Annotated in this window: 50 protein-coding genes and 1 pseudogene (1 of these 51 cut by a window edge); 30 read left to right on the top strand and 21 right to left on the bottom strand. The window is 66.0% G+C overall.

The genetic code is table 11. From position 1 onward, the window contains the following. Positions 1–85: 85 nt before the first annotated feature. Positions 86–697 carry a Clp protease N-terminal domain-containing protein gene (locus KBY67_RS05565; protein WP_315855552.1) on the bottom strand — a complete coding sequence of 204 codons (612 nt, stop codon included), beginning with the start codon at positions 695–697 and terminating at the stop codon, positions 86–88. After that, entirely contained in the window at positions 684–1,088 is a 405-nt protein-coding gene (gene gloA / locus KBY67_RS05560; RefSeq protein WP_255109583.1) for a lactoylglutathione lyase, read from the bottom strand. Before gloA ends, KBY67_RS05565 begins: the two co-directional genes overlap by 14 nt. Before the next feature lie 139 nt (positions 1,089–1,227). On the opposite strand from gloA, the gene eno reads away from it, so the two are divergent. The 4 genes from eno to KBY67_RS05540 all read left to right on the top strand — a co-directional run bounded on the left by eno (position 1,228) and on the right by KBY67_RS05540 (position 4,852). Next, positions 1,228–2,523 carry a phosphopyruvate hydratase gene (gene eno, locus KBY67_RS05555; RefSeq protein WP_255109581.1) on the top strand — a complete coding sequence of 432 codons (1,296 nt, stop codon included), beginning with the start codon at positions 1,228–1,230 and terminating at the stop codon, positions 2,521–2,523. A gap of 60 nt (positions 2,524–2,583) precedes the next feature. Then, on the top strand, positions 2,584–3,063 hold the full coding sequence (locus KBY67_RS05550; RefSeq protein WP_255109579.1) for a hypothetical protein: 480 nt from the start codon (positions 2,584–2,586) through the stop codon (positions 3,061–3,063). A gap of 391 nt (positions 3,064–3,454) precedes the next feature. Further along, positions 3,455–4,141: a hypothetical protein gene (locus tag KBY67_RS05545; protein ID WP_255109577.1), complete on the top strand. Its 687-nt coding sequence runs from the start codon at positions 3,455–3,457 to the stop codon at positions 4,139–4,141. A 219-nt stretch (positions 4,142–4,360) separates the two neighbouring features. After that, complete coding sequence (locus KBY67_RS05540; RefSeq protein ID WP_255109575.1) at positions 4,361–4,852, top strand: type IV pilin-like G/H family protein; 492 nt, start codon at positions 4,361–4,363, stop codon at positions 4,850–4,852. Between the two features lie 182 nt (positions 4,853–5,034). On the opposite strand, the gene KBY67_RS05535 is transcribed toward KBY67_RS05540, so the two are convergent. Further along, a complete protein-coding gene (locus tag KBY67_RS05535) occupies positions 5,035–6,081 on the bottom strand; it encodes a neuromedin U (RefSeq protein WP_255109573.1) in 1,047 nt (348 codons plus the stop codon). A 98-nt stretch (positions 6,082–6,179) separates the two neighbouring features. Between KBY67_RS05535 and KBY67_RS05530 the strand changes: the two genes are divergently transcribed. Then, complete coding sequence (locus KBY67_RS05530) at positions 6,180–7,691, top strand: DUF1254 domain-containing protein (protein ID WP_255109571.1); 1,512 nt, start codon at positions 6,180–6,182, stop codon at positions 7,689–7,691. Between the two features lie 425 nt (positions 7,692–8,116). Then, positions 8,117–8,644 (top strand): hypothetical protein, encoded by a 528-nt coding sequence (locus KBY67_RS05525; protein ID WP_255109570.1) that lies wholly within the window; start codon positions 8,117–8,119, stop codon positions 8,642–8,644. 351 nt (positions 8,645–8,995) lie between these two features. On the opposite strand, the gene KBY67_RS05520 is transcribed toward KBY67_RS05525, so the two are convergent. After that, a complete protein-coding gene (locus tag KBY67_RS05520; RefSeq protein ID WP_255109599.1) occupies positions 8,996–9,256 on the bottom strand; it encodes a hypothetical protein in 261 nt (86 codons plus the stop codon). 245 nt (positions 9,257–9,501) lie between these two features. Beyond that, on the bottom strand, positions 9,502–9,699 hold the full coding sequence (locus KBY67_RS05515) for a hypothetical protein (protein WP_255109568.1): 198 nt from the start codon (positions 9,697–9,699) through the stop codon (positions 9,502–9,504). 66 nt (positions 9,700–9,765) lie between these two features. On the opposite strand from KBY67_RS05515, the gene KBY67_RS05510 reads away from it, so the two are divergent. Together KBY67_RS05510 and KBY67_RS05505 are read left to right on the top strand one after the other, a co-directional pair. Next, complete coding sequence (locus KBY67_RS05510; RefSeq protein WP_255109566.1) at positions 9,766–10,887, top strand: FAD-dependent oxidoreductase; 1,122 nt, start codon at positions 9,766–9,768, stop codon at positions 10,885–10,887. 170 nt (positions 10,888–11,057) lie between these two features. Further along, the gene (locus tag KBY67_RS05505) at positions 11,058–12,566 is read left to right on the top strand and encodes a glycosyl hydrolase family 57 (protein WP_255109597.1); all 1,509 of its coding nucleotides are present in this window, start codon (positions 11,058–11,060) and stop codon (positions 12,564–12,566) included. Here the strand turns inward: KBY67_RS05505 and KBY67_RS05500 are convergent. Next, positions 12,526–13,353: a cytochrome c biogenesis protein CcdA gene (locus tag KBY67_RS05500; protein WP_255109564.1), complete on the bottom strand. Its 828-nt coding sequence runs from the start codon at positions 13,351–13,353 to the stop codon at positions 12,526–12,528. The genes KBY67_RS05505 and KBY67_RS05500 overlap by 41 nt on opposite strands. Continuing rightward, on the bottom strand, positions 13,350–13,835 hold the full coding sequence (locus KBY67_RS05495; RefSeq protein WP_255109562.1) for a co-chaperone YbbN: 486 nt from the start codon (positions 13,833–13,835) through the stop codon (positions 13,350–13,352). Before KBY67_RS05495 ends, KBY67_RS05500 begins: the two co-directional genes overlap by 4 nt. 169 nt (positions 13,836–14,004) lie before the next feature. On the opposite strand from KBY67_RS05495, the pseudogene KBY67_RS14895 reads away from it, so the two are divergent. The 4 genes and pseudogenes from KBY67_RS14895 to KBY67_RS05480 all read left to right on the top strand — a co-directional run. Continuing rightward, a pseudogene (locus KBY67_RS14895) lies at positions 14,005–14,139 on the top strand (glycosyl hydrolase family 57); the annotation flags it as partial. A gap of 14 nt (positions 14,140–14,153) precedes the next feature. Further along, complete coding sequence (locus KBY67_RS05490; RefSeq protein WP_255109560.1) at positions 14,154–15,341, top strand: ABC transporter substrate-binding protein; 1,188 nt, start codon at positions 14,154–14,156, stop codon at positions 15,339–15,341. 418 nt (positions 15,342–15,759) lie between these two features. Next, the gene (locus KBY67_RS05485) at positions 15,760–16,566 is read left to right on the top strand and encodes an N-formylglutamate amidohydrolase (RefSeq protein ID WP_255109558.1); all 807 of its coding nucleotides are present in this window, start codon (positions 15,760–15,762) and stop codon (positions 16,564–16,566) included. Positions 16,567–16,569: 3 nt separating this feature from the next. Continuing rightward, the gene (locus tag KBY67_RS05480; RefSeq protein ID WP_255109556.1) at positions 16,570–17,397 is read left to right on the top strand and encodes a transglutaminase family protein; all 828 of its coding nucleotides are present in this window, start codon (positions 16,570–16,572) and stop codon (positions 17,395–17,397) included. 23 nt (positions 17,398–17,420) lie between these two features. On the opposite strand, the gene KBY67_RS05475 is transcribed toward KBY67_RS05480, so the two are convergent. Continuing rightward, on the bottom strand, positions 17,421–17,603 hold the full coding sequence (locus KBY67_RS05475; protein ID WP_255109554.1) for a hypothetical protein: 183 nt from the start codon (positions 17,601–17,603) through the stop codon (positions 17,421–17,423). Between KBY67_RS05475 and KBY67_RS05470 the strand changes: the two genes are divergently transcribed. From KBY67_RS05470 to KBY67_RS05425, 10 genes are all read left to right on the top strand, one after another. After that, positions 17,602–17,787 carry a hypothetical protein gene (locus tag KBY67_RS05470; RefSeq protein ID WP_255109552.1) on the top strand — a complete coding sequence of 62 codons (186 nt, stop codon included), beginning with the start codon at positions 17,602–17,604 and terminating at the stop codon, positions 17,785–17,787. The two genes, KBY67_RS05475 and KBY67_RS05470, sit on opposite strands and share 2 nt — an antisense overlap. Before the next feature lie 36 nt (positions 17,788–17,823). Beyond that, positions 17,824–19,245, top strand: coding sequence for an FAD-dependent oxidoreductase (locus KBY67_RS05465; RefSeq protein ID WP_255109550.1), 1,422 nt, complete (start codon positions 17,824–17,826; stop codon positions 19,243–19,245). Continuing rightward, a complete protein-coding gene (locus KBY67_RS05460) occupies positions 19,238–19,747 on the top strand; it encodes an aromatic acid exporter family protein (RefSeq protein ID WP_255109548.1) in 510 nt (169 codons plus the stop codon). Before KBY67_RS05465 ends, KBY67_RS05460 begins: the two co-directional genes overlap by 8 nt. After that, entirely contained in the window at positions 19,741–20,061 is a 321-nt protein-coding gene (locus KBY67_RS05455) for a hypothetical protein (protein WP_255109546.1), read from the top strand. The genes KBY67_RS05460 and KBY67_RS05455 overlap by 7 nt, the downstream gene beginning before the upstream one ends. A 118-nt stretch (positions 20,062–20,179) precedes the next feature. After that, positions 20,180–20,578, top strand: coding sequence for a hypothetical protein (locus tag KBY67_RS05450; RefSeq protein WP_255109544.1), 399 nt, complete (start codon positions 20,180–20,182; stop codon positions 20,576–20,578). Positions 20,579–20,657: 79 nt separating this feature from the next. After that, on the top strand, positions 20,658–20,864 hold the full coding sequence (locus tag KBY67_RS05445) for a hypothetical protein (RefSeq protein ID WP_255109542.1): 207 nt from the start codon (positions 20,658–20,660) through the stop codon (positions 20,862–20,864). A 56-nt stretch (positions 20,865–20,920) separates the two neighbouring features. Beyond that, positions 20,921–21,430 carry a DUF1993 family protein gene (locus tag KBY67_RS05440; RefSeq protein WP_255109540.1) on the top strand — a complete coding sequence of 170 codons (510 nt, stop codon included), beginning with the start codon at positions 20,921–20,923 and terminating at the stop codon, positions 21,428–21,430. Positions 21,431–21,444: 14 nt separating this feature from the next. Further along, entirely contained in the window at positions 21,445–22,062 is a 618-nt protein-coding gene (folK, locus tag KBY67_RS05435; RefSeq protein ID WP_255109538.1) for a 2-amino-4-hydroxy-6-hydroxymethyldihydropteridine diphosphokinase, read from the top strand. An 82-nt stretch (positions 22,063–22,144) separates the two neighbouring features. Then, positions 22,145–22,708 carry an NUDIX domain-containing protein gene (locus KBY67_RS05430; RefSeq protein WP_255109536.1) on the top strand — a complete coding sequence of 188 codons (564 nt, stop codon included), beginning with the start codon at positions 22,145–22,147 and terminating at the stop codon, positions 22,706–22,708. Further along, a complete protein-coding gene (locus tag KBY67_RS05425; RefSeq protein ID WP_255109534.1) occupies positions 22,705–24,192 on the top strand; it encodes an FAD-binding domain-containing protein in 1,488 nt (495 codons plus the stop codon). Before KBY67_RS05430 ends, KBY67_RS05425 begins: the two co-directional genes overlap by 4 nt. Positions 24,193–24,205: 13 nt before the next feature. On the opposite strand, the gene KBY67_RS05420 is transcribed toward KBY67_RS05425, so the two are convergent. Beyond that, positions 24,206–25,411: a DegT/DnrJ/EryC1/StrS aminotransferase family protein gene (locus tag KBY67_RS05420; RefSeq protein WP_255109531.1), complete on the bottom strand. Its 1,206-nt coding sequence runs from the start codon at positions 25,409–25,411 to the stop codon at positions 24,206–24,208. A 33-nt stretch (positions 25,412–25,444) separates the two neighbouring features. Beyond that, complete coding sequence (locus KBY67_RS05415) at positions 25,445–26,008, bottom strand: thioredoxin family protein (RefSeq protein WP_255109528.1); 564 nt, start codon at positions 26,006–26,008, stop codon at positions 25,445–25,447. A gap of 36 nt (positions 26,009–26,044) precedes the next feature. Between KBY67_RS05415 and KBY67_RS05410 the strand changes: the two genes are divergently transcribed. After that, positions 26,045–26,626: a hypothetical protein gene (locus KBY67_RS05410; RefSeq protein WP_399213976.1), complete on the top strand. Its 582-nt coding sequence runs from the start codon at positions 26,045–26,047 to the stop codon at positions 26,624–26,626. A gap of 41 nt (positions 26,627–26,667) precedes the next feature. Here KBY67_RS05410 and KBY67_RS14745 read toward each other — a convergent pair whose 3' ends face one another. Genes KBY67_RS14745 through KBY67_RS05395 form a run of 3 tightly spaced genes read right to left on the bottom strand, consistent with a single transcriptional unit; the run spans position 26,668 to position 28,675 of the window. After that, complete coding sequence (locus KBY67_RS14745; protein WP_255109526.1) at positions 26,668–27,336, bottom strand: 4'-phosphopantetheinyl transferase superfamily protein; 669 nt, start codon at positions 27,334–27,336, stop codon at positions 26,668–26,670. Continuing rightward, positions 27,333–27,782, bottom strand: a complete 450-nt coding sequence (locus tag KBY67_RS05400) for a hypothetical protein (RefSeq protein ID WP_255109524.1) — start codon at positions 27,780–27,782, stop codon at positions 27,333–27,335. The genes KBY67_RS14745 and KBY67_RS05400 overlap by 4 nt, the downstream gene beginning before the upstream one ends. 2 nt (positions 27,783–27,784) lie before the next feature. Next, positions 27,785–28,675: an FAD-binding domain-containing protein gene (locus tag KBY67_RS05395; protein WP_255109521.1), complete on the bottom strand. Its 891-nt coding sequence runs from the start codon at positions 28,673–28,675 to the stop codon at positions 27,785–27,787. An 87-nt stretch (positions 28,676–28,762) separates the two neighbouring features. Between KBY67_RS05395 and fabI the strand changes: the two genes are divergently transcribed. Next, on the top strand, positions 28,763–29,545 hold the full coding sequence (gene fabI / locus KBY67_RS05390) for an enoyl-ACP reductase FabI (RefSeq protein ID WP_255109518.1): 783 nt from the start codon (positions 28,763–28,765) through the stop codon (positions 29,543–29,545). On the opposite strand, the gene KBY67_RS05385 is transcribed toward fabI, so the two are convergent. Continuing rightward, the gene (locus KBY67_RS05385) at positions 29,532–30,152 is read right to left on the bottom strand and encodes a carbonic anhydrase (RefSeq protein WP_255109516.1); all 621 of its coding nucleotides are present in this window, start codon (positions 30,150–30,152) and stop codon (positions 29,532–29,534) included. The two genes, fabI and KBY67_RS05385, sit on opposite strands and share 14 nt — an antisense overlap. 85 nt (positions 30,153–30,237) lie before the next feature. Here KBY67_RS05385 and hisB point away from each other — a divergent pair, with 85 nt between their 5' ends. From hisB to KBY67_RS05370, 3 genes are all read left to right on the top strand, one after another. Next, a complete protein-coding gene (gene hisB / locus KBY67_RS05380; RefSeq protein ID WP_255109514.1) occupies positions 30,238–30,885 on the top strand; it encodes an imidazoleglycerol-phosphate dehydratase HisB in 648 nt (215 codons plus the stop codon). 61 nt (positions 30,886–30,946) lie between these two features. Beyond that, a complete protein-coding gene (locus KBY67_RS05375; protein WP_255109513.1) occupies positions 30,947–32,488 on the top strand; it encodes a carotenoid oxygenase family protein in 1,542 nt (513 codons plus the stop codon). 20 nt (positions 32,489–32,508) lie between these two features. Next, a complete protein-coding gene (locus KBY67_RS05370) occupies positions 32,509–32,988 on the top strand; it encodes a DUF1499 domain-containing protein (protein WP_255109510.1) in 480 nt (159 codons plus the stop codon). A 3-nt stretch (positions 32,989–32,991) separates the two neighbouring features. Here KBY67_RS05370 and KBY67_RS05365 read toward each other — a convergent pair whose 3' ends face one another. Together KBY67_RS05365 and KBY67_RS05360 are read right to left on the bottom strand one after the other, a co-directional pair. Next, a complete protein-coding gene (locus KBY67_RS05365; RefSeq protein WP_255109508.1) occupies positions 32,992–33,156 on the bottom strand; it encodes a Nif11-like leader peptide family natural product precursor in 165 nt (54 codons plus the stop codon). A gap of 297 nt (positions 33,157–33,453) precedes the next feature. Continuing rightward, entirely contained in the window at positions 33,454–34,686 is a 1,233-nt protein-coding gene (locus KBY67_RS05360; RefSeq protein ID WP_255109506.1) for a DUF2252 domain-containing protein, read from the bottom strand. A 528-nt stretch (positions 34,687–35,214) separates the two neighbouring features. Between KBY67_RS05360 and KBY67_RS05355 the strand changes: the two genes are divergently transcribed. The 3 genes from KBY67_RS05355 (at position 35,215) to KBY67_RS05345 (ending at position 38,906) form a co-directional block, all read left to right on the top strand. Continuing rightward, positions 35,215–36,297 carry a DUF389 domain-containing protein gene (locus KBY67_RS05355; protein ID WP_255109504.1) on the top strand — a complete coding sequence of 361 codons (1,083 nt, stop codon included), beginning with the start codon at positions 35,215–35,217 and terminating at the stop codon, positions 36,295–36,297. Between the two features lie 222 nt (positions 36,298–36,519). Continuing rightward, positions 36,520–37,146 (top strand): hypothetical protein, encoded by a 627-nt coding sequence (locus tag KBY67_RS05350; protein WP_255109502.1) that lies wholly within the window; start codon positions 36,520–36,522, stop codon positions 37,144–37,146. A gap of 92 nt (positions 37,147–37,238) precedes the next feature. After that, entirely contained in the window at positions 37,239–38,906 is a 1,668-nt protein-coding gene (locus tag KBY67_RS05345; protein ID WP_255109499.1) for a mechanosensitive ion channel family protein, read from the top strand. Positions 38,907–38,932: 26 nt separating this feature from the next. On the opposite strand, the gene KBY67_RS05340 is transcribed toward KBY67_RS05345, so the two are convergent. The 5 genes in view from KBY67_RS05340 to KBY67_RS05320 are tightly spaced (at most 56 nt apart) and all read right to left on the bottom strand, a layout consistent with a single transcriptional unit that may run on beyond the window. After that, positions 38,933–40,606 (bottom strand): SulP family inorganic anion transporter, encoded by a 1,674-nt coding sequence (locus KBY67_RS05340; RefSeq protein WP_255109497.1) that lies wholly within the window; start codon positions 40,604–40,606, stop codon positions 38,933–38,935. A 25-nt stretch (positions 40,607–40,631) separates the two neighbouring features. Next, positions 40,632–41,018 carry a YidH family protein gene (locus tag KBY67_RS05335; protein WP_255109495.1) on the bottom strand — a complete coding sequence of 129 codons (387 nt, stop codon included), beginning with the start codon at positions 41,016–41,018 and terminating at the stop codon, positions 40,632–40,634. Between the two features lie 28 nt (positions 41,019–41,046). Beyond that, the gene (locus KBY67_RS05330) at positions 41,047–41,433 is read right to left on the bottom strand and encodes a DUF1622 domain-containing protein (RefSeq protein WP_255109492.1); all 387 of its coding nucleotides are present in this window, start codon (positions 41,431–41,433) and stop codon (positions 41,047–41,049) included. Next, a complete protein-coding gene (locus KBY67_RS05325) occupies positions 41,434–42,312 on the bottom strand; it encodes a bile acid:sodium symporter family protein (RefSeq protein WP_255109490.1) in 879 nt (292 codons plus the stop codon). It abuts the gene before it with no gap. 56 nt (positions 42,313–42,368) lie between these two features. After that, positions 42,369–42,627, bottom strand: the final stretch of a protein-coding gene (locus KBY67_RS05320) for a hypothetical protein (protein WP_255109488.1). 347 nt of this gene lie beyond the right edge of the window; only the last 259 of its 606 coding nucleotides appear in the window; the start codon falls outside the window, past its right edge — the gene reads right to left on this strand; its stop codon occupies positions 42,369–42,371.

The raw sequence follows: 42,627 nt of genomic DNA, 5'->3' as shown, positions 1-42,627 counted from the left end.
CTGTTGGCGGAGGAGGGGCTGAGCGAGCCGGAGTTGCTGCGCCAGCTGCGGCCCGCGGCCGCCCCCGCCTCCGGCCCTGCAGGCATCAGCTCGGTCCCAGCGGTGGCGGCGCGGCGGGCTCCCGGGAAGGGCTGTCAATCCAGTCGTCGGCTGGGGCCGGAGGCGCTTCGAAACGGCGAGGGCGACCGCCCCCCACCGCTGGGACCGAGCTGATGCCTGCAGGGCCGGAGGCGGGGGCGGCCGCGGGCCGCAGCTGGCGCAGCAACTCCGGCTCGCTCAGCCCCTCCTCCGCCAACAGCGCAGCTCCCAGGCGAGGTTCATCGAGCAGGGCCAGCAGCAGATGGGGGATGTCAAGCAGGCGCGACCCCCAGCTGGAGCGGCGGCGGTCGGACTCCTCCAGCAGGTCTTCGAGGGCATCACCGATGTAGAGGTCGTCACCGGGAGAGGAGGGTTGCTCGGCGCAGAAGCCCTCCAGGCGATCGAGCAGCCGCTCTGGATCGATGGGAAGGGGATCCACCCAGGCCGCGAAGCGCGAATCCTGCAGCAGGGTCTGCAGCAGGTGCTCCACATCCATCTGGCCATGGCGCCAGCGGCGGGCCTGGTCCTGGGAGGCCAGCAGCAGATCCCAGGCGGCCTCACTGAAGCGGTCGGGCTCGCTGGTGAGGCTGCCGGTAGTGGCGGGATCAGGCAGCTGCATCGGGCCTCGCGGACAACTGAATCAGCTCCACCTTGTAGCCGTCGGGATCTTCCACGAAGGCGATCACGGTGCTGCCGTGCTTCATCGGTCCGGGCGGCCGTACCACCCGCCCGCCCTTGCCGGAAATGGCGTCACAGGTGGCCGCAATGTCGTCGACACCAAGGGCAATGTGTCCATAACCGGTGCCGATGTCGTAGGCCGTGGTATCCCAGTTGTGGGTGAGCTCCAGCACGGTGGTGTCGCTTTCGTCGCCGTAGCCCACGAACGCCAGGGTGAAGCGGCCGGCGGGGTAGTCCTTGCGGCGCAGCAGGCGCATGCCCAGCACTTCGGAGTAGAAGGTCAAGGAGCGCTCCAGATCGCCCACCCGGAGCATGGTGTGAAGCAGGCGCATGGAGTCCGGCGAAGCAGCTGGAGCTGATTCTGGCGACAGGCCCGTGTCGAGCAGCTGGTCTGTCGGTACCGACGGTCACATCAGAGCGCCCCGGGGCGGCCCATAGGATCCCCGCAAGCCCTGACCGCCAGCAGTTTTCGTGTTCGACTCCCTCGACCTCGTGATCGATTCCATCGTGGCTCGGGAGGTGCTCGACTCCCGCGGCACCCCCACGGTGGAAGCGGAAGTGAGGCTGGAAGGTGGCGCCCAGGGCCACGCCATCGTGCCCAGCGGCGCCAGCACTGGCGCCCATGAGGCCCATGAGTTGCGCGATGGCGGCAGCCGCTACGCCGGCAAGGGCGTGCTCCAGGCTGTAGCCAACATTGAGGAGAAGATCGCCCCGGTGCTCTGCGGCCTCACCGCCATCGAGCAGGTGGCGGTCGACACCGCGATGATCGAGCTCGACGGCAGCGACAACAAATCAGCCCTGGGGGCCAACGCGGTGCTGGCCGTGAGCCTGGCGGTGGCGCGGGCCGCGGCCGACGGGGTGGGACTTCCCCTCTACCGCTACCTGGGCGGACCGATGGCCACCCTGCTGCCGGTGCCGCTGATGAACGTGATCAACGGCGGGGCCCACGCCGCCAACAACCTGGATTTCCAGGAATTTATGCTGGTGCCCCACGGCGCCCCCAGCTTCCGTGAGGCCCTGCGCATGGGCACCGAGGTGTTCCACACCCTCAAGGGGCTGCTCAGTTCCCAGGGCCTCTCCACCTCCGTGGGCGATGAGGGCGGCTTCGCCCCCAACCTGGAGAGCAACGATGCGGCCGGCGCCCTGCTGGTGGCGGCGATCGAGAAGGCCGGCTACAAGCCCGGCGAGGAGATTTCCCTGGCCCTCGATGTGGCGAGCACCGAGTTCTATGCCGAGGGCCGCTACGCCTTCGGCGGCGGCAGCTACAGCTCCGCTGAGATGGTGGATCAGCTGGAAGCGCTGGTGAGCCGCTATCCGATCGTCTCGATCGAGGATGGCCTCGCCGAAGACGACTGGGAGGGCTGGGCGCTGATGACCGAGCGCCTGGGCAGCCGGCTCCAGCTGGTGGGCGACGACCTGTTCGTGACCAACACCAGCCGCCTGCAGCGCGGGATCGACGCCGGCACCGCCAATTCGATCCTGATCAAGGTGAACCAGATCGGCTCCCTCACCGAAACCCTGCAGGCGATCGATCTGGCCGGCCGGGCCGGCTACACCAGCGTGATCAGCCACCGCAGCGGCGAAACCGAGGACACCACCATCGCCGACCTGGCGGTGGCCACCCGCGCCGGCCAGATCAAGACGGGCTCCCTCAGCCGCAGCGAGCGGGTGGCCAAGTACAACCGGCTGCTGCGCATCGAGGACGAACTGGGCGGCCAGGCGCTCTATGCCGGAGCCGAAGGACGGGGCCCCCAGGGCAAGGGCTGAGCGCCCCGCCCTGGCTGGGTCGAGGGGATCTACGATCCTCGCCACCACTTGGGCTACCTGATGATCACTTCCACCCCAGCGCGTCTGGCCCAAGCCATGGCGGCCCTGACGATCGGTGTGATGGCCGCTGGGCCGGCACTGGCCCAGCCCGCCGCCAACTGCACGTTCTTGATGCCCATCGGCGGATCAGAACCGGTGGTGAGCAAGCGGATCGGGCGTGGGCGCCTGCTGGGTCGCAACAACTGGAACACCGATTTCATCGTGGATCAGCCCTTCAGCAGCTATCGCTTCTTCTTCACGGCCACCTCCACCGATCAGGCCAGTTATCCGGTGCAGGGGTTCATGCGTTTCACCGACGAAACGAGCCTGCAGCTGTTCAACGAAACGATGACGCCGCCCCAGGGAACCGGACGGATGTGGGGTCCCTTCGCCTCCGTGCCGGGCAAGCGCACCAGCCTGATGAACTTCAGGATCGGCTCCTCCAGCGAGCCAGGGGCCCTGGGGTTCAGCTATCGGATCTCCGTCCAGGGCTGCAATTGAGAACTGGAAATCGGAATCCTTTCCAGCTTCGATGGCGGTCCATCCCTGACGATTACATACCCTCTGTAGACCAGATTTCGACAGTAGCCTGTAATGGTTGAGGGGCGGCTGACAGAACGGCTGACTCTTGGCTGAGAAGAGGTAGTTGCCTAGGTTTTTCATGGGCTCTGGATTCTGCAAGCGGCCATCGCCGACCAAGCATGTGACGCCCCAAGCATGGGAAGAATGATCGGCATCAAGGCCGGACTGGAGCAACTCACCAACACAAGAACGTCGGCTAGATCCTCGTCAAAGCAGGAGGAGCAGGCGAAGAAGGCGTGAAGTTCTTCTAGAGATGCTCTCGCGCCAATGGGGTGGGCCAGCATAATCAAGTGAGGACTATCCACCTGTCATGGCCTTCAGGAGAACGACCCTTGCCGCGCTGCTCGCCCTTCTGGGGCTCGGGATGCTGCCGGCTTCCGATCCGGCCCAGGCCCGCCTCGGCCTAGGTGGAGGGATTGGCGTGGGTGGCTGGGGCTCCGGGGTGGGCTTCGGCGGCTATCGATTCGGCGCCGATACCGCCGTACGAGCCGGCTACGTGGGCTATCACCCTGTCTATGGCGCCGGCGTGCGCGCGGGGGTCGGCGTCACCGCCGCTGGGGCAGATTTCTACGCTCGTCCCTACGCCGGCTTCCATCCGGCCTGGGTGAACGGTGGCTACTGGGGGGCACGACCCTGGAGCGCAGGCTGGTATCAAGTGAACCCCACCGCCTGGGACTGGTGGGGCCCCAGTGCCGCCGCCTGGGGGCTCAGCGAACTGGCCACCGGTGCGGCGATCACGTCGCTGGTGAACCAGGCGGCAGCACAACAGTCGCCTGTGATCACGGTGCCGCAGACCACGTACACGCTCAACTACGGCTCCGTGGAGGCGGTGGGCAGCCAGGGGGCGAGTTTCTACTACAGCGTGGATGGCGGACCGCAGCTGTTCGGTGGAGCGAACTGCTCGGCGGGCCTGGTGGACGGCCAGCCTCCAGCTTCAGCGGCCGAAGCCCAGTTGCTCAATGCCGTCTGCCAGGTGGCCTATGGGGCAGCAGCCTGAGCGGATCGAAACACGAGACAGCGGTCACGTTCCTGGGCCGCTCTTCAGGGGCGCCCAGAGCGCCAGGAAAAGCGTGATGGAGAGCATGCGCTTCGGTTCCTTGCAGGCGACAACAGCCACCAGAATGGCCTGGTCGTCCTGCTGCTATTTTGCAAAATTCCCACCTGAAAACAGAGCCCGATCATGCTTCCATTCTCGCTTCACACCATGCTGAGGCCAATGGTGATCTCCGCCCTGTTGCTTGGCATGGGTATGGCTGGGAGCATCGCCAAGGCACAGACACAGGCTGATGCTGATCAGAAGGACGCGCTCAAAGCCGTGGCACAAATGATGGAAGGCCAACGCACCTACTACCAGAAGAATGCGGCCTTTCGAGCCACGGTTTCCAACATTCAGCAGGACTTCGGCATCTCCCTACCCACCTCCTTCGACTACGCCGTTCGTACCACCACTGAAGCGGCTTACAGCTATGTGATACCTGCGCAGTCTTCCAAGGTGGGTCAGCTCAATGCCTATGTAGGAGCGGCTTTCCTCACCCCCAGTCAGAACCCCAAAATCACCACGATCATCTGCATGAACCTGCAGCCGGGCCAGATCCGTCCGTCGGACCCTCAGCTCGTGCTGGGAACCCTGGTGGCCAACCCCACCGGCCGCCTCGTGCAATGTGGTGATGCGTCGATCGAAGTGAAGGCTTCGATGGTCAACGAATGAGCCCTGGCTCAGCCAGTGGCTTGGACGAAGGCACGCTGGTTGGTGAGCGCGAGCCGTAGCCGATGGTCGTGATCAACTCGCAGATCACCGGGTTGATCAACGCCAACAGGGTGATGACGGAGCGGTTGATATCCTCAATCGAGATAGAGATTCGTCCTGCTGAAGCTCATGGGAAGCGCCACTCAGCGGGGAAACAGGAACTGGAACTGCGCCCGCAGGGACCAATCGCCAGCTCCGTCTGGTTTGACAACATTCCAGTAAGCCTGGAGTGTGGCATTCACTTTCTGCTCCCCGATCGCGAACACGCGTCCAAAGCCACCCCCGATCGGCACCGTCCATTGTTCGTCTCCATTCTCAGCTTCCCAGTTGGCGGTGATGATCGGCCCAGTCGATAGATACCATCCCTTGGATAAGTTATAGTTGATGAACGGCTGAACCAAAAACTGGTTGACAGACTTGCGGTCGCTTGCTCCGGCAAAGGACCATACATTGTTCCCTACGGCCCCGAAGACCCAGCGCTTTGTGGTGACCACCACCACCGCAGCAGGCCCGCCGCTCCATTTTCCCTGACCAAGGAGTTCATCCGTCGCCGTTGGTAGAACAAAGGTGGGGCCAACGCCCCAGGTGATCCTGCTTTTCGTGATTGGGGAGAAATAGAATTGGGGGTTGATGTCCCCCAAACCAAATTGACTTTCGCGCCCTGTGGGTGAGGTGGGTAGATTGATGACAGGAACGATGGTACGGGTGATCAACAGCAGATTCTTGCTGAGGGGAAACGGAACCACTGGCTGGATGTTGAGTGCATTCAGGGTTCGCTGTTGCTGTGGTCCAGTGCGGAAAAAGGTGTTGTTCTGAAAGGGCAGGCTGATCAGGTTGGCGATCGGATTCTGGGCCGCCTTGGCGAGTTCTGCCACTTGTTCCTCTTCAGTGGTGCGGCTGCTCGGAGCTGCTGGCATCGCTGGAGCGCCCTGCGGCTCAGCCTGGGCGGTGAGCACTGGGATTGACTCCTTCGCGAGGGTCAGGGGCTGACGCCAGTCCGCTGGGAGGCGCGATGGCTCCGGTTCCTTGGCAAGGCGCGTGGGAGTGGGGCTGGCGATGGCCGCAGGGGCGAGGGCGATGACTAGCAGGAAGAGCGCTTGTTTGAGCATAGTCAGCATCCTTAACGACAGTTCGTTTAGAAACGACAGTGTCTCATGCAACGGACAATTCAAGATGATGAACTGAGCCATTTTCGGGATTGTCTCATCAGTCCAACGCAACAAAGATGGCCAGGCAGCTTTGCATTAGAGTTCAATTGCTTTCGTCCTCAGTTCAAGGAGCCGTCGCCATGAAGCCGTTTCGTCACCTGCGCGCCAGCATGGCGGTCGCCGCCCTTGTGGCAAACGTGGCCACAACGGTTTCGGCGCAGACCTACAAGATGACGACGACGATCGCGCCGGGGGTGGCCACACCCAACCGGCTCGAGACCTCGATCGGCCCGCTGAACCTTCTCGATGGCTTCCCGAAGCCAGACACCATCGAGAAGATCTACGACAACCTCGACCGCTCCCGGGCACTGCAGGCCTATCTGCTGGCCATCCCGATCGTCAACCAGGCCGGCATGCGCGATTCTCTGCGCAAGTTCGGCCCCGTCAACACAACCAACGTGATCTGGGAGACCCTGGTCGATTCGAAGAGCGTGGAACTCACTGCTAACGACAACACGGTCTATAGCTTCATCTGGCTGGACACCAAGAAAGGGCCCTTGGTGGTTGAAGTTCCTTCCAAAGTACTAGGGGCAATCGACGACTTCTGGTACCGCTGGGTGACGGATATCGGCATCACTGGGCCTGACAAAGGCGTCGGCGGCAATTACCTGATCCTTCCTCCCGGATACAAGGGGGAGATTCCTAAGGGCTATTCCGTTGTTCGACCGAACACCTACGGCAACTGGATGGCCTTTCGTTCCTTTCTTGTTGACGGTTCCCCCCGGGCCGGGGTGGAGTTGGTCAAGAAGAATCTGAAGATCTACCAGCTCTCCGATGCAGCCAACCCAGCGGCAATGACATTTGCCAATGCCTCCGGTGTGCCGGCGAACTTCGTCGCCCCGGGCGATTACTCCTTCTGGTCGTTGCTAAACCAGGTGATTCAGGAGGAACCATCCACCGGCTCCGACCCCACCACCCTGGGTCTGTTCGCCTCGATCGGCATCGTCAAGGGCAAGCCCTTCAATCCTGACGGGCGCATGAAGAAAATTCTCAGTGATGCTGCCAACATCGGGGCGGTGACGGCGCGTACGCTGGCCTTCAAGATTCGTCAACCAGAGGCCTTCTTCTACCCAAACAGTTCCTGGAGACTCCCGTTCTTCGGTGGCTACAAGTTTGAAGTCGCACCGGGTGTGGCCAATCTGGATGGAGCGGCTTTCTTCTACTACTTCGCCACCGGCGTGACTCCGGCCATGGAGGTGAAGATGGTGGGCCAGGGCTCCCAGTACCCCTGGGCCTCTCTGGATTCAAAAGGCAACCCCTTTGATGGTGGCAAAACCTACAGGCTGCGCCTGCCCCCGAACATCCCGGTGAAGGATTTCTGGTCGGTGATTGTGTATGACAACCAGACCCGTTCGATGCTGCAGACTGACCAGAAGGCGCCCAGTGTGAGCAGTCAGGACAAGGGCATCAAAACCAATGCCGATGGTTCGGTGGATGTCTGGTTCGGTCCCAAGGCCCCTGCCGGCATGGCGAACAACTGGGTGCAGACGATTCCCGGCAAGGGCTGGTTCATGATCCTGCGCCTTTACGGTCCACTGGAGCCCTGGTTCAACAAGACCTGGCGGCCTGGAGAGATTGAACTACAGCCGTGATTGATCGGGTACTAATGGCTTGCTCCCACCGCTGATTGAGCGGCGCAACGAGCCGATGGAGAGCGGACGCGCTTTTCGCGCGCCTGATCGGCACGTTATGCGCCATTGGATGCCACGCGGCATTCGTCCTGCTACGGACGATATCGGCCATATCCTGGCACTGGGAGTCCGATTTTACGTGCCGAAAACCGGCCATTCGCTCGTCCCTTTGAGGTGCCTTAGTTCAGGATATCGTGCCAAATTGGATCTATCGACTCAACCATGCTGGCTTGAGCTTCTGTTCAGTGAAAACCTTGCCTGGCAAGGATTTCAGATCAATAAAAAGTCTAGATTTAGCTAAAATACTCATCGAGAAAGGTTTCAGGGTAAGGACTGATCTAGCATCGTACAGTCGATTGAGCTGCCACATTGCGAGGAATGATCCTATGTTTAGCGGTTGGAGCAACTTCTTCACCATGACCGGGGCGGCTGGTGCGACGCTTGTAGGGTTGCTGTTTGTTGTTGTCACGCTTAACACCGGCTTGACGACCTCCCGAAAGCTGGACATCGCCCATGCATCGCTGACGCCTGTGCTGGACAGCTTCGGCGGCGTCCTGCTCCAAAGCATGGTAGCGCTGGTGCCTTGGCAGTCCAATTTGCCAAGTGGAATTATATTCGTCGTGATTGGGATTGGGGGCTTATCCTATCGAATCAATACAGCCCGTGTGCGGAGAAGCCTGCATCTCAGGGCCATTCAGAGCAAGATGGACAGGATCATGCACAACCTAATTCCGATCGTCGCCAGCGTCATCCTGATCTACGGCGGCCTGATCTACGGCGGCGCGGAATTGATCGCCGGAGAGGCTTTCGCACCTTTTGCCATAGCGGGCTCAACCACGCTGTTGCTGTTCTCCGGAATCTACCGAACCTGGGGCGAAACCCTGGCGTTTATTGAGCTTTCCGACAAGTCTTAGCCGAGGGCACACCGGCGGCGGCGTGCGGCCTATTGAGCGTCGCCGGGTTCCAGATTCAAGACAGGTAGCCGGCATCTACGCTAGGACGCTTTGGGGCGAAAGAAGACAATCAGATGCCGATTCAGCATGCATTGATCTGCCTTAATGTTGTCATCAGAGCAAGAGAATGAATGCCCAACATCCAGATGCAGATGACTGGATCATGAGTTGGCTATTATACCTGTGTGCTTCGGTCCGCCGCTGATCTGGGGCGTTGGGCAGATCCTTGGGTTGGTACTCAGAACCGGCCTCATGCACGTTCAGGCGAGTCCCATACGGGGAAGATCCGGCCTCCACACCTGGCCAAGCGGATCAGAAAATCCACAGGGTTTTCTTCTTGCAGTAGCCCGCCCCAATGTTCATCCATCCCGAGTCACAGGGTTTCCCGTAGGTGGGCTTCACCTGGTAATAGATGGGTGAATTGCAATGCTGCTTCAGGTCATTCACATAACCAAGCGGACACTGGTCATAACCTGGGAGTTTGGGAATCCGCTTTTGAGCCAGTGCTGTGCCAGGGCTCAAAAGCGGAAGGGCCAGAAGCACAGTGGCCAGACCGAGGGGCAGCGTCTGCACTGGGCGAGCAACCAAGTGATCAAACCCTAGGAGCCTGTTGCCGGTGGCGCCATTTGCCGGCCAAGCGCCGGCCCAAGCCACCAGCAGCCTCATCTGGTTCAGAACCTCCACCTCCAGCGCCTGCATCGCAAGGATGCCGCCGCCGGTCTCGTCAGCGACAAAGACGGCGGAGATGTGGCGCATATCTTTCGTGGTGCTTCCCCTGGCCAGGCCTGCCCGCTTGAGACGTTCTCATCAGGACGTGTTCAGTTGCAGATGTCCACGTCATGGACACCTGCCTGTGAGGGCTTTGAAGCCACCTCCTCCAGCAGGCCCTTATCTTCGATAATCATCTCGGAGATGCCGTGGATGAAGCTGTCGATGGTCTGCCCCTGGTTGGGGCGGCTCAGGCGGCTGCGGGGCTGGGAGAGGGGAACCGGAAGCGGTGCCACCGGAAAGGTCATTCCCAGATCCCGGCTCGGCCGTCGAGGGATGGGGCAGCCTGGGAGCGCGGCCATGGTGAGAGGAGGATGATTTCCCGGAGAGAATGGCTGGCTGGCGCCTCAGGCCTGCTCGCGGCGCGCTTCGCCGAGCCACTGCTCTCCCGCCCGGCGAAGGCCGAAGGGGCGGAGGCATCGCTACCGGCGCTGGCCACTGCTGTTCCTGACTTCTCGCCGCGCCGCATCACCGCCCGCATGGTGAGCCTCCGTCCCTACCGACCCGAAGGCTTCCGGGTGGAGCTGGAGACCATCGCGGACCGATCGATCGTCCACAACATCGGCCACGGCGGCGCCGGCATCACCCTCTCCTGGGGCACCGCCCAGATGGCGGTGGACCGGTTGCTGGCGCTGCGGCAGCCCGGTCCGGTGGCGGTGATCGGCTGCGGGGCCGTCGGCCTCGCCACCGCCTGGCTGCTGCACGAGGCCGGTCGGGCGGTGACGATCTACGCCAGCGAGGTGCACCCACGGGTCACCTCCAGCGTGGCCGGTGCCAGCTTCTTCCCCTCCCTGGTGGTGGCGGGTTCCTCCCGAACGCCGGAGTTCGAGGAACGGCTCGCCGCCGCGGTGCGCACCTCCCACCGGCGCTTCCTGGGGCTGCTCGGCCAGGGCATGGGGGTGACCAGGCGTTCTCACGTCGTTCTGGCAGCGGAGCGGCCGCTGGGTGGCTGGGTTTCGCGGTTGCTGCCGGAGCTCTTTCCACCGCCGCTCGAGATCCGCGATCCTTCCCTGCCCTTCGCAGCCCCGTGGGTGGGAATCGAGGAGCGCCTCTTCATCGAGACCCAGCGGTACCTGCCCGCCCTGATGGGGGCGGTGCGCAAGGCCGGCATGGCGATCCAGCGGCGCACCTTCCGCGATGCGACGGAACTGGGGCGGCTGCGGGAGCGGCTGATCGTGAACTGCACCGGCATGGGCAGCGTCGGCCTGTTCGGCCATGCCGACCTGATCCCGGTGCAGGGGCAACTCACCCGCCTGCAGGCCGATTCCCGCCTCAACTACACCCTCTCGGCGCCTGGGCTCTACCTCCATCCCCGCCGCGACGGCCTGTTGCTGGGCGGCACCGAGGACGTCGGAGTGCTCAAGCCCCGCTTCAATCCAGCCGAGGAGGAACGGATCCTCGCCGGCATGCGGCAGCTCTACCGTCTCGCCGCCTGATCGCCCCGCCGCTCAGGCGAGCGCCCACACTGAACCCCACCACTGTCAGACTGGCCTGACTGGAGGAACGCCTGCAGGACATCCTTTTCGTGGTTGAGGGAGCTGAAGACGGCTCGTACCGCGCCAACGCTGCCGCTGCGGCGATCCATACCCAGGCCGACACCCCTGCCATGAGCGACCACGCCATACCGCCGATCGCTGGCTACGAAGCTGAGATCCTCGCCCTGGTTCAGCAGGCCGGCCCCGTGGCTCTGCCGCAAACCAACCTGAACCTGGAGCAGATCCGCTCAGGCTTTGCCTGCGCGCTCCACATGCACCAGCCCACGATTCCAGCCGGGGCAAATGGAGAACTCATCTCCCATCTTCAGTACATGCTGGAGCATCCAGGCGAGGGCGACAACCACAACGCCGAACCTTTTGCCCACTGCTACAAGCGCCTCGCTGACATCATTCCCCAGTTGATTCAAGAAGGCTGCAATCCTCGGATCATGCTGGATTATTCGGGCAATCTGCTCTGGGGTGTTGAGCAGATGGGCCGCCACGACATCCTCGAGGCCCTCAAAAAGCTCGCCTGTGATCCCACCCTCCAGCCCCATGTGGAGTGGCTCGGCACCTTCTGGAGCCATGCGGTGGCGCCCTCCACGCCGATCCCCGACCTGAAGCTGCAGATCCTGGCCTGGCAGCATCAGTTTGCGGCCCTCTTCGGCCATGAGGCGCTGCAGCGGGTGAAGGGCTTTTCGCCCCCAGAGATGCACCTGCCCAACCACCCCGACACTCTCTATGAACTGGTGAAGGCGCTCAGGGAATGCGGCTACCGCTGGCTGCTGGTGCAGGAGCACAGCGTGGAGAATCCTGATGGTTCAGGCCTGCGGCACGAGCAAAAATACATCCCCAACCAGCTGGTGGCGCGCAACTCCAGCGGTGAGGAGGTGTCGATCACGGCACTGATCAAAACCCAGGGCTCCGATACCAAGCTGGTGGGCCAGATGCAGCCCTGCTACGAAGCCATGGGGCTCGGCCGGCAGGTGCTGGGTGCCACCACGGTGCCGTCGCTGGTGTCGCAGATTGCCGATGGGGAGAATGGTGGCGTGATGATGAATGAGTTCCCACCGGCCTTCATTCAGGCCCACCGCACCATTGCCGCCCAGGGGGATGATCCGGGCACGGTGGCGATCAACGGCACCGAATATCTCCAGTTGCTGGGGGCCGCCGGTGTGGGCTGCGGGGATTTTCCGCCCATTCAGGCGGTGCATCAACGCAAGCTCTGGCAACAGCTGAGTGGCCCGCCCAGCCCCGCCACCACCGAAGCGGCGATCGCCCGGCTCCAGGCCAGCGATCCCTCCTTCTCGATGGCCGGCGCTTCCTGGACCAACAACCTCAGCTGGGTGGAGGGCTACGCCAATGTGCTGGAGCCGCTGGCACGCCTCAGCGCCGACTTTCACCGCTTGTTTGATGAGCAGGTGGCACAGGATCCGAGCTTCACCAAGGGCGGGCCCTATCAGCAGGCTCTGCTCCACCTGCTGCTGCTGGAAACCAGTTGCTTCCGCTACTGGGGGCAGGGCACCTGGACCGACTACGCCAGCGAGATCCACCGGCGTGGGGTTGCCGCCATCAGCAACGCACAGCTCAGCGGGGCTTTCAACCTCCGTTCTGCCAAAACCAGAACAAACCCTGCGTGAGGTAGTAGAGCCCAGCGGCCAGCAGAACCAGCGCACTGATGCGGGTGAGCAGCTGGCCATGGTTCAGGAGCAGCCTGGAAGCGCTCATCAGCCCCACCCAGAGGCTGGTGGCGGCAATCACAGCGGTGTAGCCCAGCGCGTAGCTCACCATCGTGATCACCGACCACTGGCTGGAGCCGGTGCTGGCCGCAGCCGCGAGCACGGAAAACAACACCGGACTGGCGCAGGGAGAACTGACCAGGGCAAAGCCCATCCCCACCAGGAAGGGGCCGCCGGCAGGGGGCAATTCCGGTAGACGGGGCAAGCGCAGAGGCAACCAGCCCCCCAGATTTAGGCCCATCAGCAGGATGATCAGCCCCACCCCCAGATGGACCGCTCCGCGCTGGTCCACCACGACAGCCGCAGCGAACGAGGCGATCAGCCCGAACAGGCTCAGCACCACCACGGTGCCGGCCACGAACCCCCCCACCTTCACGATCGCCTGCTGGCGACTGATCGGCCCGAGCGTGCCGATGTAACTGAGGTTCAACGGCACCATCGCCAGCACACACGGCGACAGGCTCGCCAACAGCCCACCCCCGAAAGCGATGAGCGGCAGCACAACGCTCGGTCGTGAGGGCATGGCCTCGAACCGTTCGGCGTAGGCCTGCGACGCAGACTCGATCGCCAGATCCAGCTGCGTGCCGATCACGGGCAGCCAGTGAATCGCCAGCACCGCCAGCAGCGTCAGCCCTCCCAGGAGCAGCAGAAAGGTCCGTCCCCGTCTGTGCAAAGCGGAGCTGCTCATGGCTTGAGCATCGCCTGCGTTTTCTTGATCGCTGCGCTGTAGGCGCCATCATCCGTGCTGGCCCGGAAGGTCTGCACCGCGACGCCGGTGGCAGGGTTGATCACGGCCACCAGTGAGGGCTCGCTGCGGTTGGCCTCCAAGAACGCACCCAGGCCCAGGGCACGGGCCCGTTCGCGCGACTGCTTCAGCGCGCTGGCATTGGACACATCGAATTTCAGGAAGGTGGCCTTGCCGGCCTTCTTTTGCTGGAGGGAGCGCAGGGTCGGTGCGATCGTCTGGCACTTCGAGCACCAATCGGCGTAGATGTCCACCACAACGGGTTTGCCCTGCAGGGAAGGAGCGAGGGCGCCGGCCTGTTTCTGGGCGACCCAGCCGCTGGCATCCCTGGAGGGTGGGGTGGTGGAGGCCTGCACGAAGCCAGCCAGGGAGATGGGCTGGGGAACGACGAGCGTGAGCAGGAGAGCGGTGAGGGGGATGGGCATCGCGTGAGTACGTGCGAATGCCTTGAGTACCGCAGCCGCCTCCAAATGGATTGGCCCCTGGAAGATTCCGTCGGCAATCCTGAGCCGCTCCGGCGCCAGGCCATTTCCCTGGGGCCTCTCCGCCAAGGTGTAGGGGGTTCCGGGGCCAGCACGCCGCTCGGCGTCATGCCCAACCCGCCGCCACCTTCTCTATGAACTGGTGAAGGTGCTCAAGGAATGTGGCTACCGCTGGCTGCTGGTACAGGAACACAGCGTGGAGAACCTCGATGGCTCAGGCCTGTGCCACGAGCAGCACTACATCCCCACCACGTGACCCCCATGCCACCACGCCGGTCTGACTGCATCGCCACGGGCCTCACGGGTCTGTTGCTGGGCTGGGTCTCGGCCATGGCTCTGGCGGTTGGTGTCCCGGTGGCCGCCACTGCGCTGGAGCCAGGGGGGCGGCTGGAGTCCATGCCACCGGTGTTGCGGGTGGGCGTGGTGGATGGTGCGCCGCCCTGCAGCTACCGCGACGCCGGAGACTGGCGGGGGCTGGCCGTCGATCTTTGGGGCCGGATCGCCACCCGCGAGCGGCTCCCGTATGTGGTCTCGGAGTGGCCATCCGTGCAGGCGATGCTGGAGGCAAGCCGCAACGGCGCTCTGGATGTGGCGGTGGGCTGCATCAATGTGTCCCCGGACCGCCTGGAGCGCTACCGCTTCAGCCTCCCCTTCCAGGAGGACGGGCTGGCGGTGATGGTGCTGCAGAGCCGCCTCGATCTGGGGCGTTCCTTCCTCTCGGCGCTGCTCACCCCCACCTTGCTGCAGCTGCTGGGTGGCTACCTGGCGGCGATCGGGCTTCTGGCCCTGCTCACCTGGCGGGTGGAGCACTACGCCCAGCAGCCCCAGACCCTCAGCCACGGGCGCCTTCGCAGCTTCAGCGCCGTGTTCCAGGTACTCGCCACCGGGCCCGGCAGCAACGCGCTGGTGACCACCACCCGCGGCAACGGCATCGTTCTGATGGCCTATCTGGTGAGGATCGTGTCGGCCTCCCTGCTGGTGGGCTACCTCACCGTGAACGTGGCCCGCCAGGTGCAGGGAACGCCCAGCGCCAGGATCCGCTCCGAGGGCGATCTGCGCGGTCTGCGGGTGGCGGTTCGCAGCGGCACCGTGAGCGAGTCCTTGCTGCGGGAGCTCAACGCCGGCAGCAGCGCCGCGAAGGCCACGATCGTGCCCCTGACCAGCATCCGCTCGGGGGTTGATCTGCTGGTCTCCCGTCGCGTTGACGCCGTGCTGGGCGACAACCTGCAGCTTCGTTATCTGCTGATCAACGCGCCGTTGCAGGGCTCCCGGCTCAGCCTGGCCCTGCAGGGGATCCGCCCCGAATCCCAGGCGTTTGCCTTGGCCCCTGGCCTGCCGGCCGCGACCGCCGAGCGGATCGACCGGGCAATCAGTGCCCTCAAGCGCAATGGCGTGGTGACCGTGCTGCGCCAGCGGGCCGGGGAGCCGGCAGACTCCCCGGCCCGCTGAGCGGCTTCGCTGGATGGCAGCATCAATGGGGACCCGCCGACCTTCTCCGGCCCAGTGATGACTGTCTCCCTCGGCGCTCAGGACGATGCGCGCCTCGAGGCCCTGCGGCAGGAGTTCGAGCATGAGGCCAGCTTCAACCTGGTGTTCGTGGTGCTCACGGTGGGGCCACACTGATCGTCACCCTGGTCCTGGTCGCCGCGTCGATCGTGATCGTCAACCAGCAGCAGGCCGGCCATCACCCCCTCCAGATGCGCCAGGAACTGCGAAAGTTCTGAGCAGAACCGCAGATGAATCACACCGGCAAGTGCTCTCCGTCGTGAGGCGATCGGGCGGTGATGGCCAGATCCTGGAGATCGCCGCTGCCGGTGGGATTGCCTTGCACCCGTTCGACTTCACCCCCCCCTTTTTTCTGACTGCCATGCCGCTTCCGGATCCCTTGCTGGGAGCCGAAGATCCGGACGTGTTCCGGATCTTCGGCTCCAGCGGCCGCTCCGAGTGGCTGCTCACCGCCGACCACGCCGGCCGCGCCATCCCCGGCCGCCTGGCCGGCCTTCAGCTGAGCCCCGCTCTGCTCGACACCCATGTGGCCTGGGATCTGGGCGTGGCAGGGCTGGCTGAGCGCTTGGCGGCCCTGCTGGATGCCTTTTTGATCCTGCACAACTACTCACGGCTGGTGATCGACGTGAACCGACCGCCCGGCGCGCCCGATTCAATCGTGAGCCTCAGCGAGCAATCGCCGATCCCCGCCAACAGCAAGCTCTCGATCGCCCAGCGTGAGCAGCGGCGCAGTGAACTCTTCGACCCTTATCACCGCCGCATCACCGCTGAGCTCGATGGCCGCCAGCGCCGCGGCCAGCCCAGCGTGCTGGTGGCCCTGCACAGCTTCACGCCGGTGCATTCGGGCCAGGAGCGTCCCTGGCATGTGGGCGTGCTGCATGGCCGTGATGGGCGCCTGGCCCGGCGGCTGCTGCGGGGGCTCAGGCAGGAGCGGGGGCTGCAGGTGGGCGACAACGAGCCCTATGCGGTCAGTGATGACAGCGATCACACCCTGGTGGTCCATGGCGAGCGGCGGCGCATTCCCCACGTGGAGCTGGAGGTCCGTCAAGACCTGCTGACCAGCGAGGCGGGCCAGCAAGAGTGGGCCGTGCGGCTCGCCACCGTGCTTGTTGAATCCCTGGCGGAGGAGTTGCCGCCCATACAACACGATTATTCGCCCTTAGGCTGATGCATGGTCAAACAGCACAATTCCGCCTCGACGATGGAGATCAGGGTGGGGTTCGAGCTGGAGCTGCGCTGCCCCCAGCCCACGCCGATGATCGTCACCCTCGGCGTCCATGCCAGCCGGGCGACGGATCTGCTGGAGCCCGACACGCTGCAGGTGGAGCCGGCGGTGCCGCTGCGCTCCTACATCGATTCCTACGGCAACCAATGCCAGCGGCTGGTGGCTCCCACCGGGGTGCTGCGCCTGCAGGCCACCGGCGTGGTGGCGGACCCCGGCCGGCCCGATCCGGTGCTGCCAGAGCTGGAGCAGCTGCCGGTGGAGGCCCTGCCGGAGGAGGCGCTGTTGTTCCTGCTCTCAAGCCGATACTGCGAGAGCGATCTGCTCAACGATCTGGCCTGGTCGCTGTTCGAAGGATCCCCCATGGGCTGGGGGCGGGTGCAGGCGATCTGTGACTTTGTGAACAACCACGTGCGTTTCGACTACGGACGCTCCAGCCCCACCAAGTCAGCCCTGACCACCTACGACTGCCGCGAAGGGGTCTGCCGCGACTTTGCCCATCTGGCGATCGCCTTCTGCCGCTGCATGAACATCCCAGCCCGCTACTGCACCGGCTACCTCAGCGACATCGGCGTGCCGCAGCCCCATTCGGCCATGGACTTCTCGGCCTGGTTCGAGGCCTACCTCGGAGATGGCTGGCACGTGTTCGACCCACGCAACAACACCCCCCGGATCGGGCGGATCCTGATCGCCCGTGGCCGCGATGCGGCCGATGTGGCGCTCACCACCAGCTTCGGCCCCTCGACCCTGGAATCCTTCCAGGTGTGGACCGCCTGAGCCGGCCCCACCACGGCGGGGCCTCAGGGCAGGGTGAAACCGGAGGTGTTCAGGTGCTTGAGATCGAGCATCACGATCGTGAGCCAACCGGTCAGCGCCAGAGCACCAACCACGGCCAGAACAACCAGAACGCCTGCCAGCGCTGATTTCGCAGAGCTTTTATCGTTCGCCACAGCTGGACTCAGTTCTTCAATGAAGTATGCCATGGCCAGGCTGCATGGGAACGATCATCAGGCGCCGGCCCTAGTCCTGAGCCTGCAATCTGTTGCACTTGCTCATTCTTCTGGGGCTGAAGTTCAATCCGCTGATGGCTTATCTGTTGAAGATCTCTCCACTGATGATCAATTCGCCATTGACCATCTCACCAATGAGCAATTCACTGACCCCTGATCTGCTGAAGGTGGCTGGGCTTGCGATGCTTAGAGCATGACTCTGGCCCCCGCTCAACCCGTTGACGCCGTTGTGGTGGGCGCTGGCCTCTCGGGGCTGGTGGCGGCCCGCAGCCTGCAGCTGGCGGGCCGCTCGGTGCGCCTGATCGAGGCCACCGCCACGGCCGGAGGGCGGATGGTCGGTGAGCGCCTGCAGCTGGCGGGGGAGGAGCCTGGGGCGGACCGGCGCCACGCCTGGATCGACCTCGGTGGACAGTGGGTGGGCCCCACCCAGACCCGTTACCTGGACCTGCTGGATCGCCACGGCATCCGCCGCTTCGAGTCCCCCCACAGCGGTGACACGGCCCTGGTGTTCGGCGAGAGACGCTGCCGTTTCGCCGGCTTTTTCCAGGGATTCCCCGAGGGGCAGCCCCCAGCGGTCCCCAGCGTCGACTGGGACGACGCCATGGCGGCCCTGGAGCAGTTTCTGGAGCTGGTGGCCCAGCTGCCGCCTGGCCATCCTCACCACCATCCCGCCGCCGCCGAACTCGACCGCCTGAGCTTTCAGGACTGGATCGACGCCCACACCCACACCCCCTTTGCCGCCTGGTACTTCGCCTACTTCTGCCGGGCGGTGGGTTTTCTCGGTCCAGCGGAACCGGAGCAGGTGTCGTTGCTGCATGTGCTCTGGGGCCAGCGCACCGCCTCCCAGGGCGAGCATCCGGAGGAGTTCCTGCTCCATGGCGGTGCCGGTCAGCTGCCGGCCCTGCTGGCCGCCGAGCTGGGAGAAGGAGTGCTGCGGCTCGGTGAGCCGGTGCGGGCCATCGAGCAGGTGCTGCCCGGGGCCGAGCACTCGGTGCAGGTGCACACCGATCAGGCCCGCTATCCCTGCCGGGCCGTGATCGTGGCGATGCCACCGGCGCAGGCAGGACATCTGCACTTCTCACCAGCGCTGCCCGCCGACCGCCGGCAGCTCAACGACGGGATGGCCATGGGCGCCTGCGCCAAGGTGATGGTGGTGTACGCCAGCCCCTGGTGGCGGCTGCAGGGGCTCTCGGGGATCGCCATCGGCGATCGGCCCACCGTCGAGCTCTGCGCCGACAGCTCCGATCCCGAGAATGGCTGCGGTGTGCTGGCCGCCTTCGTGGTGGGGCACCGCTACCGGCGCTGGTCTGCCCTGGGTGACGCCGGGCGCCGGCAGGCGCTGCTGGCGGATCTGGCCGCCTACCTCGGACCCCAGGCCCTCGAGCCCCTGGCCTATGTGGAGAAGGACTGGCCGTCGGTTCCTTTCGTGGGTGGCGCCTATGCCGGCTGGATGCCCCCGGGGCTCTGGAGCCGCTGCGGTGAGGCCATGCGCCGGCCCCACGGCCGGGTGTTCTGGGCCGGCACCGAGGTGGCCGAGCGCTGGCCCGGTTTCTTCGAGGGCGCGGTGCGCAGCGGTGAGGAGGCAGCGGCGGCGCTGGTGCAACAGCTTGGCTGAATCCAGATCCCCGCTGCTTCGCGAGCGCGATCCCCGAGAGCTGGGCTGGCGGCTCTGGAGCCTGCACGCCCTGCGCACGGCCCTCGCGGCTGGTGTGTCGATGGGCCTGGCCAGCGGCCTCGGGCTTTCGGTTCCCTATTGGGCACCGATCACCACGATCATCGTCACCCAGTCGACCCTGGTCGACTCCTGGCTGATCTCACGCCGCCGGCTGCTGGGCACAGCCCTGGGTGTGGTGTTCGGCGCTGCTCAGGTGCAGTGGCTGCCCGCCGGGATCCCGGCCTACGTGGCCGCCATCCTGCTGCTGGGGCTGGTCTGCGGCCTGTTGCGCCTGCACCAGAGCGCCTACCGCTTCGGGGGCATCGCCCTCACCATCGTCAGCCTCGTGCCCCATACCGCACCTGTCTGGGGCCTGGCCTGGTTCCGCTTCGTCGATGTCAGCCTCGGCATCCTGGTGAGCCTGGCGATCACCCTGGTCTGGCCGGAGCGCCTCAGGTGCTGACCGTCCGGCAGCACCGCCATGCGCTGATCCCCAGGGCCAGGGCCCCGGAGCATGAACAGGCTCTGATGGAGGCCTCGACGACGTTTCGCGCCTCGTTTCAGCGGCTTCTCCAGCGGCGCATCGGCGAGGTCCTCGGCGAGGCGCCCCTGCCGGCTCTGGAGTTGCGGCGGCGCTGGCCCGATCTGCGCCGGCAACTCGATGCCTGCCCCCGGATCCAGGCGGCCCATCAGCGGCGCGCCGCCCTGCAGGACCAGCTCTGGGCCACGGTCAAGGCAGCGACAGCCAGCGCCGGGGAGCGGGCAGCCTGCAGCTGACGGCCGATCTGGCCATCCCCTCCCACCAGCTCAAGGCCGACATCCATCGCATGCCGGGGGCTACTTCAACGAACAGGAGGAAGACGGTGTCGTCACCGGTGCCCTCTAAGACCATGGTGTGTTCCTCTACGGCCAAGGCTGGTTCGGTCCTCTCAACGAGGCCCCCGGCAGGGCCGTGATCGAGCAGGTGCTGGCCCGCCATCACGCCGGCCTGCGGCCGCGGCTGCTCCATCACGCGGTTCACTTCGCCCAGCAGGATGCCGAACGCACCGGCTTCGATCTGGTCGTGAGCCACATCCTGCTGCACGAGATCCCGGCCGCCCGCTATTTTCGCGACACGGAGGTCTGGGTGAACTCAGAGCCCTTTCTGGCGTCCTCCCCTGATCACGCCTTCGCGTCCTATGCCCTCGAGGCCGGCTTCGCCCCGGATCGCTTCCAGGTTCATGAGCTGCCGGGCCACGCTGCCGGGGCCGGCGGCAGCCCCCACTGGTTGGCCTTCTGCGCCCGGAAGAGCTGAGCCCGCCGGTGATCGGGCCGGGTTGTGCACAACACTCCAGGCGCCGATACGCTGGCGGACCCTCCAACGCACAGGTGCCATGGCCCCCAGGGTCTCCCTAGCAGCCCGCAGCAGGCGAGTGAGCCGGGAAGATGCGCTGGAGCAGCTCGATCTCGCCACCCTGGCGCAGGCCTACCGCTCAGGCCATCCAGTTTATCTGGGCCGGGGAGACTTCTGGACCTGGGAGCAGGACGGCATCCCCGCCTGGCTGGTTCCTCGCTTCGATGATCTCGGTTTTCTGCCCTGATGCTCCGGGGTGCCTGCATCTAGCCTCGGCTCACGCCGAGGTTCAAGGACATCCCCATGGAACTGACCATGTACTCGGCCACCGTGCCGCCCCTGCGCCGGACGCTCACCAACCTGATCGCGGTGCTCGGCAAGGGCCTGGCCCACGCCGAGGCCCAGGGGTTCGATCCCGCCGTGCTGGTGACCAGCCGCCTCTATCCCGACATGTTCCCTCTGGCACGCCAGGTGCAGATCGCCTCCGACCTGGCCCGCCGCGGCGTTGCCCGCCTGGCCGGTCTGGAGGCGCCCCCGCTGGCGGACATCGAAACCAGCTTCCCCGAGCTGATCGATCGCCTGCAGCGCTCGATCGACTATCTCGATGGCTTCAGCGCTGATCAGATCGACGGCAGTGAAGAACGGGAGATCACCGTGCCGATCGGCCGCGGCGAGACGATCACCATGGCGGGATGGTCTTTCCTCTCGATGTTCGTGCTGCCCAACGTCTATTTCCACGCCACCACCACCTACGCGATCCTGCGCCATAACGGCGTGGTGCTGGGCAAACGCGATTTCCTCGGTGAGTCCTGACCCCACGGCCCTGAATGCCCAGCTGTGATCCGGCCAGCACCACCCAGGTCATCACCGCCGAGGCCAGTGTGGCCATTGCCCTGGGGGGCAACCTCGGCGACCCGATCGCCACCCTGAAGGCCGTGCGGCCTCTGCTCCGCGCTGAGCTGCACAGCTGGGTCGCCGGGGCTGGCATTGAGCTGGCGCTCAAATGGTCACCTCTGTTCCGCACGGCTCCGGTAGGGGGGCCGCCAGGGCAGCCGCCCTTCGTCAATGGGGTCCTGCTGGTGGTGCGCGCTGTCGGGGGCCGCGAGCCCTGGCCCGATGCGCTGGCGTTTCTGAGGCGCCTGCAGGCGCTGGAGGCGCGCTTCGGTCGCCAGCGTCTGGAGCCCTGGGGCCCCCGCAGCCTCGATCTCGACCTCCTCTGGTGCAGTGATGCCCACTGCAGCGGCCCCCAGCTGGAGCTGCCCCACCCGCGCCTGCGCCAGCGCGCCTTTGTGGTGGGCCCTCTGGCGGCGATCGCGGGGCCGCTGGTGCTCCCTAGTGGCCACGAAACCGCCGCTGCTCTGCTGGCTGAACTGCTGAGCCGCCCCGGCGCCGAGCCCCCGCCGCTGCCGCTGCCTGCGCAGGAGGGCTGGCCTGAAGAGGCCTGAACCTTGTGGCCTGAGCAGCGTGGCCTGAACCGCAGGGACCGCGGCCGGCGGTCACACTGGTGGGCCTGCTCCAGTCCTGTTGATGGCTCCCCTGCTGCCGCCTGAGCCCTCCACCCACCTGGAAACCACGGCGGTGCTCGAGGCCCGCAAGATCCGCTTCGAGCTCAACCGGGTGCTGCTGCCGATGGGAGTGGAGGCCACCTACGGGATCATTCGTCATCCCGGCGCATCGCTGGCGGTGCCGGTGCTGGCCGATGGGCGCGTGGTGCTGCTGCGCCAATACCGGTTCGCGGTGGAGCGGCGCATCCTTGAATTCCCCGCCGGCACCCTGGAGGACGGCGAGGATCCCCTGGGCTCGATGCAGCGGGAGCTGGGGGAGGAGGCGGGCTACAGCGCCAGCCGCTGGGATTCCCTCGGCCTGATGCTGCCCTGCCCCGGCTATTCCGATGAGGTGATTCACCTGTTCCTGGCCCGGGATCTCACCCCCCTCAGCGAGCGTCCCGCCGGCGACGACGACGAGGATCTGGAGGTGCTGCTACTGGAGCCATCCGCCCTCGATGCGGCCCTGGCCAGCGGCGATGAGGCCCTCGATGGCAAGAGCGTCACCGCCTGGTTCCGGGCCCGCCAGCTGCTGGGCCTCGGATGAGCCCGCAGCGCTGGCTGTTCTGGCACCGCCGCGATCTGCGCCTGGCCGACAACCTGGGCCTGGCCGCCGCCGCCCGCGCCACCGCCGCCGTCACCGGCGTGTTCGTCTTCGATCCGGCCCTGCTGGACGCCCCCGATCTCTCCCCGGCCCGGCTCTGGTTCCTGAGCGAAAGCCTGAGGGAGCTGCAGAGCCGCTGGCAGGAGGCCGGCTCCCGGCTGCTGCTGCTGCGGGGTGATCCGGCCGTGGTGCTGCCGCAGCTGGCTCAGGCCAGCTGCGCTGAGGTGGTGGCCTGGAACCGCGATGTGGAGCCCTGTGGCCGTGCCCGTGATCGCCGCGTGGCTGAGGCCCTGCGCGCCGCCGGCTGCAAGCTGCTCGCCGACTGGGACCAGCTGCTGGTGCCCCCCGAGGCCCTGGCCACCGGCGCCGGCAATCCTTACCGGGTCTATGGCCCCTACCTGCGCTCCTGGCGCCGGCGGATCGAGCTGGCCGGCGCTGAAGCCTGCGCGCCCGTGGCCGCGCCGGCGGGTCTGATCGATCTCGACCCAGCCGCCCTTCCCGCCGAGGGCCGTCGGCTCTGGGATCAGCTGAGCTGGCTCAAGGCCGTGCCCAGCCCTGGCGATGGCCTGCCCGGTGTCGCCTTCACCGGCGCGGATCTCTGCCCCTGCCGTCCCGGAGAGACCGCCGCCGCCGCCCAGCTGGCGGCCTTCGCCGATGGGCCCCTGCTGGGCTATGAACCGGGGCGAAATCTGCCGGCGGAGCCGGGCACCTCAGGCCTGAGCGCGGCGCTTTGCTTCGGCACCCTCAGCCCCCGCCAGGCCTGGGCCGCCGCCCAGAAGCAGCGCCCCTGGGCCCGCAGCGAGGAGGAGCACCAGGCGATCACGGTCTGGGAGCAGGAACTGGCCTGGCGCGAGTTCTATCAGCAGGCTCTGTTCCATTTCCCCGCTCTGGCGGATGGGCCCTATCGCCCCCAGTGGCGCCACTTCCCCTGGGAGAACGACGAGGGTCGCTTCGCCGCCTGGTGCGACGGCCTCACCGGCGTGCCGATCGTGGATGCCGCCATGCGCCAGCTGCAGGAGACGGGCTGGATGCACAACCGCTGCCGCATGATCGTGGCCTCCTTCCTGGTGAAGGATCTGATCGTGGACTGGCGCTGGGGTGAACGCCAGTTCATGCGCCTGCTGGTGGACGGTGATCTGGCGGCCAACAACGGCGGCTGGCAGTGGAGTGCCAGCAGCGGCATGGACCCCAAGCCGCTGCGCATCTTCAACCCCTACACCCAGGCGGCCCGCTTCGATTCCGAGGCCACCTACATCCGCCGCTGGTTACCCGAGCTCGCGCGGGTGGCCACAGCTGACCTGATCCGCGGCGAGATCGCGCCCCTGGAGCGCCGGGGATACCCGGCGCCGATCGTGAATCACAAGACGCAGCAGGCCCGCTTCAAGGCCCTGCACGCGGCTTCGGTGGCTTCCGCACCGGTGACTTGAGGAGAGGAACGCCTCAGGAGGCCAGGCTGAGAGGTTGAGCCACCAGCTGGCGCAGCACGGCCGTCACAGTGGCCTGCTGCTCGGAACTTAGTTCCGGGAAGATCGGCAGGCTCAGCACCTCGGCGGTGAGCCGCTCGGTGATCGGCAGGCTGCCGGGCCCGTAGCCCAGCTGGGCGTAGGCCGGCTGGCGGTGGATCGGAATCGGGTAATAGATGATCGTGTTGACGCCGGCTTCGGCCAGGGTCTGCTTCAGCCAGTCTCGGCAGCAGCTCTCCGGCAGGCCATAGGTGGCACTGTCGCTGGAGGGCTGGCAACCGCCGCCGCAGCCCGCCTGGGCCGATGGGCAGCGGGGAACGCGCACCACGAACTGGTTCCAGCTGTGGCCGCCGGGGCCCGCCGCCGGCAGCAGCAGCCCCTGCAGATCAGCCAGCTCGCTGCGGTAGGTGCTCGCCAGCTGCTGCCGCCGCTCCACCCAGCCGGGCAGGTGGGGCAGTTTCACGGAGAGCACCGCCGCCTGCATGGCGTCGAGGCGGCTGTTGTACCCCAGGGAGGTGTGCAGGTAACGGCGCAGCATGCCGTGCACCGCCAGCTCGCGGATGCGGGCGGCCAGCTGCGGATCCCGGCAGGTGACGGCACCGCCGTCGCCTGCAGCGCCGAGGTTCTTGGTGGGGAAGAAGCTGAAGCAGCCCGCATCGCCCCAGCCCCCCACCGGCCGGCCGGCCCAGCTGGCGCCGGTGGCCTGGGCGCAGTCCTCGATCACCAGCAGCTGGTGGGCGGCGGCGATCTGCCCCAGCCGCTCCATGTCCACCGGCCGCCCGAACAGGTGCACCGGCATCACCGCCTTCGTGGCGGGGGTGAGTGCCGCCTCGATGCGCTCGAGATCGATCAGGTAGGTGGACTCCTCCACATCCACGAACACCGGCGTGGCGCCCACGGCGCTGATCGCTTCGGCGGTGGCGAAGAAGCTGAAGGAGCTGGTGATCACCTCATCGCCCTCGCCGATGCCCAGACCCCTCAGGGCCAGAACCAGGGCGTCGGTGCCGCTGTTGCAGCCGATGGCGTGGGGAACGCCCACGGCCTCGGCGAACTGTTGCTCGAAGCGGGCAATCGTGGCGCCCCCGATGTACTGCCCGCTGCGCAACACCTGCAGAACGGCGTCTTCGAGGGCCTCACCCAGTTGATGAAGCTGCTCGGTGAGATCGAAGGGGGGCACCTGCATGGCAGCAACCTTAAGCCCCTCCAAGGGTCAGGCTCAGGCCGGCTCCAGCCCCGGGTGCCACTTGATATTGCAACCGATTGCAGGCTTTTGCTCCTGCTCCAGCGGCCGCCCCGCCAGCAGTAAATCAAGGGCCGATCTCAGGTCGGCGCCATCGGGCGGTTGGCTGTTGCCCGGGCGGCTGTCATCGAGCTGGCCGCGGTACACCAGCCGCTGGTTGGCATCGAACAGAAACAGATCCGGAGTACAGGCCGCCTTGAACGACTGGGCCGCGCTCTGCTCCGGATCCAGCAGGTAGGGGAAGCTCCAACCGCAGCGGCGGCGCTGCTCCGCCAGCTGCTGCGGCCCGTCCTGGGGATGGGTGATCAGGCTGTTGCTGGCGATCGCCAGGATCGTGATCCGGTCGCTGTAGTCGCGATCGATCCGGCTCAACTCCGCTTCGATGTGTTTCACGAAGGGGCAGTGGGCGCAGAGGAACAGCACCAGCAGGGGCCGCGGCGGCAGCCCGCTGCTGCTCACCAGCTCCCCATCGGTGCTCTCCAGCGCGAAACCGGGCAAAGGATGCGCCAGCGGCAGCATTGTCGAGGGAGTCAGGGCCATGGATCGACCGTTGCTGCGCTGAACACTGAAGTGATTGTGGCGTCCACGGCTGCGGCGGGACCGGGGCAGGATCCCCCCACCCGCATCCAGACCTTGGCCCGGCCCCCCCACCGTCCGGCATCCCTCCTGCTGGCGCTGGCTGCCCTGGCGACGTTGACTGCCGTGGCCGCCTGCGTGCCCGCTGCCAGCCGCCCCACCTGGCGCCTCTTTCCCCTGCAGCGGCAGCAGCCCCACGACGGCCTGGCGGTGGTCAGCCAGCCCGATGGCTATGGGCTGCACATCTGGCTCGAAACCGACACCCGCCGCCAGGGCTACTGCCAGCCCCGCTGGCTGCCGGATGCGGCGCGGCTGTTCAACGGCAACGGCAGTCATCCGTTCAGCTCCGGCCTGGCCAGCCGTGAGGAGTTCTTCGCCGCCGTGGCCCGCCGCGACGTGCGCAGCGCCTTGCGCAGGGAACTGGAGGCCCTCTGCCTCAGCCGCGCTCCGCGCAGCACCTGGGAGTGGATCGAGCCGCCCCGCAATCCCTCCCAGGTGAAGGTGGAGAAGCTGCCGATGCTGGAGGAGAAGGATCTACTCACCGATCCCGACACGATCCGCGAGCAGGAGGATCAGCCGTAGCAGGAGCCCGCGGCAACGAACCACCCTCTGAGCTCAGAGATTCAGATCACGGCGAGGCTGCCGGCATAGCCCTCCGGCAGGTGCAGATCGTGCAACTCCAGGCCTGGTGGTGGTGGGGCTCCGACTGCGGCCAGGCCGAGTCCCGTCGCTTTCAGGCCCGCTTCCAGGCGGCACCAGTGCTGCAGGAAGCCATCGAGCTGCTGCTCCGCCGGCAGCGCCTCGAGGGCCTCAAGGGTGCCGCTGGGCAGGTGGCGCCTGGCGATCGGCTGCCAGTTCAGGCCTGGCCGGTGCTGCTCCACATCCACACCCACCGGTCGCTCGGGGTGGAGAGCCAAGAGCACCAGGGCGCCCGAATGGGCCAGGTTGAACTGCGGAGTGTCCTGCCTTTCCAGCCCCACCAGGGCTGGTTTGCCCTGGGGCCCCAGGCGGAAGCACAGCCGGGTGGGATCCAGTCCCAGAGCCTGTCCCAGCCGCAGCCGCAGCAGGCCCCGTCCCAGCAGGAAACGGTCCTGGTCCGCGGGCAGCCGCCAGCGCTGCAGCCGCTGTTGCTCCTCGCCTGAGAGCAGCGTCAGCAACTCCTCCCGCCGCTGGGGCGTGAGCCAGTCCAGCTCCGCCAGCCAGACCGTGGCCGGCAGTCCGGGGTGCTCCAGACGGCGCGGCGCAGCCTGGTCGGGGTCGCTGGGCGCGGTGGGGTTGCTGGGATCGATCACGTGGGCGTCTCTGTTGCGGCGGGATCCGGCCGCAGCCGGGGCCCAGCCGATCGCCAGTAGCGGCTGAAGCGGCGCAGGTCCACCGGCTCCGGCAGGTCCACGAAGGGTTCGGGCTCCAGCACCTGCAGGGGCAAGGCGGCGGCCACGCAGGCGGCGATGCCCCCCAGCTGCGGGTCCACCCAGGCGCTGGTCACCACCCCATCGGCCCGGTGGCGGGCGGCGAAGGCCAGCACCTCCTCGACCCCATCGCCCTGGCGGATCGTGACCGGCAGTTCCAGAAGGCACTCGTAGAGGAACACGATCCGCTTGAGGCTGATCGGCCCTGCGGCGCCTTCCAGCAGCCCCGGCTCGAAGACGAACACGGCCGGCCGGCCCGGATGGGCCAGCAGGGCGGGATTGGCCGGACCCAGGGCCTCGGCGTGGATCCAGAGAACCGGACAGTCCATGCTCAGACCGCCTCGCCCTTGGCCTGTCCCCCGCTGGCCCGCTCGCCCCCCTGCGGTGCGGAGAACAGCCGGGCCTGCAACGCCTCGTAGCTGCTCTCGAACGGACAGGCTGCTGCAGCCGGGCAGCACGGGCAATGGCGCCCGGCGCCGAAGTGCTCCAGGTTGGCGCGGTTGAACAGGTAGGGCTTGCTGCTGAAGCTGCTGGCCACCCACTGCCAGCTCAGGTTGTTGCTGGATGGATCACCATCGAGCAGGTGGCACAGGAACCAGCGGGCTCCGGCCTGCCAGCGCACCCGGCGCCAGTGCACCACGTAGGCGGCCAGCCACATCCGGGCGTGGTTGTGCAGCCAGCCGGTGTCGCTCAGCTCGCGCGCGAAGGCATCGATGCAGGCCAGGCTGGTGTGGCCCTCGCTGATGTCGTCCGGCAGCTCCTGGGCGTAGGCCGCCTCTGGCTGGCCGGTCTTGAGCGGCTCCAGGTTCTCCCAGACGCCATCGCCCAGGCGGATCCAGAGCCGCTGCCAGTAGTCGCGCCAGGCCAGCTCCTGCAGCAGTTTCTCGCTCACCAGCCCGGGGCCTCTAGCCATGCGCTGCCACACCACGTCGCGCACCTGAGCCAGGCTCAGAACCCCGTGGCGGATGTAGGGGGAGAGACCGCTGACCGCGCCGTCGAGGTGGTTACGGCTGGCGGCGTATCGCACCGGATCGACCGCCTCCAGCGCAGCCAGCGCCGGTTTTGAGCCCCCTCGAATCGGGCTGGCGCCGCCGCTGGCCTGGGGAAACCGGGCCGTCAGCTCACGCACCATGGCGTCGCGGCCCGGGAACTGGCGCGGCAGATCAGCGTGGTTGGGTTGCGGGGGCGGCGCCGGTTCTGAAGGGGGAGTGCTGGACGTCATCGCTGGCTGAGGGGCGCGGCCGGGTGCCGCCGGAAGCGGTGGAGGAGAATCCCCCCACTGTCCTTGGCCGGCACTCGGCGCCTACCCATGCTCCTCGATCTGCGCGGCAAGAAAGCCCTCGTCACGGGCATCGCCAACAACCGCTCGATCGCCTGGGGCATCGCCCAGCAGCTGGCGGCGGCTGGGGCTGAGCTGGGGGTCACCTATCTGCCCGATGAGAAGGGCCGCTTCGAGGGCAAGGTGCGTGAGCTCACCGCGCCGCTCAATCCCACACTTTTCGAGCCGCTCAACGTGCAGGATCCGGCCCAGATCGAGGCGGTGTTCGCACGGGTGAAGGAGCAGTGGGGCTCGATTGATGTGCTTGTGCACTGCCTCGCCTTCGCCGGCAAGGAGGAGCTGATCGGCAACTACTCCGACATCAGCCCTGAAGGCTTCGCCCGCGCCCTGGAGGTGAGTGCCTATTCGCTGGCCCCCCTCTGCCGCTGGGCCAAACCCCTCTTCAACCAGGGCGCCAGTGTGATCACCCTCAGCTACCTCGGCGCCGAACGGGCGATCCCCAATTACAACGTGATGGGCGTGGCCAAGGCGGCCTTGGAGGCGTCGGTTCGTTATCTGGCCGCCGAACTGGGCCCTGAGAAGCAGGTGCGGGTGAATGCGATCAGCGCTGGTCCGATTCGCACCCTGGCCAGCTCCGCCATCGGCGGCATCCTCGACATGATCCACAACGTGGAGGAGAAGGCTCCGCTCAAGCGCACCGTCACCCAGGACGAAGTGGGCGCTACCGCCGCCTTCCTGGCCAGCCCGCTGGCCTCGGGCATCACCGGCCAGGTGATCTACGTGGATGCCGGCTACTGCATCACCGGGATGTGATCAGCGCCTCCGAGCGCATCGGCATCACCGAGCCCATCCAGTCGATCGTGGTGGTGTGCAGGTTGTAGAAGGCGGCCTCCACCTGCAGGCGGCCTCCGCGCATCAGATCGGTGAGCAGCACGCTGGAGTCGACCAGGTTGCGGGCCGCGTTGAGGGTGTGGTGGCGGACGGCCTGATCCAGGTCGTGGTGGCCGCCAAGGTTGACCAGCTCCATGCGCAACTGTCCCACCACCTGGGCCAGGCTCGGCGTGAGCGTCAGCGTCGGGTTCAGGGCCGCCTCCATGGCACCGCAGCGTTCATGGCCGAGCACCACGATCACCGGCACGCCCAGATGGGCCACGGCGTACTCAAGCGAGGCGATCGCCGCGGTGGTGGAGAGGGTGCCGGCGTTGCGCACCACGAACAGGTCGCCGAAGCCCGTGTCAAACAGCAGCTCCACCGGCACCCGGGAATCGGCGCAGCCCAGCACCGCCGCGGTTGGATACTGACCTGATTCCACCTCCAGCATGCGCTCGCGACTGCTGTGGGGATGGAGCGATTCACCTTCAAGGAAGCGCCGGTGGCCTGCGCGCAGCTCGGCGAGCACCGCTTCGGGACAGTTGTTCAAGAAGCGGCCGGATCGGTGCTGGCGATTGTGGCCCGATGCGGGCCTTCGGCTTCGGCATGATTGGCACACTCCGCCCCATTGCCCCGTGTCCTCTCTCCCGGACTTCGATCCCGGCAGCCAAGGCGTCCGCAGCGGCAATGTCCACCGTGTCACCGGTGAAACAGACGTGCGCGTGCGCCTGGGCCTCGATGGCCGCGGCCGATGCCGGGTGAACACCGGTGTGCCCTTTCTCGATCACATGCTCCACCAGCTCGCCAGCCACGGCCTGCTCGACCTGGAGATCAGCGCCGAGGGCGACACCCACATCGATGACCATCACACCAACGAGGATGTGGGCATCGCCGTGGGTCAGGCCCTGGCCCAAGCCCTGGGCAGCCGCAAGGGCATCCAGCGCTTCGGGCACTTCACCGCGCCCCTTGATGAGGCGCTGGTGCAGGTGGCGCTGGATTGCTCCGGGCGGCCCCACCTCAGCTACGGCCTGGTGATCCCGGGACAGCGCATCGGCACCTACGACACCGAGCTGGTGCGGGAGTTCTTCGTGGCGGTGGTGAACAACTCCGGGCTCACCCTGCACATCCGCCAGCTCGATGGCCTCAATTCCCACCACATCGTGGAGGCCTGCTTCAAGGCCTTCGCCCGGGCCCTGCGCCAGGCGGTGGAGATCGATCCGCGCCGCGCCGGCGAGGTGCCCAGCAGCAAGGGCGTGCTGGAGCAGGCGGGCGCCCTGGGCTGAAGGGAATCGCGTCGTCACACTCCGTTACGTGATGATGGAGGCACAACAGCGCTAGTGAAGGATGACCATCGCTCCCAGTCGACCCGAACCCGGCAACGCCGCAGTCACCTCCGCCACGGCGGTCGCAGCCCCTGCTTATGACCGCGCCGACTGGGCTAGTTCCTTCCGCAACGTGGGGACGGAACTCAGCTCCGTGCCCCTTCCCGCCGCCAGCGGCACCATCCCCACCGAGCTCAGCGGCAGCCTCTACCGCAATGGCCCCGGGCGCCTGGAGCGCGGCGGCCGCTGGGTGCATCATCCCTTCGATGGCGACGGCATGATCACCGCCATGCGCTTTGAGGGCGGTGAGGCCCGTCTCAGCAACCGTTTCGTGCGCACTCAGGGCTGGCTGGCAGAGGAAGAGGCCGGCAAGGTGCTCTATCGCGGCGTCTTCGGCAGCCAGAAGCCCGGCGGCCCGCTCGCCAATGCCTTTGACCTGCGCCTCAAGAACATCGCCAACACCCATGTGGTGCGGCTGGGCGAGAAGCTGCTGGCCCTCTGGGAGGCCAGCTCCCCCCACAGCCTCGATCCCACCAGCCTTGAAACCAAGGGGGTCGAACTGCTCGGCGGTGTGCTCGCGGAGGGTGAGGCCTTCAGCGCCCACCCCCGCTTCGATCCCGGCCACCACGGCCAGCAGCGCATGGTCACCTTCGGCGTCAAGGCCGGCCCCCGCAGCACCATCCGTCTGATGGAGTTCGACGCCAGCCCCGGTGCCGCCGCGGGGCAGTTGGTGGCCGATCAAAAGCGCAGCTTCAAGGGCTTCGCCTTCCTGCACGATTTCGCCATCACCCCGAACTGGGCGGTGTTTCTGCAGAACGCCATGAGCTTCAACCCGCTCGGCTTCGTGCTCGGCTGGAAGGGTGCAGCCCAGTGTCTGGATTCCAAGCCTGGAGAGCGGGGCCAGTTCTGGCTGATTCCCCGCGCCGGCGACGGCGAGCCCCTGCAGGTGAGTGCGCCTGAGGGTTTCGTGTTCCACCACCTCAATGCCTTCGAGGATCCCACTGCCGGTGCGGCCGGTCAGGTGGTGGTGGATTCGATCTTCTACGACGATTTTCCCACGATCGGCCCTGGCGTTGATTTCCGCGCCGTCGATTTCGACACCCTGCCGATTGGCCAGCTCAAGCGCTGCCGCATCGATCTGGCCAGCGGTGAGGTGAGCACGGAGCTGCTGGAGGAGCGCTGCTGCGAGTTCGCCATGGTCAACCCCCAGCGGGTGGGCCTGGAGGCCCGCTACGCCTGGATGGCGGTTACCGAGCAGGAACGGGGCAATGCCCCCCTGCAGGCGATCGAGAAGCTGGATCTGATCAGCGGCGAGCGCCGGATCTGGAGCGCGGCCCCCCGGGGCTTCGTGAGCGAGCCCGTGATGGTGCCGCGCCCCCGGCCGGAGGGCGCCCAGCCCCCCGCGGAAGACGACGGCTGGATTCTCTGCGTGGTCTGGAACGGGGCCCGCTGCGCCAGCGACCTGGTGATCCTCAACGCCGCCGACCTCTCTGAGCAGGCGGTGCTGCCCATGCCGCTGGCCCTGCCCCATGGCCTGCACGGCAGCTGGGCGGCCGCAGCATGAGAACCCCGAGAGTTAACGGTATGGAAAAGGTTCCTGGCCTGGCGAGGCTTGTGGCGCAGGTCGGCGCCCAGCTGCTGGCCTGGCTGCTGCTGCTTGCCCACCCCGGCGCCGCCCAGGCCTCCCTGCTCCATTTTTCAGGTGCGCCGCCCGCGGATCTGGGGCTGCAAGACGGACGGCTCAGGGCCTGCTCCAGCCCTGCCCACTGCGCCCGCCAGGACTGGCCACTGGCAGATCCCGAAGCGGCTCTCCAGCAGCTGGCGCTCAAGCTTGGGGCCACCCCCAGGGTGCAGATTGAAACCAGGGTGGGATCACCCCAGCTCAGCTATCTGCATGCCACTGCCGAAAGCCAGCTGTTCGGCTTTGTCGATGATCTGGAACTAGCGCTGGATGCCTCAGGCACCAGCCTTCAGGCACGCTCGGAATCCCGACTGGGGGATTCCGACCTTGGCGTGAATGCCAGCCGGCTCGAGGGGCTGCGCCTGAGCCTGGGCCCGGCCTGAGCCTCAGCCGCGCTGGTGGCGACTGAGGGTGGCAGCGGAGAACACATGGCCCCGCTCCAGGGCAATGGCGGCCACGGCGCTGGCATCGCCAGCAGCTTCTACCCGCTGGCGTAGGGCGGCATCGCCTTCCACTTCGATCAGAAAGGCACTCAGCTGAGCTTTGGACATCGGTGGTGCCTGGTGGTGGATACCTTTCCTTGCTACTCCAGCAGCTGTTGGCACCATTGGCGTGGCCACCTCACACCAGGCCCTGCGATGACCAGCACCACCGCCCGGCCAGCTTTCACTCAGGTGTTCGTGGTGCGCACGGTGGGCGCCACCTTGATCGCAAAGCCTGGTCCCGCAGGTAGTGGGTGAACTCGCCGTTGGCGTAGCTGCGGGCGTAGGGCCGGAGCAAGCGTCCGCACGTTCCATATTCCCCTGGAGGGGCCGGGCCGGGCCGGCCGTGGATGTTTTCTACTGAGATCAGCGATCTTCTTCGATCAGTGCCTCAAGTCGTCCGGCGTCGACAGCGGCCTTGAGGCTGGCGTGGTCGCGCTCCATCTGGTCGGCATAGGCTATTGCGAAGGCTTCGATCGCCCGATCGACCGCCTCCCCCCGACCCAGGTAGCCGCTGATCGTTGCAGCGTCTCCGCCGCGGGCGTGGGCGCGGGCCAGCGACCAGCCGCAGTAGTCGGCGTAATGCTGGAGGCGCAGGGGGGAGATGTCCTCGACCGGATACGACATTTTCATGTCCCGCAGCTGGCGCACAAAATAGTCGTTCCCCATACGGCTGCGGAACCAGCCGAGAAACAAATCGCTGCCCGATTGCATCAGCCGCTGGCCCATCACCACGCGCTGGCCGTGGTTGGGCAAAGCGCTTGGTTGGGTGTAGGGCTCCAGCACGGAAGGGCAGGCTTGCTTGATCTGCAGGATCAGGGGATGCCCATCATCGGAGAAGTACAGGGCCACCAGACAGCGGGTGCCGACGCTGCCGATTCCCACCACTTTGAGAGCTACATCCTCCAGGGTGTAGCGACCAAGTAACACCTGCAGCTCATCGGACAGGGACTGTCGATAATCCTCCAGGTCTTCGCTGATCCGCTGCTCCAGCTCGCCATGGCAGACATGCGTCAGCACTGGAGGCTGGTCGGTGAGCCTGCAATGGCCATCTGCCAGTTTGGTGATCTTCGGAAACAGGTGATCCGCAATCCGCCGGCGTGCCTTGGCGGTGATCGTCTGGCGCGCCTTTCGGATGGCTCTGTTCGGTGCGGCCTCGATCAGATCGTCGGCATCAAAACGGGCGTACCAGACATCGAGGGGGCTGGCATGGATGTACTCCCGCAGATGCTGCCGGTAGGAACGGACACTGCGTCGGGCGGCCTTGCGGCAATTGGCCTCGGAATGACTGTTGTCGCGGCCCGCCAGCACGAAGCTGGTGGCCAGACGCTTCACATCCCACTCCCAGGGGGCAGGGTGTGCCTCATCAAAATCATTGAGATCAAAGATCAGATTGCGTTCTGCGGTGGCAAAGAGCCCGAAGTTCAGTAGATGGCAATCGCCGCAGGCCCACACCTGAATGCCGGAATGCGGTATCAAGCTGAGGTCATGGGCCATCAGGGCCGAAGATCCCCTCATGAAGGTGAAGGGCGTCCGGAGCATTCGGCCGATGCGGATCGGAATCAGCTCCGGCATCCGGCCCGCATTGGATGCCTCCAACAGGGCAATCGGATCACGACTCCCCAGCAAGGGGGACCATTCCGCTAGGGCAGATCGGGGAACCCGCGAACGAATCGCCTTCCCCTTGGCTAAGCGCTGATTGGCGGTGTTGGACCCAGCCAAGGATTGGCTCAAAACGGAACCAGGTTTTCCGCAATCGTCTCATGGGTGCCGTCTATCCGCACGGGCATTGATGAGGGGGACAGAAGTCCCATCTCGCAGATAGGCCTTGCGGCAAGGCTGTGCCGAGAGGTCTTCTTCCCTTTTCAAGGGCCCCTTGGAGGCTCCTATCTGATCATCCCTGACGCAGGGGGAATGCCCGCCGCATCCATCAAAGCGGGACGCCGCCAGGAGTTCCAGGAACTCTCAGTGCACCGGGCGCGACAGCGGGGCATGTCTGAACCAGGCGGCACGCCGTGCAGGACTCTGGGCCAGCGCCTGTGTCATCGCCTGCAGAGCGCTGATCTCCCCTGACGGTGGCTGGCACATCATGGGCTTCGTCCAATAGCACCAGTACTTGGGATGAGCATGAGCACGGCCCCGCCCGACGACGCCCGGCTCGACGCCCTTCGCCAGGAATTCGAGCATGAGGCCAGCTTCAGTCAGGTGTTCGTGGTGCTCACGGTGGGGGCCACCTTGATCGCCACTCTGGGTCTGCTGGCCAACAGCCCGGGGGTGGTGATCGGCGCCATGGTGGTGGCCCCCTGGATCCTGCCGCTGCAGGCGATGGCATTCGAGATCATGCGGGGGCGACTGTTGCTGTTCCTGCGGGCCTTCCGCACCCTGATGCTGGGGGTGGTGATCTGCGTGCTGTTGGCGATGGGGGTGGGCCATCTGGTGGCCTTCCCCAGCTTCGGCAGTGAGGTGATGAACCGCACCAGCCCCAACCTGCTGGATCTGGGGGTGGCCCTGGTGGCCGGAGCGGTGGCGATGTTCGCCAAGTTGCGCAAGGACGCCATTTCGGCCCTGGCCGGCCTGGCGATCGCCGTTGCCCTGGTGCCACCGATGTGCGTGGTGGGGATCCTGTTGGCCTCCTCCTACTGGGCACAGGCCTATGGGGCGTTGCTGCTGTTTACCACCAACTTGCTGGGGATCATGGTGGGGGCGATGGTGGCCCTGGGAACGCTCGAGCGTGTCTACCGGGGCCGACTGTTCCGGAGCAGGCTCGGCCTCACCAGTGTGGCCCTTACCGCCCTGCTGGTGATTCCCCTGGGCAGTAGCTTTTCCCGCCTGGCGAACCAGTACAGGCAGCAGCAACAGGCCCAGCAACTGGAGGCGGCCATCGAGCAGCGGTTACGCAGCAGCACAATCACCCTCGGCGGCGATCCCGCCATCGATCTGGTGGGCCTCAACATCGATTGGCAGCAGAACCCGCCGCTGATCCAGGCCCAGGTGCGGGTCACCGATCCGGAACTGCCCACCCCCAAGCAGGTGGCCGCTGTTCAGGCGTTCATCAATCAGCAACAGGCGCCCCTGCGCTTCCGGTTGGTGATGCAGCGCACCGCCGTGGACCTGATCGGCCCGGAAACCGCGCCCAACCCCCCCGAGCTGGAGGTGCTGCCACCACCGGCATTGCCGCCGTTGCCGCTGGGTGAGCATAAGGAGAAGTAGGGGGGCGCCAAAGTGCCGCCAAAGCGACCCGAAACAATGATTGCCTGTGCTGAACAATTGGAGACCGATTCGGACAGCAGATCCTGGGTGCGGCGTGTCTGGTTTTTCATCCGGATGAGCCTGGTGCTGTTGAGCATCGTGGCCGGCAAGATCCTGGTTCACCGAATGAGTTGGGAGGTGCTGGCCCCGAATCCCCTGTTCCCTGCGCTGGTGGCTTCTGAGGTGTTCCTGCTGGGCTTCCTGCTGAATGGGGTGCTGATGGATTACAAGGAAAGCGAGAAGATTCCGGGTGAACTGGCCGCTGCTCTGGAGTGCCTCGCCATGGAGGTGAGAAGCGTTAGGGAGCTTCATCCGGAAGCCGAGATGAAGGGGGCATTAGCACTGCTGGCGGGCTTCAGCGAAGATCTCCTGGCCTGGATGAACGATGGCGGTCTGGTCACAGGTCTGCTGAACCGCCTCGATGAGCTGCAACTTGTGATCTCACGGCTGGGCATCTGGAACGCCGCTCCGCTGCAGGCCCGCCTGCTGCTCGGACTGGCCAACATCCGACGAGTCGTGGTTCGCATCGAGGTGATTCGTGAAACCACTTTCGTGCCCGCTGTTTACTGGATGGCCTATGCCGGAACGGGCTTTCTGACTGGAGGGCTTGTTCTGACCGACATCGAGCCATTCGGAGAATCTCTTTTCTTCATTGGCGTGATTTCATTCCTGCTGATCAAGCTGCTGCTGCTGATCGCTGATCTTGACAACCCGTTCGCGGCAGGTCATGCCATCTCAGTTGAGAACGTTTCACTGTTGCCTGTCGCTCTGGCCGTCGAGAGACTCAAACGGTTGGTGGAGGCTGGTTGAGCCTGTGGGCCGAACCTTGCGATGGTCGAGGGCAGCCAGGGGCTGCACCATGATCGCCTTCCAGACCGATTGAGCCAGCCGTGACGGGTCCCGTGGTGAGATCAGCTGGTCAGGGGGCTCGGCTCCGCTCTGTCCTGCTGGTGATGATGGCCCTGGGGATGTCCCTGGCCACGGTGCTGGCTTCGCCGCTGCCGCTTCACGCCCAGAAGGAGCTGACGCCGCCGAAGCCGGCCGCCACCAAGGCGCACTGCATTGATCCTCCCCAGTCCGTCACCATCGATGGCCGGCGGGTGCTGGAGATCCGCTCGACGATCGGCGCCCAGGACCCGGTGAAGATCGCCCGCCAGACGACGCATGAGCTGGGCCGCCTGGCCGCGAGCCCGGCCTTCCAGCCCGAAGGCCTCGCCGTTGAGGATGCCCCCCCTTACACCTTCCTTGTTCTCCGCCGCGCCGACGGTGGCTCCGATCGGCTGATGGCCGTCGATGACCGCGTGGCGGCCTGTTTCGATCTGAGCCGCCAGGTGCTCGCCGAGCAGTACCGCAGCCGTCTGGTCAGCGCCGTCACCGCCTACAGGCGCAGCCGCACGCCCATCGCCTGGGTCAAGGGAACAGCCCTGGCCCTGCTGGTGCTCGTCATCTACCTGTTCTGGATACGTATCCAGTCGAAGCTGAACCGCCGGGCAGCCCAGTGGATCGCCTTTGATCAGAGCCGTCAGCTGCAGGGCCTGCGCGTCGGCTCCAATCAGCTGCTCGAATCAGTCCAGATTCGCCAGATCCTGCAGCTGGTCCGCCGGGTCATCCACTGGTCGCTGCTGCTCCTGATCAGCTACCTGCTGGTTCCGTTGTTGCTGGGGTTGTTCCCGCCCACCCAGGGCATTGCCGACGGCCTGCGTCAGCAGATTCTGCAGGTGATCCGCAATGCCCTTGCCTTGGCAGTCGGGGCGCTTCCGAACCTGGTCTCGATCCTGCTGATTGCAGCGGTCACGGTGATGGCGATCCGCGCCAGCAACGCCTGGTTCTCCGCCCTCGAGCGCGGCCGGGTGCGCATCCCAGGCTTCTACCAGGAATGGGCCCTGCCCACGGCCCGCCTGGCCACGATCTTCATTGCCCTGATCGGGCTGGTGCTGGCCTACCCGTACATCCCCGGATCCGGCAGCAAGGCCTTCCAGGGGGCCGGTCTGTTCGTGGGTGCCCTGGCGGCCCTGGGCTCCAGCGCGATCGCCACCAACATCATCAGTGGCCTGATGCTGATCTACACCCGTGCGTTCCGCCTGGGCGACCGGGTGGACATCAACGGCACGGTGGGGGTGGTGCAGGAGCGAGCGTTGCTGGTAACCAGGGTACGCACACCAAGGAATGAGCTGGTGAGTATTCCCAACGCCATAGTGATTGGCGCCTCGGTGGTGAATTTCAGTTTCTCTCGTCGTGAGATCCAGCAACCCGTTGCCATTGCCACCACGATCACCATCGGTTACGACGTTCCCTGGCGCCGTGTGCACGAACTGATGCTGGCTGCGGCCAAGAGTGTCAAGGGGGTCAGTGATGAGATGGCGCCTTACGTGATTCAGACCTCCCTGAATGATTTCCATATCAGCTATGAGCTCAATGCCTTCGTGATCGGGGCGGACACCTACCGAGAAACCCTCTCGGACGTGCTGGCGGCTTTGCAGGATCATTTCGCGGCCGCCAAGGTGGAGATTCTCTCGCCGGGCTATCACGCGATCCGCAACGGCAATGCCAGCACCCTTCCCAAGGTCTGAGCCGTCGCCCCAGCCGGTTCAGCTGTTCAGCCTTTCGCCTCCAGCCCCGCGGCGAGGTAGTGCTCCACCGCCCGCTCGATGTTGCGGTGCATCCGCTCCTTGCCCAGACGCTCGCCCAGCTCCGATCGGCGGATCACTTCCAGCACCGTGGGGTTCAACCCCGCCAGCCAGAGGGAGATTCCCTCCCGATCCAGGCGCCGCTCCGCTTCGGTGATCACCTTGAGGGCGGAGTATTCGATGTCGATCACGGCGCTGCCATCCAGCACCACCACCCTTGGCTGGTGCTGGTTGATCTCCGCGCGCATCCGCAGGAGCACCCCATGGGCATTGGCGAAGAACAGGCGCCCCTCGGCACGGAGCAGCAGCAGCCCCGGCCAGGTTTCATCGCGGGGATGCCTAGCTGAGAGCGGCCGGAACACATCGGTGCTGCGCTTGCGGCCGATGGCATACACAGGCGGGTTCACCTCCTGCTGCACCAGGGCGATCAGGGAGAGGATCACGGCCACCAGGATGCCCTTGAGGGTTCCCAGAAACACCACCCCCAGGAAGGCCACCACGGCCCAGTGAAATTCGGCGTGGCGGACGCGACGGATCGCCAGGAATTCGCCCGGGGCGATCAGCTCGAAGGAATACACGATCACCACCACCGCCAGGGCGGCCAGGGGCATCAGGGCAATCCAGGGGGCCAGCAGCAGCAGCGTGGCCAGGGCCGCCCCGGCCGTCACCAGTTCGGCCACCTGGCTGCGGGCACCGGCCTGGCGGTTCACGGCGGTCTGGGTGGTGCCACCGCCCGCCGCCATCGCTCCGAACAAGCTGCCGCCGATGTTGGCCAGCCCAAGGGCCAGCAGTTCCCGATCGGGGTTCGGGGAGGGTTCATCGGCAGCGCGAAAGGCCCGAGCCGCCGCGATGCTTTCAGTGAAACTCATCATGGCGATGCCTGCCGCGCCTGGCCAGAGCCCGCCAAGCAGATCCAGCCGGGGCAAACTGAGGGCGGGCAGGCCCCTGGGCACGGTGCCCACCAGCTCTACCCCAAAGCGATCGAGCCCCAGCAGGGCGCAGCTGGCGATGGCGATCGCCACCACCACCAGCGGCGCCGGCACCGACGGCCACCGCCGCTTCAGGCTGAACAGCAAGCTGAACAGCCCGGCCGAGAGCAGCAGCGTGGCGATCGAGGTCTGGGGGAGGTCTCCCAGCAGGGCGGCCAGGTCGCGGAAAAAGCCGGCCTTCTCCACATGCAGCCCCAGCAACTTGGGCAGCTGATCCACCACGATCACCAGACCGATGCCGGATTTGAAACCCACCAGCACCGATTCGGAGATGAAGTTGGCGATGAAGCCCAGCCGCAGCAGGGCCGCGCCGCACAGCATCGCTCCCACCAACAGGGCCAGAGTGGCGCTCGCCGCCATCAGGGCGCTGGGTTCGCCGGCCGGCGTCAGCCTCTCCAGCTCACTGCCCACCAGGATGGCCAGGGTGGTGGTGGTGCTGACGCTCAGGGGTCTGGAGCTGCCCAGCAGGGCATACACCGCCATCGGCACCAGGGCCGTGTACAAACCCACCTGGACCGGCAGACCGGCAATGGTGGCGTAGGCCATCGCCTTGGGCAGCACCACTGCCGCGGCGGTCAGTCCGGCGGCCAGATCCGCCCGCCCCAGCCCTTGGTGGTAGCCGCTGGGCAGGAGCGAAGCAGGGAAACGAGCCATGGCGGGGAATGGGAGATCAGGCCGCTCATGAGGTGCTGACTCCACCGGCAATCAGCAGCACCAGGGCCACCAGGCCGATCATGGTGAGTGCCATGGCCGTCGCCATCGAGATCGAGGGCGAATCGAGGTAGACGAAATCATCCTGCTTCAACCGCCGCAGCACCTTGCGGTGTTGGCGGGTGGCGGCTGCCATGGCCAGGATTCCCGTGAGCACAAATCCGATGGAGATCAAGCGCACGCTGAAATGCGCGTGGGAACTGCCCTCGAAGCGGCTGGCCTCGATCGCTCCGATGATCTTGTCGAGACCGAAGCCGAAGCTGATCAGCGACAGGCAGGTGCGGATCCAAGCCATCAGGGTGCGCTCCGCCGCCTCCCGGTTGCGCTCCTTGGCCAGTTCGTTGGTGAGGTTCATGGAGTTGCCGAAGGCAAGGACTGGCTGATCAGGGTTTCGGCCGCAGAGAACGATCCTGCACCGACCGCTGTTCCGTCTCCAGTTCCCTGGCGAGGAACACATTGAGGAAGGTGCGGATTACGGCCACCGCCGCCAGTTGGATCAGGTTGCTGTCCGAGGGAGACGTGGTGGTGGCCACGATGTCGGAGCCGAGCTGGAATTCCAGAGCCATCGCCAGCCAGCTGCCGAAGCTGATCCGGATTGTGCTGGAGGGGCGGTGAGTGTGATGGCCCGCGGCGGGCAGAAATGGCAAGCCAAGGCGAAAGGTGGCGATCACGCCAGCCACCACACAGAGCACCGAGAGTGTTTCCAGGACAAATCGAACGGCACCGGCCAGTCCCTGGAGCAGGGCCTCGGGGGATTCAATCCAGGCCACCTAAGGGGTCACGAAGGGCACCTGCTGCTTCTGGCGCTGCCAGCGCAGGAAGGGTATCGAGAGAAGCACAGTGACCAGCAGGTAAGAGAGCACCGCGAGTTTCAGGCCAGGTAGGCCATTGTCGAAGGTCGTGGCGAACAACAGGGCCAGCCCAGGGTTGCGCATCGAGGTGACCAGGGCGATCGTGGTGCGCTCCCGGGGGTCAGGGCCAGCGATCCAATAGCCGATAGCCAGGGCCGCCAGCACCATCACGGCCATGAAACCCAGGGCCGCCAGGTTGCTGGCTGCGAAGGGCAGCAGCAGTGGCAGCGACTTGATCAGCACCAGCACGATCAGCAGCAGCAGCAGGCCATTCGCCAACTTGTCGAGCGGACCGGACAGCCGCTGGGCCCATCTAGGCCGCCAGCGCCTGAGCATCAGGCCCGCCAGCAAGGGCAGCACCTGGGTCTGGCTCACCTGCAGGGCCACCGCCCTCGGGGTGATGTCCCAGCCGGACACCCCGAGGGCGGATTGGTACAGATCGGCGATCAGCGGGATCGAAACGATCGCGGCCACGGCCACACAGGCCTGGAGCACCGCCGCCAGCTCGCGGTCGCCACCGACCTTGCCGGCCTTGCGCAGGGTGAGGGGAGCACTCGGGGAGGCTGCCATCAGGGCGATGCCGATCTGGGCCGGTTTGGTCAGGGCCAGGCTCAGGGGCAGCTTCAGCAGCACCAGGCCGACCAGAGGCACCAGCACACAGGACCCAATAAGTACCCGGATCACTAGGGCGGGCCTCCGGCGAAGCAGGACGATCGCCTCTCCGGTCAGGCCAACTCCCAGAGCGAACATGATCGTGAACAGGGCGGCGCTGACGATCAGCAGGGTTGCCTGGTCCATGGCGTTGAGGTCGGGGGTGATTTCGGCTGAAGCTCAGGCTGGACGATGGAGGCGGATCAGGGCCGCCGCCCGGGCCCCTTCGGTGGCGCCCGATTCAGCAGATGGGTCAGCCATCCAGGGATGGTGAGCGTCGCCACCAGGATGGTCAGGGAGGTGCTCAGCCGGCTGGAGAAGGTGCGAGCCGTGTCCAGGCCGGAATGCAAAAAGGTGAAGGTAACCAGCACCGCGAAGATGCCGGTGGTGAGCGCACTGGCCGAACGCAGTAGGTCCCTGGGATGGCGGGCAGACTCACCAGCGGCATCGCGGCTGAGACTG

Source organism: Synechococcus sp. RedBA-s (assembly GCF_024345495.1).
In the GTDB taxonomy this organism is placed as follows: Bacteria; Cyanobacteriota; Cyanobacteriia; order PCC-6307; family Cyanobiaceae; genus Regnicoccus_A.
The sequence above is the reverse complement of the archived record's forward strand: the minus strand, read 5'-3'. Positions and strand labels throughout refer to the sequence as shown.

What these genes read in the sequence shown, in the direction of transcription:
- KBY67_RS05475 (WP_255109554.1), bottom strand. Translation starts at nt 17,603, where the DNA reads ATGGCATACTTCATTGAAGAACTGAGTCCAGCTGTGGCGAACGATAAA.
- KBY67_RS05415 (WP_255109528.1), bottom strand. Translation starts at nt 26,008, where the DNA reads ATGGCCCTGACTCCCTCGACAATGCTGCCGCTGGCGCATCCTTTGCCC.
- KBY67_RS05540 (WP_255109575.1), top strand. Translation starts at nt 4,361, where the DNA reads ATGGTGATCTCCGCCCTGTTGCTTGGCATGGGTATGGCTGGGAGCATC.
- KBY67_RS05505 (WP_255109597.1), top strand. Translation starts at nt 11,058, where the DNA reads ATGAGCGACCACGCCATACCGCCGATCGCTGGCTACGAAGCTGAGATC.
- KBY67_RS05490 (WP_255109560.1), top strand. Translation starts at nt 14,154, where the DNA reads ATGCCACCACGCCGGTCTGACTGCATCGCCACGGGCCTCACGGGTCTG.
- KBY67_RS05420 (WP_255109531.1), bottom strand. Translation starts at nt 25,411, where the DNA reads ATGCAGGTGCCCCCCTTCGATCTCACCGAGCAGCTTCATCAACTGGGT.
- KBY67_RS05510 (WP_255109566.1), top strand. Translation starts at nt 9,766, where the DNA reads ATGATTTCCCGGAGAGAATGGCTGGCTGGCGCCTCAGGCCTGCTCGCG.
- fabI (WP_255109518.1), top strand. Translation starts at nt 28,763, where the DNA reads ATGCTCCTCGATCTGCGCGGCAAGAAAGCCCTCGTCACGGGCATCGCC.
- KBY67_RS05550 (WP_255109579.1), top strand. Translation starts at nt 2,584, where the DNA reads ATGATCACTTCCACCCCAGCGCGTCTGGCCCAAGCCATGGCGGCCCTG.
- KBY67_RS05485 (WP_255109558.1), top strand. Translation starts at nt 15,760, where the DNA reads ATGCCGCTTCCGGATCCCTTGCTGGGAGCCGAAGATCCGGACGTGTTC.
- KBY67_RS05400 (WP_255109524.1), bottom strand. Translation starts at nt 27,782, where the DNA reads ATGGACTGTCCGGTTCTCTGGATCCACGCCGAGGCCCTGGGTCCGGCC.
- KBY67_RS05335 (WP_255109495.1), bottom strand. Translation starts at nt 41,018, where the DNA reads ATGAACCTCACCAACGAACTGGCCAAGGAGCGCAACCGGGAGGCGGCG.
- KBY67_RS05395 (WP_255109521.1), bottom strand. Translation starts at nt 28,675, where the DNA reads ATGACGTCCAGCACTCCCCCTTCAGAACCGGCGCCGCCCCCGCAACCC.
- KBY67_RS05445 (WP_255109542.1), top strand. Translation starts at nt 20,658, where the DNA reads ATGGCCCCCAGGGTCTCCCTAGCAGCCCGCAGCAGGCGAGTGAGCCGG.
- KBY67_RS05500 (WP_255109564.1), bottom strand. Translation starts at nt 13,353, where the DNA reads ATGAGCAGCTCCGCTTTGCACAGACGGGGACGGACCTTTCTGCTGCTC.
- KBY67_RS05375 (WP_255109513.1), top strand. Translation starts at nt 30,947, where the DNA reads ATGACCATCGCTCCCAGTCGACCCGAACCCGGCAACGCCGCAGTCACC.
- KBY67_RS05515 (WP_255109568.1), bottom strand. Translation starts at nt 9,699, where the DNA reads ATGACCTTTCCGGTGGCACCGCTTCCGGTTCCCCTCTCCCAGCCCCGC.
- KBY67_RS05465 (WP_255109550.1), top strand. Translation starts at nt 17,824, where the DNA reads ATGACTCTGGCCCCCGCTCAACCCGTTGACGCCGTTGTGGTGGGCGCT.
- KBY67_RS05340 (WP_255109497.1), bottom strand. Translation starts at nt 40,606, where the DNA reads ATGGCTCGTTTCCCTGCTTCGCTCCTGCCCAGCGGCTACCACCAAGGG.
- KBY67_RS05495 (WP_255109562.1), bottom strand. Translation starts at nt 13,835, where the DNA reads ATGCCCATCCCCCTCACCGCTCTCCTGCTCACGCTCGTCGTTCCCCAG.
- KBY67_RS05545 (WP_255109577.1), top strand. Translation starts at nt 3,455, where the DNA reads ATGGCCTTCAGGAGAACGACCCTTGCCGCGCTGCTCGCCCTTCTGGGG.
- folK (WP_255109538.1), top strand. Translation starts at nt 21,445, where the DNA reads ATGCCCAGCTGTGATCCGGCCAGCACCACCCAGGTCATCACCGCCGAG.
- KBY67_RS05370 (WP_255109510.1), top strand. Translation starts at nt 32,509, where the DNA reads ATGGAAAAGGTTCCTGGCCTGGCGAGGCTTGTGGCGCAGGTCGGCGCC.
- KBY67_RS05365 (WP_255109508.1), bottom strand. Translation starts at nt 33,156, where the DNA reads ATGTCCAAAGCTCAGCTGAGTGCCTTTCTGATCGAAGTGGAAGGCGAT.
- KBY67_RS05430 (WP_255109536.1), top strand. Translation starts at nt 22,145, where the DNA reads ATGGCTCCCCTGCTGCCGCCTGAGCCCTCCACCCACCTGGAAACCACG.
- KBY67_RS05565 (WP_315855552.1), bottom strand. Translation starts at nt 697, where the DNA reads ATGCAGCTGCCTGATCCCGCCACTACCGGCAGCCTCACCAGCGAGCCC.
- gloA (WP_255109583.1), bottom strand. Translation starts at nt 1,088, where the DNA reads ATGCGCCTGCTTCACACCATGCTCCGGGTGGGCGATCTGGAGCGCTCC.
- KBY67_RS05440 (WP_255109540.1), top strand. Translation starts at nt 20,921, where the DNA reads ATGGAACTGACCATGTACTCGGCCACCGTGCCGCCCCTGCGCCGGACG.
- KBY67_RS05470 (WP_255109552.1), top strand. Translation starts at nt 17,602, where the DNA reads ATGGCCAGGCTGCATGGGAACGATCATCAGGCGCCGGCCCTAGTCCTG.
- KBY67_RS05535 (WP_255109573.1), bottom strand. Translation starts at nt 6,081, where the DNA reads ATGGCTCAGTTCATCATCTTGAATTGTCCGTTGCATGAGACACTGTCG.
- KBY67_RS05480 (WP_255109556.1), top strand. Translation starts at nt 16,570, where the DNA reads ATGGTCAAACAGCACAATTCCGCCTCGACGATGGAGATCAGGGTGGGG.
- KBY67_RS05425 (WP_255109534.1), top strand. Translation starts at nt 22,705, where the DNA reads ATGAGCCCGCAGCGCTGGCTGTTCTGGCACCGCCGCGATCTGCGCCTG.
- KBY67_RS05325 (WP_255109490.1), bottom strand. Translation starts at nt 42,312, where the DNA reads ATGGACCAGGCAACCCTGCTGATCGTCAGCGCCGCCCTGTTCACGATC.
- KBY67_RS05530 (WP_255109571.1), top strand. Translation starts at nt 6,180, where the DNA reads ATGAAGCCGTTTCGTCACCTGCGCGCCAGCATGGCGGTCGCCGCCCTT.
- KBY67_RS05525 (WP_255109570.1), top strand. Translation starts at nt 8,117, where the DNA reads ATGTTTAGCGGTTGGAGCAACTTCTTCACCATGACCGGGGCGGCTGGT.
- KBY67_RS05355 (WP_255109504.1), top strand. Translation starts at nt 35,215, where the DNA reads ATGAGCACGGCCCCGCCCGACGACGCCCGGCTCGACGCCCTTCGCCAG.